The 57,671-nt window shown below is 60.0% G+C and carries 52 protein-coding genes and 1 tRNA gene (2 of these 53 cut by a window edge); 22 read left to right on the top strand and 31 right to left on the bottom strand.

Going from position 1 to position 57,671, the window contains the following annotated elements; genetic code table 11:
- Together GA830_RS08075 and pdxR are read right to left on the bottom strand one after the other, a co-directional pair.
- Positions 1–1,251: the 5' portion of a trimethylamine methyltransferase family protein gene (locus GA830_RS08075; protein ID WP_195164525.1), read on the bottom strand. The gene continues 339 nt to the left of window position 1, outside the view; the window shows 1,251 of its 1,590 coding nt (coding positions 1–1,251); its start codon is at positions 1,249–1,251; its stop codon lies off the left edge, out of view.
- Positions 1,252–1,427: 176 nt separating this feature from the next.
- Positions 1,428–2,918 (bottom strand): MocR-like pyridoxine biosynthesis transcription factor PdxR, encoded by a 1,491-nt coding sequence (gene pdxR / locus GA830_RS08070; RefSeq protein ID WP_195164524.1) that lies wholly within the window; start codon positions 2,916–2,918, stop codon positions 1,428–1,430.
- Between the two features lie 230 nt (positions 2,919–3,148).
- Between pdxR and pgi the strand changes: the two genes are divergently transcribed.
- Positions 3,149–4,792 (top strand): glucose-6-phosphate isomerase, encoded by a 1,644-nt coding sequence (gene pgi / locus GA830_RS08065; RefSeq protein ID WP_374939300.1) that lies wholly within the window; start codon positions 3,149–3,151, stop codon positions 4,790–4,792.
- Position 4,793: 1 nt separating this feature from the next.
- A complete protein-coding gene (locus GA830_RS08060; protein ID WP_195164523.1) occupies positions 4,794–5,501 on the top strand; it encodes an HAD family hydrolase in 708 nt (235 codons plus the stop codon).
- Between the two features lie 140 nt (positions 5,502–5,641).
- Here GA830_RS08060 and GA830_RS08055 read toward each other — a convergent pair whose 3' ends face one another.
- From GA830_RS08055 to GA830_RS08040, 4 genes are all read right to left on the bottom strand, one after another.
- Positions 5,642–6,103: a hypothetical protein gene (locus GA830_RS08055; protein ID WP_195164522.1), complete on the bottom strand. Its 462-nt coding sequence runs from the start codon at positions 6,101–6,103 to the stop codon at positions 5,642–5,644.
- 87 nt (positions 6,104–6,190) lie between these two features.
- Positions 6,191–7,344, bottom strand: a protein-coding gene (locus tag GA830_RS08050; protein WP_195164521.1) for an IS3 family transposase whose coding sequence is annotated in 2 segments (ribosomal slippage) — positions 6,191–7,083 and positions 7,083–7,344 — 1,155 coding nt in all. Because the reading frame shifts where the segments join, the coding sequence is not laid out codon by codon here.
- 161 nt (positions 7,345–7,505) lie between these two features.
- Entirely contained in the window at positions 7,506–8,819 is a 1,314-nt protein-coding gene (locus GA830_RS08045; RefSeq protein WP_258045605.1) for an HlyD family type I secretion periplasmic adaptor subunit, read from the bottom strand.
- Positions 8,816–10,576 carry a type I secretion system permease/ATPase gene (locus tag GA830_RS08040; protein WP_195164520.1) on the bottom strand — a complete coding sequence of 587 codons (1,761 nt, stop codon included), beginning with the start codon at positions 10,574–10,576 and terminating at the stop codon, positions 8,816–8,818. Before GA830_RS08040 ends, GA830_RS08045 begins: the two co-directional genes overlap by 4 nt.
- Positions 10,577–10,980: 404 nt before the next feature.
- Between GA830_RS08040 and GA830_RS08035 the strand changes: the two genes are divergently transcribed.
- Complete coding sequence (locus GA830_RS08035) at positions 10,981–12,126, top strand: Gfo/Idh/MocA family protein (protein WP_195164519.1); 1,146 nt, start codon at positions 10,981–10,983, stop codon at positions 12,124–12,126.
- 102 nt (positions 12,127–12,228) lie between these two features.
- On the opposite strand, the gene GA830_RS08030 is transcribed toward GA830_RS08035, so the two are convergent.
- The 3 genes from GA830_RS08030 to GA830_RS08020 form a co-directional block, all read right to left on the bottom strand.
- Entirely contained in the window at positions 12,229–13,266 is a 1,038-nt protein-coding gene (locus GA830_RS08030; protein WP_258045660.1) for a Gfo/Idh/MocA family protein, read from the bottom strand.
- Positions 13,267–13,387: 121 nt separating this feature from the next.
- Positions 13,388–16,132 carry a glycoside hydrolase family 9 protein gene (locus GA830_RS08025; RefSeq protein WP_195164517.1) on the bottom strand — a complete coding sequence of 915 codons (2,745 nt, stop codon included), beginning with the start codon at positions 16,130–16,132 and terminating at the stop codon, positions 13,388–13,390.
- Positions 16,133–16,217: 85 nt separating this feature from the next.
- A complete protein-coding gene (locus GA830_RS08020; RefSeq protein ID WP_195164516.1) occupies positions 16,218–19,319 on the bottom strand; it encodes a calcium-binding protein in 3,102 nt (1,033 codons plus the stop codon).
- Here GA830_RS08020 and GA830_RS08015 point away from each other — a divergent pair.
- The 3 genes from GA830_RS08015 (at position 19,309) to GA830_RS08005 (ending at position 22,574) form a co-directional block, all read left to right on the top strand.
- The gene (locus tag GA830_RS08015; protein WP_195164515.1) at positions 19,309–20,565 is read left to right on the top strand and encodes an NAD-dependent epimerase/dehydratase family protein; all 1,257 of its coding nucleotides are present in this window, start codon (positions 19,309–19,311) and stop codon (positions 20,563–20,565) included. The two genes, GA830_RS08020 and GA830_RS08015, sit on opposite strands and share 11 nt — an antisense overlap.
- Positions 20,562–21,776: an aminotransferase class V-fold PLP-dependent enzyme gene (locus tag GA830_RS08010; RefSeq protein ID WP_195164514.1), complete on the top strand. Its 1,215-nt coding sequence runs from the start codon at positions 20,562–20,564 to the stop codon at positions 21,774–21,776. The genes GA830_RS08015 and GA830_RS08010 overlap by 4 nt, the downstream gene beginning before the upstream one ends.
- A gap of 93 nt (positions 21,777–21,869) precedes the next feature.
- Positions 21,870–22,574, top strand: coding sequence for an IS6 family transposase (locus GA830_RS08005; protein WP_195164513.1), 705 nt, complete (start codon positions 21,870–21,872; stop codon positions 22,572–22,574).
- A 193-nt stretch (positions 22,575–22,767) separates the two neighbouring features.
- Here GA830_RS08005 and GA830_RS20375 read toward each other — a convergent pair whose 3' ends face one another.
- Together GA830_RS20375 and GA830_RS07995 are read right to left on the bottom strand one after the other, a co-directional pair.
- The gene (locus GA830_RS20375) at positions 22,768–23,256 is read right to left on the bottom strand and encodes an Arm DNA-binding domain-containing protein (RefSeq protein ID WP_195164512.1); all 489 of its coding nucleotides are present in this window, start codon (positions 23,254–23,256) and stop codon (positions 22,768–22,770) included.
- A gap of 89 nt (positions 23,257–23,345) precedes the next feature.
- Positions 23,346–23,421: transfer RNA gene (locus GA830_RS07995), tRNA-Thr, on the bottom strand.
- A gap of 208 nt (positions 23,422–23,629) precedes the next feature.
- Between GA830_RS07995 and modA the strand changes: the two genes are divergently transcribed.
- The 4 genes from modA to GA830_RS07975 are packed head-to-tail and all read left to right on the top strand — an operon-like array spanning position 23,630 to position 26,576.
- Complete coding sequence (modA, locus tag GA830_RS07990; RefSeq protein ID WP_195164511.1) at positions 23,630–24,424, top strand: molybdate ABC transporter substrate-binding protein; 795 nt, start codon at positions 23,630–23,632, stop codon at positions 24,422–24,424.
- 3 nt (positions 24,425–24,427) lie between these two features.
- The gene (gene modB / locus GA830_RS07985) at positions 24,428–25,129 is read left to right on the top strand and encodes a molybdate ABC transporter permease subunit (RefSeq protein WP_195164510.1); all 702 of its coding nucleotides are present in this window, start codon (positions 24,428–24,430) and stop codon (positions 25,127–25,129) included.
- The gene (gene modC / locus GA830_RS07980) at positions 25,126–26,223 is read left to right on the top strand and encodes a molybdenum ABC transporter ATP-binding protein (RefSeq protein WP_195164509.1); all 1,098 of its coding nucleotides are present in this window, start codon (positions 25,126–25,128) and stop codon (positions 26,221–26,223) included. The genes modB and modC overlap by 4 nt, the downstream gene beginning before the upstream one ends.
- On the top strand, positions 26,223–26,576 hold the full coding sequence (locus GA830_RS07975) for a winged helix-turn-helix domain-containing protein (RefSeq protein ID WP_195164508.1): 354 nt from the start codon (positions 26,223–26,225) through the stop codon (positions 26,574–26,576). The genes modC and GA830_RS07975 overlap by 1 nt, the downstream gene beginning before the upstream one ends.
- A gap of 151 nt (positions 26,577–26,727) precedes the next feature.
- On the opposite strand, the gene GA830_RS07970 is transcribed toward GA830_RS07975, so the two are convergent.
- The 5 genes from GA830_RS07970 to GA830_RS07950 form a co-directional block, all read right to left on the bottom strand.
- On the bottom strand, positions 26,728–27,558 hold the full coding sequence (locus GA830_RS07970; RefSeq protein ID WP_195164507.1) for a dipeptide ABC transporter ATP-binding protein: 831 nt from the start codon (positions 27,556–27,558) through the stop codon (positions 26,728–26,730).
- Positions 27,555–28,394 carry an ABC transporter ATP-binding protein gene (locus GA830_RS07965; protein WP_195164506.1) on the bottom strand — a complete coding sequence of 280 codons (840 nt, stop codon included), beginning with the start codon at positions 28,392–28,394 and terminating at the stop codon, positions 27,555–27,557. Before GA830_RS07965 ends, GA830_RS07970 begins: the two co-directional genes overlap by 4 nt.
- 2 nt (positions 28,395–28,396) lie before the next feature.
- On the bottom strand, positions 28,397–29,311 hold the full coding sequence (locus tag GA830_RS07960; protein WP_195164505.1) for an ABC transporter permease subunit: 915 nt from the start codon (positions 29,309–29,311) through the stop codon (positions 28,397–28,399).
- 11 nt (positions 29,312–29,322) lie between these two features.
- Entirely contained in the window at positions 29,323–30,327 is a 1,005-nt protein-coding gene (locus GA830_RS07955) for an ABC transporter permease subunit (RefSeq protein WP_195164504.1), read from the bottom strand.
- Positions 30,328–30,429: 102 nt separating this feature from the next.
- Positions 30,430–32,025 (bottom strand): ABC transporter substrate-binding protein, encoded by a 1,596-nt coding sequence (locus GA830_RS07950; protein ID WP_195164503.1) that lies wholly within the window; start codon positions 32,023–32,025, stop codon positions 30,430–30,432.
- Positions 32,026–32,305: 280 nt separating this feature from the next.
- On the opposite strand from GA830_RS07950, the gene GA830_RS07945 reads away from it, so the two are divergent.
- Complete coding sequence (locus GA830_RS07945) at positions 32,306–32,857, top strand: DUF924 family protein (protein WP_195164502.1); 552 nt, start codon at positions 32,306–32,308, stop codon at positions 32,855–32,857.
- Between the two features lie 88 nt (positions 32,858–32,945).
- Here GA830_RS07945 and GA830_RS19950 read toward each other — a convergent pair whose 3' ends face one another.
- Positions 32,946–33,524, bottom strand: coding sequence for a hypothetical protein (locus tag GA830_RS19950; protein WP_258045602.1), 579 nt, complete (start codon positions 33,522–33,524; stop codon positions 32,946–32,948).
- Positions 33,525–33,552: 28 nt separating this feature from the next.
- Between GA830_RS19950 and GA830_RS07940 the strand changes: the two genes are divergently transcribed.
- The 5 genes from GA830_RS07940 to paaG all read left to right on the top strand — a co-directional run bounded on the left by GA830_RS07940 (position 33,553) and on the right by paaG (position 38,667).
- Positions 33,553–35,184 (top strand): long-chain-fatty-acid--CoA ligase, encoded by a 1,632-nt coding sequence (locus GA830_RS07940; RefSeq protein ID WP_258045601.1) that lies wholly within the window; start codon positions 33,553–33,555, stop codon positions 35,182–35,184.
- Between the two features lie 83 nt (positions 35,185–35,267).
- Positions 35,268–35,837, top strand: a complete 570-nt coding sequence (locus GA830_RS07935) for a DUF2239 family protein (RefSeq protein WP_195164501.1) — start codon at positions 35,268–35,270, stop codon at positions 35,835–35,837.
- A gap of 135 nt (positions 35,838–35,972) precedes the next feature.
- Positions 35,973–36,758, top strand: coding sequence for a ThuA domain-containing protein (locus GA830_RS07930; RefSeq protein WP_195164500.1), 786 nt, complete (start codon positions 35,973–35,975; stop codon positions 36,756–36,758).
- Positions 36,758–37,816 (top strand): Gfo/Idh/MocA family protein, encoded by a 1,059-nt coding sequence (locus GA830_RS07925; protein ID WP_195164499.1) that lies wholly within the window; start codon positions 36,758–36,760, stop codon positions 37,814–37,816. Before GA830_RS07930 ends, GA830_RS07925 begins: the two co-directional genes overlap by 1 nt.
- Before the next feature lie 59 nt (positions 37,817–37,875).
- Positions 37,876–38,667, top strand: coding sequence for a 2-(1,2-epoxy-1,2-dihydrophenyl)acetyl-CoA isomerase PaaG (gene paaG / locus GA830_RS07920; RefSeq protein ID WP_195164498.1), 792 nt, complete (start codon positions 37,876–37,878; stop codon positions 38,665–38,667).
- A gap of 3 nt (positions 38,668–38,670) precedes the next feature.
- Here paaG and GA830_RS07915 read toward each other — a convergent pair whose 3' ends face one another.
- From GA830_RS07915 to GA830_RS07905, 3 genes are all read right to left on the bottom strand, one after another.
- A complete protein-coding gene (locus GA830_RS07915; RefSeq protein WP_195164497.1) occupies positions 38,671–39,138 on the bottom strand; it encodes an SRPBCC family protein in 468 nt (155 codons plus the stop codon).
- Positions 39,139–39,207: 69 nt separating this feature from the next.
- Positions 39,208–40,008: a potassium channel family protein gene (locus GA830_RS07910; RefSeq protein ID WP_195164496.1), complete on the bottom strand. Its 801-nt coding sequence runs from the start codon at positions 40,006–40,008 to the stop codon at positions 39,208–39,210.
- Between the two features lie 81 nt (positions 40,009–40,089).
- Entirely contained in the window at positions 40,090–40,578 is a 489-nt protein-coding gene (locus tag GA830_RS07905; protein ID WP_195164495.1) for a RidA family protein, read from the bottom strand.
- Positions 40,579–40,767: 189 nt separating this feature from the next.
- On the opposite strand from GA830_RS07905, the gene GA830_RS07900 reads away from it, so the two are divergent.
- A complete protein-coding gene (locus GA830_RS07900; protein ID WP_195164494.1) occupies positions 40,768–41,451 on the top strand; it encodes a TetR/AcrR family transcriptional regulator in 684 nt (227 codons plus the stop codon).
- A 39-nt stretch (positions 41,452–41,490) separates the two neighbouring features.
- Here GA830_RS07900 and GA830_RS07895 read toward each other — a convergent pair whose 3' ends face one another.
- The 7 genes from GA830_RS07895 to GA830_RS07865 all read right to left on the bottom strand — a co-directional run bounded on the left by GA830_RS07895 (position 41,491) and on the right by GA830_RS07865 (position 48,657).
- Entirely contained in the window at positions 41,491–41,709 is a 219-nt protein-coding gene (locus tag GA830_RS07895; RefSeq protein ID WP_195164493.1) for a hypothetical protein, read from the bottom strand.
- A gap of 12 nt (positions 41,710–41,721) precedes the next feature.
- Positions 41,722–42,645, bottom strand: coding sequence for a DMT family transporter (locus GA830_RS07890; RefSeq protein ID WP_195164842.1), 924 nt, complete (start codon positions 42,643–42,645; stop codon positions 41,722–41,724).
- Positions 42,646–42,746: 101 nt separating this feature from the next.
- Positions 42,747–44,021 (bottom strand): amidohydrolase family protein, encoded by a 1,275-nt coding sequence (locus GA830_RS07885; RefSeq protein WP_195164492.1) that lies wholly within the window; start codon positions 44,019–44,021, stop codon positions 42,747–42,749.
- A complete protein-coding gene (locus tag GA830_RS07880; protein ID WP_195164491.1) occupies positions 44,018–44,959 on the bottom strand; it encodes an ABC transporter permease in 942 nt (313 codons plus the stop codon). The genes GA830_RS07885 and GA830_RS07880 overlap by 4 nt, the downstream gene beginning before the upstream one ends.
- A complete protein-coding gene (locus GA830_RS07875; protein ID WP_195164490.1) occupies positions 44,959–46,008 on the bottom strand; it encodes an ABC transporter permease in 1,050 nt (349 codons plus the stop codon). Before GA830_RS07875 ends, GA830_RS07880 begins: the two co-directional genes overlap by 1 nt.
- A 33-nt stretch (positions 46,009–46,041) precedes the next feature.
- Positions 46,042–47,562 carry an ABC transporter ATP-binding protein gene (locus GA830_RS07870; protein WP_195164489.1) on the bottom strand — a complete coding sequence of 507 codons (1,521 nt, stop codon included), beginning with the start codon at positions 47,560–47,562 and terminating at the stop codon, positions 46,042–46,044.
- 75 nt (positions 47,563–47,637) lie between these two features.
- Positions 47,638–48,657, bottom strand: a complete 1,020-nt coding sequence (locus tag GA830_RS07865) for a BMP family protein (protein WP_195164488.1) — start codon at positions 48,655–48,657, stop codon at positions 47,638–47,640.
- A 349-nt stretch (positions 48,658–49,006) separates the two neighbouring features.
- Between GA830_RS07865 and GA830_RS07860 the strand changes: the two genes are divergently transcribed.
- The 5 genes from GA830_RS07860 (at position 49,007) to GA830_RS07840 (ending at position 54,105) form a co-directional block, all read left to right on the top strand.
- Positions 49,007–50,395: an adenylate/guanylate cyclase domain-containing protein gene (locus tag GA830_RS07860; RefSeq protein ID WP_258045600.1), complete on the top strand. Its 1,389-nt coding sequence runs from the start codon at positions 49,007–49,009 to the stop codon at positions 50,393–50,395.
- Between the two features lie 159 nt (positions 50,396–50,554).
- Entirely contained in the window at positions 50,555–51,424 is an 870-nt protein-coding gene (locus GA830_RS07855) for a metal ABC transporter substrate-binding protein (protein WP_258045659.1), read from the top strand.
- Positions 51,425–51,473: 49 nt separating this feature from the next.
- Positions 51,474–52,376, top strand: coding sequence for a manganese/iron ABC transporter ATP-binding protein (locus tag GA830_RS07850; RefSeq protein ID WP_308460471.1), 903 nt, complete (start codon positions 51,474–51,476; stop codon positions 52,374–52,376).
- Positions 52,373–53,260, top strand: a complete 888-nt coding sequence (locus tag GA830_RS07845) for a metal ABC transporter permease (RefSeq protein WP_308460470.1) — start codon at positions 52,373–52,375, stop codon at positions 53,258–53,260. The genes GA830_RS07850 and GA830_RS07845 overlap by 4 nt, the downstream gene beginning before the upstream one ends.
- Positions 53,254–54,105 carry a metal ABC transporter permease gene (locus GA830_RS07840; protein WP_308460475.1) on the top strand — a complete coding sequence of 284 codons (852 nt, stop codon included), beginning with the start codon at positions 53,254–53,256 and terminating at the stop codon, positions 54,103–54,105. Before GA830_RS07845 ends, GA830_RS07840 begins: the two co-directional genes overlap by 7 nt.
- 3 nt (positions 54,106–54,108) lie before the next feature.
- Here the strand turns inward: GA830_RS07840 and cobT are convergent, their stop codons facing one another.
- The 4 genes in view from cobT to cobA are tightly spaced (at most 15 nt apart) and all read right to left on the bottom strand, a layout consistent with a single transcriptional unit that may run on beyond the window.
- Positions 54,109–55,134, bottom strand: coding sequence for a nicotinate-nucleotide--dimethylbenzimidazole phosphoribosyltransferase (gene cobT, locus GA830_RS07835; protein ID WP_195164486.1), 1,026 nt, complete (start codon positions 55,132–55,134; stop codon positions 54,109–54,111).
- 15 nt (positions 55,135–55,149) lie between these two features.
- Positions 55,150–55,917 (bottom strand): adenosylcobinamide-GDP ribazoletransferase, encoded by a 768-nt coding sequence (gene cobS, locus GA830_RS07830; RefSeq protein WP_258045599.1) that lies wholly within the window; start codon positions 55,915–55,917, stop codon positions 55,150–55,152.
- A complete protein-coding gene (locus tag GA830_RS07825) occupies positions 55,917–57,233 on the bottom strand; it encodes a cobyrinate a,c-diamide synthase (protein ID WP_195164485.1) in 1,317 nt (438 codons plus the stop codon). Before GA830_RS07825 ends, cobS begins: the two co-directional genes overlap by 1 nt.
- A protein-coding gene (gene cobA / locus GA830_RS07820) for a uroporphyrinogen-III C-methyltransferase (RefSeq protein ID WP_195164484.1) crosses the window boundary here: on the bottom strand, positions 57,230–57,671 show its 3' portion. It continues 362 nt past the right edge of the window; only the last 442 of its 804 coding nucleotides appear in the window; its start codon lies beyond the right edge, outside the window — the gene reads right to left on this strand; the stop codon is at positions 57,230–57,232. The genes GA830_RS07825 and cobA overlap by 4 nt, the downstream gene beginning before the upstream one ends.

The following is a 57,671-nucleotide window of genomic DNA, read 5'->3' as shown; positions in this document are numbered from 1 at the left end:
CTGGCCCAGCATGTCATTGTCGATGATCAGGCTTTCGAGGCAGAAGCCCAGCAGCGAGGCATGCATGCCGGCTGATTCATAGACCAGATTGAGGCCCGACAGGCCGGCCATGACATTGGTGATACCCTTTTCGTAGCCGGACTGGATGTCGGGCAGTTTGGAATCGGCCATGCCGGCGGCCGAGCCACCCGGCAGGTCGTAGAACTGGGCCATCTGGGCGCAGGCGGAACTGAGGAGTGCCTGCTCGGCAGACCCGCCCGACATGGCACCTGTCCTGAGATCGGAGACGAAGGGCCAGGTGCCGAATATCGCGGGATGGCCGGGTTTCAGCGCATTGACATAGACCAGACCTGCCAACACCTCGGCGGTAGCCTGCACCACGGCGCCGGCAATGGCGGCAGGCGCGGTTGCCCCTGCCTGTCCTGCCGAAAGCAGCAGAATGGGAATGCCCCCCTCGACACAAGCCTCAAGCACGCCACAAGCGTCCTCGGCAAACTTCATGGGCGGCACGACAAAGCAGTTGGAGTTGGATACGAAAGGCCGGGCGCGGAAATTCTCCTCGCCGCCTGCAATCGCATAAAGCATCTCCAGTGCCGGAGCGACGTTCTCAGCTACCGTGAATGAGGTGCCTACATGTTTGGTGGTCCCCATCACACAGGCGTAGAGCGTGTTGAAATCCATCTCGAGCGGGTCAGGCACATCACGGGGTACCATCGGTCGCTGGAAGAAGTGGATGTTGTCGAGCCCTTCGACCAGCCGTGCAGCATCATAAATATCCTGCAGCAGGGATTCGCGGTATTCGCGTTTTTCGACATCGACGACATGAACCGCCGCACCCGCCGTTCCATAGTGGACGCGGGTTCCCTGCACCAGCATGTCGTGTTTGGGGTCCTGGCCGTGCAAGGTAAAGTTCCGCGCTGCGTTCCTGACCGTGGACATCACCAGTTCGCGCGGGAACCGAATGCGGCCATCTTCGCTGTAAATCGCGCCAACGCGTGTCAGCGCCTCGATGCAGCTCGGGATAGCATTGGCAAAACCTACGGTTTCAAGCAGCGTGAGCACCGCCTCGTGGATGCGCTCCAGATCGCTCTGGCCCAATGCCTTGTACCTGCCACCGGACATGCCAGGACGAATGGGGCGGACGTCATCAGCCAGCGGTGCAGCGCGCATGGCGCGGCGCGCATCCCGTCCTCCTGATCGACGCGAGGCCTTGTCTATAACGACTTCTGATTGTTCCACTACGACCGACATCAGCCAGATCCGCTTCCCATGTAAGCGGTTCTGCGCCGGATTTTTGCTCCCGGCTGCTGCTCCGCGTGCCCCAATTCGTGAGACTATGCCGCCGAGTTGGCCTCATTGTTTGGTCCACCCGTTTCAGTCAGATGGACCAGTTTTTTTGCATGGAGAAGTGGCTGATTGGGCCAGCGCTATGCGGCTGCAGGACGCCTTCCGGCGGCGGTCGCAAGTTCCCGAATGCCGGGCTCAATGTGCTGCAGCGCGATCGAGGAGATGCCAAGCCGCATGAAGGGCGAAGGCTTTTCCACATCAAAGAACCGATCACCCGGCTCGATGATCACGCTTCTTGAGGCGGCGGCTTCTGCCAACGAGCGGGCGTCGGTGCCGCGCGGGCCCTCGAGCCACAGCGAGGTACCGCCCGCGGAATCGGTCGACTGCCATTCTGGCAGGAAGGCTGAAATGGCATGGATCAGCCTTTTGCGGCGTTCGTCGAAGGCCGCCGACATGCGGCGCACCAGCGCCTCATGGTGACCGAGCGAGAGGAACAGAGCCACCGCGCGCTGGTTGTTTGCAGGCGGATGACGCAGCATGAAACGGCGCAAGGCGCGGAGCTCGGCGATCAAATCCGCAGAGGCCACGATATAGCCAATCCGCAGGCCCGGTGCCAACGTCTTCGACATGGAGCCGACATAGATGACGCGGCCCGAGCGATCGAGGCTCTTGAGCGCCTGTTGCGGCGCTTCGTCGAGCAACTGGCTGTCATAACCATCTTCGATGATGATCTGGTTGTTGCGGATTGCACGCGCCAGCAAGTCGCGACGGCGTTCGGCGCTGAGTGGCACCATTGTCGGGCAATGATGGCTGGGCGTCACGAAGGCAAAGCCCGCATCGGAGGGGATCTTGTCGGTGACAATACCCTGCTCATCGACCGGGGTCGGGCAGATCTCGGCGCCGGCCAGCCGGAAGATCGAGCGCGCATCCGGATAACCGGGATCTTCCATCGCCACTTTCGAGCCCTTGCTCATCAACAGCGTGGCCAGCATGTAGAGCGCGTTCTGGGCGCCCAGCGTGACGATGATCTCATCGGGATTGGCAAAAATGCCCCGACGCGGCAACAGACGCGCCTGGATCTGCTCGATCAGCAACGGATCATCGCGGTCCACCATGTCCGCAGCCCAATTGCGGATTTCGAGCACGGCCAGCGCCATGCGGTTGCATTCACGCCACTCAGCCGTCGGGAACAGACCCGGATCGAACTGGCCATAAACGAACGGGTAGGAAGACTTGATCCAGTTTTCCTGCTTCAGCGGGCGCGGCATATCGGATGCATTGATACGGCGGCGCGATTTCCAGTCGATCTGGTCACTGTTGTCGGCCGGCTTCTGCGCCGGCTTGGCTGGCGTTGCCAGTACTTCAGGGTTGACGAAGTGGCCGCGACGTTCGCGCGCGATCAAAAAGCCTTGGTCGACCAGTTGCTGGAACGCCAGCACCACGGTGCCACGCGCCACGCCGAGCTTTTCAGCCAGAATGCGGCATGAAGGCAGCGGCATCGACGCGGCGATCTGCCGGTCGAGGATGGCGGCGACAATGGCCTGCCGTATCTGCGCTTGCAGGGTTTGGCCGGAATCGGCCGAAATCCTGAACAGGCCCGACCAGATGGCAGTATCGTTTCTCTGTGGCATACGCTTCAATCCCCTCCGTCCCGCTGCGGCAGCTGGCACATTGATTAGTATTCCTGGTCCAAAGGATTGCACCAATGAATTTTTCTAATCGAAAGGATTTATGCCAGTGAACCATCCGGCTTGGACCATTGAGCAGCAACCGATGCAATCGGCATTTGCGGTTGGCCTGCGCTGTCATTAAACAAGCGGAAGCGGTCTGATAGCACTGGGATTTGAGAGGAAGTTTCTGCATGGCTGGACATAGCGGGATGGCCGCGCGGATCGCCGCGCTGAAAGCACATGCCGGCACCGGCATGGATATGCGTGATGCCTTTGCCGATGATCCGCAGCGCTTCGACGCTTTTTCGCTGTCGCTCGGTGACTTGCTCTTCGACTGGTCGAAATGTGCGGTGGATTCCGATACCATGACCGGGCTTGCGGGGCTTGCAGAAGCCGCGGGCTTGAAACAGCGCCGCGACGCCATGTTTTCGGGCGAGAAGATCAACGCCACTGAAAAGCGCGCGGTGCTGCACACGGCACTGAGGGCACCGGAGGGCACCCCCGTGATGCTGGACGGCGAGGACGTGACCCGCGACGTCCACTCTGTGCTGGCGGCGATGGCAAAATTTGCCGGTGCCGTACGCAGCGGCAGTATGACGGGTGCTACCGGCGCGAAAATCACCGACATTGTCAATATCGGTATTGGTGGCTCCGATCTTGGCCCGGCCATGGCAACGCTGGCGCTGGCGCCCTATCATGACGGGCCGCGCGCGCATTACGTTTCCAATGTCGACGGCGCGCATATCCACGACACGCTTTGCGCGCTGACGCCTGACACGACGCTTTTCATCATTGCCTCAAAAACCTTCACCACCGTGGAGACGATGACCAATGCCGAGAGCGCGCGGCGCTGGGTGGAAGCGGCACTTGGGCCTGACGCAGTGACCCACCACTTCTGCGCGGTCTCGACCGCCCTTGAGAAGGTGCAAAAGTTCGGCATTGCGCCTGATCGCGTGTTCGGTTTCTGGGATTGGGTCGGCGGCCGCTATTCCCTCTGGGGCGCCATCGGGTTGCCGATCATGATCGCCATCGGACCGGAAAACTTCAAACGCTTTCTGGCGGGTGCACATGAGATGGATACGCATTTTGCCAGTGCGCCGATGCTGGAGAACATCCCGGTTGTGATGGGGCTGATCGGCTATTTCCACCGCGTGGTCTGCGGCTATCCGGCGCGTGCTGTCATTCCCTATGAGCAGCGGCTTTCGCGGCTGCCGGCCTATCTGCAACAGCTCGACATGGAATCGAACGGCAAGCGGGTGACGCTGGACGGCACGTCAGTCACGACGCCTACCGGACCACTGGTGTGGGGCGAGCCCGGCACCAATGGCCAGCACGCATTTTTCCAGCTTCTGCATCAGGGCACCGATGTGATCCCGGTGGAATTTCTGGCAGCGGCGAAAGGCCATGAGCCAGAGCTTCAGCATCATCACGATCTGCTTCTGGCTAACTGCCTGGCGCAATCGGAAGCGCTGATGAAGGGGCGCACGCTGGAAGAGGCACAGGCACAGATGAAGGCTTCTGGCATGAGCCAAAGCGACATTGACACCATCGCGCCGCACCGTGTCTTTCCCGGCAATCGTCCATCGGTGACCCTGCTCTATCGGCTGCTCGACCCGAAAACGCTTGGCCGGCTGATTGCGCTCTACGAACATCGGGTGTTTGTCGAGGCGCAGCTGTTTGGCATCAACGCCTTTGACCAATGGGGCGTGGAACTGGGCAAGGAGCTGGCCACAAACCTGCTGCCGGTGGTTGAAGGCAAGCAGAACCCGGACACGAACGATGCCTCCACAGCCGGGCTGGTGCGGCACATCCATCATTTGAGAGGCGCGTACTGAGATGGCTAAAATCAAAGGCATTCTGTTTGACAAGGACGGCACGCTGGTCGATTTTCAGGCGACTTGGTTCGCTATCGGCACGCGCATGGCACACAAGGCCGCCGACCAGGACCGCACCCGCGCCAACCTTCTGATGGAAGAAGCAGGCTATGATTTTGCCCATAATCGCTTCCGCGCCGACTCGGTGTTTGCGGCCGGCACCAATGCCGACATTGTGGCGCTTTGGTATCCCCAGGCAACCGATGTGGAACGACGCGAGCTGGTGACGCTTTTCGATACGATTTCTGCCACCGAGGGAGCGTTGCAGGCCGTCCCCCTGCTCGGCGCGCGTGAGGCGGTTGCCACGCTCCACGCCAGCGGGCTGAAGCTCGGCGTCGCCACCAATGATTCCACCGGCGGTGCGGAAAAGACGCTGCTGGCGCTCGGCATCGCCCAGATGTTTGTCGCCGCCTATGGCTATGATGCGGTCGCCAACCCGAAACCGGCACCCGACGCCATCTACGCCTTTTGCGACCTCACCGGCCTGAAACCCGCCGAACTCGCCATGGTGGGCGACAACCGCCACGACCTCGACATGGCCCGCGCCGGCGGCGCCGGCCTCGCCATCGGCGTCCTCTCAGGCACCGGCACAGCCGAGACGCTGGCCTCAGCCGACGTGATCTTGGGCTCGGTGGCAGAACTGCCGGAGTTTTTGGCGGGAAGGAAGTAGGGGCGGCTGCCGCTTAGGTGACTCATTTCTTCTTCTTAACAGCCTGTTATTACTTCAATTTCCCTCAATTAAGAATGTTAGTTACCGCAATAGTTACTGCAGTCCCCGTGAGGGGTCCTCGCTGCCCAATCTGTCCCGCCTCAAATCAGGAAGTCCCGGAACGTCTCAAGTTTAGGGCAGTCTTCCGTTTTCGCTTTAAGAATGCTGCCATGATCAATGGACGTGAGTTCCACAAAGCCACCCTTTCGGGAGCCGTACTTGCCGATTGCAGCCGTCGTCAGACGGAAGAGATCGAACTGGAGATCGGACCGTTGCAGGACACCTATAACGGTCACGCTCTCGAACCCTGTCAGGATTACGAAGCGCGCACCATTCGAATCTTTAGCGAGTGCAATGAAGAAGTCGTGGTGGCTCATCTTCTTGTCGCTTGGGTTAGCGAAGGCAACCGAAGCGCCGTAGAGCCCCATCAGACCCGCGACGTAGTAGACAGCACCGTCGAGGTTTCGCACACGTTCCTCAGGCTCTATACCGGATGTATCCGGGGTCTTGCCAAGTGCCAACCAAGCCTCGTCTGCCTGAACGATCTTCGCTAATGCCGTCATCTTCTTGTGACGCGGACGAGCTTCACCGGCCAGCCACTTCCGAACGGTCTCTCGACTTGGACTTGCCAGCATTTTGTGGAGAGGCTTTCACTCTGTAACGGCCATCATGGCCTCGAATGATACCGGCGATTTATATGTCAATGCGGAGTGTCGCCGGCGTGGATTGTAGAAGCCATCGATGTATCGGCCAAGGGCCAATTCTGCGGCTGCACGGGTCTGGAAGATCGTTCTCCAGACCATTTCGCTTTTGATCGTCTTGAACACGGTCTCGACCATGGCATTGTCGTAACAATTTCCATTGCCGCTCATCGAGGCGGTCATGCCGTGGGCCTTCAGCAGCTTCAGGTAGTCGTGCGAACAATATTGACCGCCGCGGTCCGAATGATGGATCAGCCCAGGCATTGGCTGGCGTAGCGCAATTGCTCGTCGCAGGGCGTTCAGCGCCAGGCCTTTCTTCAGCCGGTCGCTCGTCGCCCAGCCGACGATGCGCCGGGAGTATAGATCAAGCACGATGGCCAAATAGAGCCAGCCCTCGGCGGTCCAGATGTAGCTGATATCGACACCCCGTTTCTGATCGGTCCCTTCGCATGTGAAGTCCTGGTCCAGCACATTGGGAGCGACCGGGCTGCCGTGGCCACTGTCAGTGGTTTTCTTGTAGCGGCGCTTCTGCAGGGCCTTCAGACCGTTGTCGCGCATCAGTCGGGCGACGCGGTGGCGGCCAACATCAAGGCCGTCTTCCATGAGCTCAACATGCATACGCGGTGCACCGTAAGTCTCGTGCGATGTCGAGAACTGTGAGCGGATATGCGCAAGCAGGATCAGATCCTCGTTTTGACGGCGACTGGCGGGACGCTCCTTCCAGGCAAAATACCCGCTCTCACTGACACCAAGAATATTACACAGGCGATGCATGGGGAATTCCTTCTTCGCCTCATCAATGAGCTTGAACCTCATCGACTTCCCTCCTTGGCGAAAAAAGTTGCGGCCCGTTTCAGGATCTCGCGCTCTTGACGCAGGATCTCGTTCTCCTTGCGCAACCGCGCGATTTCCTTGGCCGTATCCTCATGCGGACCGGATAACAGATCGGCCTCCCGATACATGCGTTTCCAGCGTGTAAGGCTCGACAATCCTATCCCCAAATCATCAGCAACCTTAGCAACCGTGCGACCACTCGTTTCCGTCAGCCGAACCGCTTCCTTCTTGAAATCGTCCGTAAATGTCCGTTGTACCTGTTTGACCATCGGGTCCTCCTGTAGCGCTTAGCGTTAGCAGAAAGTCCCTCCATTTTTCCCGGGCAAGTCCATGGCTCCACTTTCTAAGAAGCTGGAGCCTCCGGCAAACTCGGCGCGGTTCAGTTGGGTCCGGCGAGGAATTGGCGGCCGACGATCAAACCGAAGAAATTCTATTCTTCAATGAATGCCCTGTTGAATGAATCCAGTATGGGGCGTGCCAGATAGGCGAAGAAGGTTCGCTCGCCTGTGTTGATGAATGCCTCAACCGGCATTCCCGGGTATAGGCGGTCTTTCGTGACCGGTGGTGGCAACTGATCTGCGATCTCCACCCGGGCCTGATAGTAGGGCTCCTGAGTTACTTCATCGACCAAACGATCTGCAGATACCAGCGCGACTTCTCCTGATATTTCGGGAGTGAGGCGCATATTAAGGGCGGACAAGCGCAACCTCGCCGACTGTCCCACTTTAACACTGTCCACATCTTGCGGCCGCAACCGTGCGTCAATAATCAGTTTCCGGGTTGTAGGCAGGAGTTCGATCACCTTTTCCGCTGGAGCGATGACGCTGCCAACCGAATTGTAGAGCGACGTAACCACAATTCCATCGACAGGCGCACGGACTACGGTTCTCTGAAGTATGTCATGTGCCGCAAACATCTGCTCTTCAACGTCAACCAGTGACGCACGTATCTCATTCAGCCGTGAGACGGCATCCTCCACCCTCTTAGTCGCAAGACGCGCGAGCTGCTCGACCGCTTCCAGTCGCTGGGTGTCGCTAGACGCAATCTCGGAGGCGGTGATGCCCTTCTGGCCGATGAGATCGGCCTGGTTGCGGAGCATCTGCGTGTACTCGAAACGATTGGTGAGACCCTTTTCGACAAGGGATTTCTTGCGCGCCAGTTCGTCGGCGACGATGGCGAGCTGTTCTTCAACCGAGACTTGTTGTGCATCGAGCCCTCTCCGGGCTTCCTCAAGCGTCGTGACACGCAGATTGAGGATCGCCCGTTCCGCTTGATAACGCTCGAGACGCGCGAAAAACTCCTTCCGCTGATCCTCCAGAATCGCCCCATCGATCTCGAACGCAAAAGGTGACGCGGGTATCTGCGGAAGCGTGTCCAGCGCGTCGCGCTCCGCCACCAGCCGGGCGATCATTGCCTGGAAGGAAACCCATTTCTGCAGGAGGCGGTTGAGCTGCGTCTTGGCCTGGGTCGGATCGAGAACGAGCATGCTCTGCCCCGAGGAAACTCGGCTCCCCTCCGTCACATGGATCTCTGCGACAATGCCCCCTTCAAGATGCTGTACCTGAACATTTCTGCCGGCAGCGGCGATGATCCCCGGCGCGAGGGCAGCGCCCGACAATGGCACTGTTGCCGCCCAATAGCCAAAGCCCGCGACAAAGCCGATGATGGCGAGATATCCGGCCAAACGCGGGCGCTTCGCACTGCTGGACACCATGTCCTGCCAATGGGTGTCGGTCGCACTCACAACGCGCCCCCGCTTCCCGGCGTGCGCAACTGGGTTCGGTACTGGCCGGTGATGCCGTTTGCGAGATTGATGGTGGCAAGGGAGGTCGCCTGCGCAGCCTTGTCCGGCGCATTGCGGTGCGCCGCCAGATTGCGCAGAACCTCCTCGCTCGGACCAAGCGCTTCGATCGTCCCTGCGCGCAGCAGCATCACCCGATCGCATTTGGCGGCGATCGGCATTCGGTGCGTAACAATCACCACCGTGGTTCCGCCCTGTCTTGCCTCTTCCAACGCTGTTGCGAGCGCTGCCTCGCCATCATTGTCCAGATTAGCATTGGGCTCGTCGAGAACCAGCAACTGCGGCGAACCATAGAAGGCGCGTGCCAAACCGATGCGCTGTCGCTCCCCGCCCGACAGCGTCGCACCGGACGGATCGATTTGCGTCTGATAGCCCTCCCGTTGAGACAGGATCAATGCGTGAGCATGGGCGCGCTGGGCCGCAGTGATGATGCCCGCATCATCGGGAGCGACCGCGAACCGGCTGATGTTTTCTGCAATGGTCCCGGGAAAGAGCTGAACATCCTGCGCAAGATAGCCGATATGGCGCCCCAGTTGCTCGGCATCCCAGGTCCGGATATCGGCATCGTCAATCCGGACAGATCCATGCGTTGGCAAAGCCGCTCCAACGAGCAGCCGCGCCAGGCTGCTCTTGCCGGCCCGGCTTGGACCGATCAAAGCGACGGATTCGCCCGACTTGATGGAGAAGTTGAGCCGTTTCAGGATCGCGTCGCTGCCTGGCTGGGCGGCCTGTGCGCTGTAGACGAGATTGTGAACCGAGATGGCGCCTTGCGGCATCGGCAATTGCGTTCTGGCTGCCGGCTCCTGTCCCGCCGGCGCGACCAATTGCCTGATTCTGCGCCAGGCGTGGCGGGCATCGCTGGTTTGCTGCCATCCCCCTATCAGTTGATCGAGCGGCTGCAGCGCCCGTCCGGAGATGATGGACGAAGCGAAGATCATTCCGGCCGTCATCTCGCCTCGCAGGACCAGAAGCGCGCCCACGCCAAGAATTGCCAGTTGCAGAAGCATGCGAACGACCCGCGATACTCCTCCAAATGCCGCGTTGATTGATGCAGAACGGGCCTGAACCCTAAGGCCATAGGCAAACCTCCTGCCCCAGTGTTCCACCGTGTTCGAGCGCATTCCCAGCGCTCGCACACTGTCAGCGTTGCGGGCGAAGGCCTGCGCGAGTGCATTTGCTGCGGAGGACAATGCCATCCATTCGCGACCCGATTTTGCGGTGGCAACTTGATTGGCCACCATGATGAGGATGAGAACGCCGGCCCCCGCTAGGGTCACCCAGAAGAGCAGAGGATGGACAAAAAACAACAGAACCACGAATAGCGGGGCAAAAGGCAGGTCGAAGAGCGTGGTCAGCCCTCTCGAACCGATGAATCCGCGAACCGTGGCGAGATCCCGAAGCGGTTGAATGTCGCCGCCTGAAGCACGTTCGCTGCCAAGCAAAGCTAGGAAGACACCTTCGCCGAGCGCACAATCGATGCTTGCAGCGACGCGCAGCGCATAGAGCGAGCGAATGATCTCCATCAAACCGAGAAAGCAAAGAGATCCGACGGCAATCAGTGAAAGATAAACGAGTGTTTCCAGGCTCGCCGAGGGCAGCACACGATCATACACTTGAAGTAGGTAGAGCGGCATGGTGAGCAGCAGCAGGTTGAGCACGAACGAAAACACGCCAATGTCAACGACTGCCCGGTGCATCATGCTGCGCAAACTGCTCCCCCCTGCCCATTGCCCACCAGTTCACTGACTGAATCTTCAACGCCACCGGTTCGACCTGGTAAAATGGGCATCGTCCACATCCCGCACCCGAACAAGCCTTCCGCCATCGTCCGCGAGCCCAATCTCGCAGGTGCAAGAGGCGGAACAGCGCAGCCCCGAACGGTCGCTAGGAGGACAAGCTGCCCATTCCAGTCCGACTTTGACAGCCGCTAGTCGAATCTCCCCGACATACTTGGAATGAACGAATCCGATACTCAGGTTATTGTCAGCTATGCTTCCCTTGGTCAAGCAAAATTCGTTCCGGAAATTCAGGTTCACAACATCTTAATGTGTTTAATTTCTACATGAAATCAATCACGATCTCTCCTAGGTAGGACCGGCTCACTATGGCGAAAATTGCGTTCATTGGCACCGGCTTTGTCGCCGATTACTACATGACGACGTTGGCCAACCATCCAGAACTCGATCTGGTTGGCGCTTGGGATCAGGACGGGAGCCGGCTGCGGAAATTCTGCGACTTCTACAGTGTGCGCGAACGCGGCAGCCTTGAGGAGGTGCTGTCTGACAATGTGGACATCATCGTCAACCTGACCACACCGGAAAGCCATTTTCCGATCAATCGGCGCGCTCTGGAGGCGGGAAAGCACGTCTATTGCGAGAAGCCATTGGCCATGACGGTCGAGGATGCCGAGACGCTGGTTTCGCTCGCAGAGGAAAAGGGCCTTTCCGTCTGCGGAGCACCGGCAAACGCGCTCAGCGACGCCTTCCATCTGGCCCGTGAGCAGATGGAGATGGGGCGCATCGGGCGGCCCCGGCTGGTCTATGCGGAAATGGAAGACGGCCCAGTCTTCCGGGCCAACTGGTCCGAGTGGCACAGCCGGTCGGGGGCGCCTTGGCCAGGTCTTCACGAATTCGAAGTCGGTTGCAGCCTAGAGCACGCGGGCTATGCCCTGAGCTGGCTCATTGGCCTGTTCGGTCCGGTCGAGCGGGTTTCGGCATTCTCAGCGCTGACATTTCCGGACAAGGGGCCCGGTACCGAGCATTTGCAGATGGCGCCGGACTTTTCGGTCGGCTGCCTCACCTTTCGCTCCGGCGTTGTGGCACGGCTGACCTGCGGGCTCGCGGCCCCGCGTGACCGCTCCATGACTATACTCGGTGAAACGGGAACCCTGGTGATACGGGACCTGTGGGATAACCGCTCACCTCTCAATCTCGCCGCCAATGACGAACGAACCTTGGCACAGAAGGTTGCGAGCAAGATCGAGAACCGACTCGGTCGCGCACTGCCATTTCGTCTGCACGGCGGAAAGCGGGTGGCTTATGCGCGCCAGACGCGCGCCGCAGCGCTCCCATCCTATCCTTCGCAAATCGATTTCGCGCGCGGCATAAAGGCTCAGGCGGAGGCCATCGCGACCGGCACGAAGCCTTTCTTTTCCGGGCGCACCGCGCTTCACCTGACGGAAGTAGCGCTCGCCCTCCATGCCGGGTTGCGCGATCATGAGGTCCGGAACACTTTCGACACCATGCCGTAACCGCTGGAGCGGCTTGCCTCAGGTGGCCTCACCTGACCGGCGAAGGAAGCGCACACAAAAAGCGGTAAACCGCGCAGCGTTTTGCTGAAACGATGAACCGGTCTAGGCGGCCGGTCCCTGGCTGCGGATGGTCTCAATGATCCGCAGCGTTTCAACGGTATCGGCCATCGGCATCAGCGGATGCTGTGTGTGGCCTTGCGCCAGCGCCTGCGTGGCCGCAGCGATCTCGAACTGAAGCCCATAGCCGGAAAAATCAAAAAGCTGGTGCCGCAAGCCGGGGACTGAGGGCGCCAGGCGGGAAAGCTTTGCCATGGCCCGTCTGGCGGTAGGTCCACCGGGCATGCGGGCAAGTCCGCGGCCGGCCATTGCCAACGTCTTCGTGACCTGGCGGGCCGCGATGAACGGGGCTTGGAGGACCAGGCTGCCATGCGTGCCTTCGATCACGAACAGGTTCGCGCCCTCATAGTCTAGCGCACAATGGAGGCGCGCCTGCGCCGTGCCGAAGGTCATTTCGATGTCGGCCGCCATATCGACGCCGCTGGGCGCGGCGCGCCATCGCCCATTCACCGTTTCGGCTCGGCCCATTAGCGCCAGTGACAGGGAGATGAGGTACACACCCAGATCGAGCAAGGCGCCCCCGCCCTGGGCTGCATCGAAAAAACGGTTTCCGGGATCATAGAGGTGCCGAAACGCCAGTTCGCCGTCGATCCGCCGGACCTTGCCTATGGCCCCTGATCGAAGCGCTTCCCGGACAAAGTCCATGGCGGGCAGGAACCGCGTCCACATGCCCTCCATGAGGAAAAGCTTCTGCTCGGTGGCGAAGCTGGCCAGTTGCTCTGCCTCGGTGCGGCTCATGGCCAAGGGCTTTTCCACGACAACCCCTTTTCCCGCCGACAGCGCGGCCAATGCTGTGGAAAAATGGGTATCATTGGGCGTTGCGATATAGACCGCATCGACTTCTGGCGCGCGCAGCATGGCATCGAGGTCGGCATGGGCTCGAGCATCGAAAGCGGCACCGAAAGCGGCCGCCTTGTCAAAGGAGCGCGAGGTCACTGCGGCCAGATGCGCTCCCGCGACAGAGCGCAGATCTTCGGTAAAATGTCTTGCGATCATTCCGGTTCCGACAAGGCCCCAGCCCACGGAGCGGGCTTGGGCCTGCGCGGAACGGAACGTGCCGGCAAGCGCTAGGCCCGAACGGGAAGTCTCATCAGCAGTCGATTTTTTCACAGCGTGGTCAGACCGTCATGGCTAGGGTGTTTCGTCAGACCAGCATATCATAGTCGATCAGGGCTGCCAGCACACCCGAATAGGCGGCATTATAATCCGTCGCAACCTCGGTGAAGATGTGATCGGTCCGATCATCGCTCCAGTTGCCGTTGACGTCGGGTCCTCCCACCAGTGCGCCATGGAGAACATGCTCGTTCTGCATCGCGCTTTCATATTCAGCCCATCCATCCATACCGGATGCTGCGCGGTGGTGGGGATTGAGCGGGTAATCGGCACCGAACCCCACCAGATAGCTCTGGCCATTGGGATTGTCACCCAGCGTATAGTCGATCTGGTCTGCCGCGAATGCGAACAGTTCTTTCACCTGTGCGTCACCGGGCACGGCGCCATTCGCCATCAGGGTTTGCGCGTGCTGAACGGCCAAGAAGGCCGTATTGGCCGCATAGCGGTTGCTTCCCCAGTCCCCATCCCAGATCAGGCCATCATTGGTTGACGTACCGGGCGTGTGCTGGAGGTTCTGCGCCCAGTCCAGATGCTCGGCAATATCGAGGAAGTAGGTCGCATTGCCGGCCTGCTCCGCCAGCAGTACCGCTGTGCCCATCCACTTGTTCTCCCAGGAGGAGAACGCATCCGTCTGCCCCCAGTACAATGACTCGGCTTTTGAAAGATAGGATGCGTCTCCCGTGGCCTTGTGGAGCCAGGAAGCCGCCCATGCGAGTTCGTCATTATACCCGCTGTAAGACCGGTAGAACTCACCGATATTGGGTACAGAATCATTGTAGGATCCCTGATAGGTTTCGGAAAAGGCAAACAGCTTTTCCGCTTGGCCAAGAAGCAGGTCCGCATAGGCGATGTTTCCGGCCTCGCGCATCACCATGGAGATAGCCGCCATGGCCGCCGCGGTCTCGGCGGTGACCTCTGTGCCAGGGTTGAGCGCGGTGACAGCATAGCTGGGGCGCGCCATCGTCATATCTTCAGGGGAGCCCCAATAGGCATGATCGGCATAGGGGTCCCCCACCTGGGCATAGAACACATCATCAGCAAGGGTTGCGGTGCCCTTATCATCATAAGCACGCAGGAAATAGTCGCTCACCCATTCCAGGTGGTTGATAATGTCAGCGCTTGCACCGGCCTGTTGATAGGCAGAACCGTTGTCGAGAGCCCCCCAAGCGAGAACGGTTGCAGACCAGGCCATGGGCAGACCGAACTTAACGTGGTCACCGGCGTCGTACCACCCGCCGGTCAGGTCGCGGCCGACATCCTGCCCGTCAGTGAGCCCGGAATCTCCACGCCAGGAAATTGGGTGGTCCGTTGGAAGATCGCCAGAATACTGCGCGTAATAAAACTTCATCGACAGGTTGAGCGCCTGGCCATAATCGGCGGCATCGAAAGGCGACAGTTCAGGATTAGTCCCTCCGCCGCCATAGGTATCGACGAGCTCCTGAATTGAATACCATTTGGCTTCTCCGTTAAACCAGGTGCCTTCGATGCCATACAGCTTATCCGTACCGGTTGTAGCGCCGGCGATGATGACAGAACCATCCGCACCCACGGATATGTCATAATCCCAGGGAGAGCCATCATAGTCCACCTGATCGTACCCGCCCCGGCCGTAATAGACATCGTCACCACCCCAGCCGCGGAAATGGTTTTCATTGTCATTGCCTTCAAAGCGGTCGTCGCCGGAAGTTCCGTCGTTCATGAGTTGCGTTGTGCTGGCGTAAACCACATTGACGTCGGGGTTGCTCCCGTAGGTCGCCACCAGATCCGAAATGGAGTACCATTTAGCTTCTCCGCTGAACCAGGCGCCCTCGATTCCGTACAGCGTATCCGTGCCCGTTGCAGCGCTGGCGACAACGACTGATCCATCGGTATTTTCGAAGATCTGGTAATCTGCGGCCGCGCCGTCGTAATTCACCTGATCGTACCCGCCCTTACCGTAATAGACATCATCACCGCCCCAGCCACGGAAGTGGTTATCATTGTCATTGCCTTCAAAGCGATCATCGCCTGAAGTACCATCATTCATGAGATATGTGTCGCTGGCGAAAATGACGTTGATGTGCTCACTGATGGCGTAATTCTTCACCGCGTCAGCAACGGAGATCCATTGCTGGTTCCCAAGAAACAGAAGCCCTTCAATGTCGTGCAGCGTGTCGGTCCCAAAGACAGCATGCTCGAAGGTCACGGAGCCGTCGCCATGCTCCTTGATCACATAGTCGGTGATGACACCATCGAAATGGACCTGATCTATATACCCGCCCCCGAAATAGGCGTCATTGCCGCGGCCGCCGTAAAAAACGTCCTCACCGCCATCGCCCTGAAGACGGTCGTCTCCATCGCTCCCGGCCACCCAGTCCTCGCCCTCGGTTGCCGTAACGAAATTATCCCATTGATAATTGTAGTGCGCCACCAAGTAGGCGTTGACGTTGAAATGCTCCGTCGACTGCCCAGGGGGCGAGAACAAAATCCATTCAACATTGCTGACGATGTTCCACTTGCCTGGTCCGCCGATCATAATCGTGTTGCCCTCCACGAAGATATCGTGATCAGCACGCAACCCTTCGACAACGAGGCGGTCGGTGCCATGGCCACCGTCAATTGTGTTGGCCCCCCAGCTTGCATAAATCAGATCATCGCCATCCCCGCCATATATGATATCGTCTTGATCTCCGCCGTAGATGATATCGTTGCCACGATATCCATAGATCGTATCTTTCTGGTTTGTTCCGTATAAGGTCTCGCCCTCGTCAGTACCGTAGACATATACATCTGACACAACCGCAATCCTTCTATTGAAGCCCGCCACCGCAGAGTTCACGATGTCCAGTGAATTCCATCCGGATAAGCACTTCCATTCGATGTTATAACAAACCGCCAATCGGCTCCGGTTCAAACCATGTATCACTCAGCGCAAAAGACAGGTTTTCTAGAATATTTCCCGGCATTATACCGGCAATAGGTTCAGAGCGGATGTATTGGTCATCTGCCGACAGAACTCCGTTGCTTATACCTCCAGAGGGTACAGAGCCATATATCCCGGATAGATCTAATAGTATGGCGAGCATGTCACCCTCGGGGTCGGCCGCAGGCTCTGACCGGCTGCCATCTGACGTTTGAGCAGCGCTGCCGCCACTCATATTATCGCTGAAACGGCTCCCTTGCGCCGGGCTTGTGTTAAAGCCGCTCGCCTGTTGCATATTTTCAGGTGCCAGCGCGTCGAGCGCGTACCACCGCTCTTCGTCATAGAACCAGACACCATCGATGTTGCGCAGCGTGTCGGTGCCATAGACATCGTGGCTCACCGTGACGCTACCGTCGGGTTCACGGCTGAAGAGATAATCGGCAGCCGCTCCGTCATAGTCCACCTGATTGTAGCTGCCGCCCTGCCCGTCCAGAAGATCGTCTCCGAGATAGCCGTAAAGCGTGTCATTGCCGTCACCGCCAAGAATGGTATCGCCGCCGCTGGTGCCGGACAGGAAATCGTCGCCCGCACTACCCGTGACAGTGTCGCCAGGACCGCTGGAGCCGAACAAGTCCTCGATCGCGTACCATTGCCCGGCCCCTCGGAACCAGACGGCGTCAATCTCCGTCAGCGTATCTGTACCCCAAGCAGCACTGGTGACCGTCACCGTGTCATTGTCGTTGCGCACGAACGTATAGTCAGTCGGACCGCCGTCGTAATCGACCTGATTATAGGCGCCACCCTGCCCCTGCATGACATCATCGCCAGCGCCGCCATAAAGTGTGTCGTTTCCAGCGCTGCCGAGGATACGGTCATCCACGCTGGTACCCTCGATATAGTCGTCACCCGCTGTGCCGGTGATCTGGTTGTAGGTGCTGGCAAGCAGCGCCTCCACATTGATGCTGGTTTTGGCCTCACCTTCCGGTGAATCGAACACGATCCATTCCGCATGGGTGATGAGGTTCCATATGCCGGGGCCACCCACCTGCACCGTTAGACCGTTGACAGAAACGGAGTAATCGCTTTCACGCCCATCGATGATGACAGTATCTACACCTGCGCCGGCGTTGATCTCATTGGCGCCCCAACCGGGGGAGATGACATCGTCTCCCTCGCCGCCGAAGATGCGGTCATCCTCGTCGAAGCCAAAGATCCGGTCCACGCCCTCATAACCAAAAATGACGTCCTTGCCGTTCGTGCCATTGAGCGTATCGTCGCCGACGGTGCCATGAACCGGATTATAGATCGGCGTCGAGCCGCTGCCCGGCAGACCGCCATTGCCGGCATTCGTGTCGCCATTGGCCAGCAGGACAGTGGTGCCCTCGACGGTGAAATAGACCTGCTCGACATTGATGGCCGTGGTGGTCTGCCATCCCGTGACCGCGCTCGCCGTGAGGAAGCGACCATCGCCGGTGATGATGAAATCGCTGGCTGAACCGCTCAGCACTAGCGTGTCGAGCCCGGTGCCGCCATCAACGCGGTTGATATTGGCACCGGCATTGATCCGGTCGGCGCCATGATTGCCGTAAATGTCGTCGTCGCCATCGCCGCCGTTCAACTCGTCGTCGCCGCGTCCGCCATAGATGCGGTCGTCGCCCGTGCCGCCATCAACCGTATCGTCGCCATCGCCGGCAAACAGACTATCGTCATAGGCCGACCCGATGACCTTATCGTCGCCGTCATGGGTGAGAATGATGTAGCCATTGGCCAACCCGACGCCATTCGTTCCCCAGCCGGAAACATCGATGCCATCGGTCGAGACGCGGCTGATGACTCGGTATTGCGACGAGGCGAAATCGACGCCGCCTGCAATCGCCTCGAACAGGGCGACAACGGGCTTTTCCGAAATCACCCCGCTGGCGGAAGACCGCTCATAAAGACCAAAGGACCCTTCCGCGATCGAAGACGACCCGTCATTGCCGGAGGTCTGGTCGAACCCGTTATAGGAATCGTTCTCTTCCTTGTAGCGAATATCCAGAACGCTGTGGGCAATGATGCCTTTGAGATTGTCATTGCCCCAGCTGTCGAGAACGCCAAAGGCCTCGGCATACCAGTTCGCCTGGTCGATGCGGCCCGCTTCCCCGGCGTTTCGATACCCTAGATAGGAAGGCACGCCAAATTCGGTCAGCCAGAGATCGGCCTCCGAGAAACCGTGCTTATTGAGCAGGGCCTGCCCTTGGTAAAGAGCGCCCTGGAAACTGTGATAATGGTCCCATTGCTCCGCCCCCGCCCCTTCAGCGCCGATCCATTCGGTAGGACGCGAAGAGGACGGATCTCGATAATGGTAATCGTAGGTCGTATAGGGGTGGATCGAGAATCCATCCACGCTGCCGCCAAGGCTCGACAAGGTCGAGAGCATTCTGTCCATATAAGCGTAGTCATTATGGGCGACGCCGGCGGCTATCAGAGTTATCGACTGTCCGAGACTGGCTTCCACCTGTGAAACGGCGTTGCTGGCGCTGCTCAGCATTCTTGCATAAGCCTCCGCATTATCGAGACCGACCACGTAGAAGCGTGAGGAAGAAGGGTCACCTTCTCCACCATGATAGACGCCGTCATTCTGGAACGAGAGATTGGGCTCATTGCCCACTTCCCATGCAGCGATGGTGCTGGCGTACTGACCGTACTGGGTGTGGACAGCCTCCACCAGCGCGCCGAAGCGGCGGCTCATCTCTTCGAGGTCGGCAGTCGTTTCCGGCGCCTGGGATAGAGGGGCGCTGGCCGGCAGGAGATCGGGCGGTGTCTGACCCGGCTCCAGGATGACCTTCAATCCAAGAGCTGCGGCCTGCTGCAGAACTGCGCCGATCGAATCGACACTCCACTGCGGCGGGCCCGATGGCCCGACGACAGACAGGTCAAACGGCACACGAATGATGGTGGAGCCGCCTTCGGCAGCCAACTGAAAGAGCGCTTGGTTGGTGATGCCCTCATGAGCCGGCGACCCCGAACTCCAGCTATTGTTGATCGCATGCATGCCAACGGACAGGTTGTTGATCGACATCGCCCCCCAAAAAAACCGACGTGAACAATACTGTTTGATAAGCATTACAGCTTTATGTCGCAAATACAACCAGTACACGAAGCAATCCCACCTCTTGGCATTGGCCTTGCTTCAAGGATTGTGTGCAATGATTTGTCGGGTGAACGAGGAACTCATGTCCCGCAACGAAACAGATGCCAATGCTTTGGCGGGCAACATGTCCCAAAACGCTCCAGCCCGCATTCTTGTTACGGGCGGTGCCGGGTTCATCGGCTCACATCTGGTGGACGCCGTGCTTTCCTGGTTTCCATCCACACAAGTCACAGTGTTGGACGCACTCACCTATGCGGCGAATCCGGGCAATCTGCGCGAGGCCCGCGCAAGCGGGCGGATGCGGCTCGTTCACGGATCGGTGGAGGACCGCGAGACGCTCCAGCCTCTGATTCACCCAGACATGCTGATCTTGCACCTGGCCGCGGAGACCCATGTGCCGCGCTCCTTCGCCGATCCTGCCCTGTTCGACCGGGTGAACCGGGGCGGCACGCGCATCTTACTGGAGGCGGCCATCGCCGGGAAGGCGCAGCGTGTTGTCCATTTCAGCACCGACGAAGTCTATGGCAGCCGGCTGTTTCCCGCCGACGAAACCGCCCCCCTCGCTCCCACCAGCCCCTATGCCAGATCAAAGGCGGAGGCTGAATGTGAAGTCGAGGCAGCAAGGGCGCGCGGGCTCGACTTGACCGTTCTGCGCCCCAGCAATGTCGTGGGGCCGCGCCAACATCGCGAGAAGCTGGTGCCGCGCTTCATCGTGCTCGCCAAGGCCGGAAAACCTTTCCCTCTGGAGGGCGACGGCCGCCAGCAGCGAACCTTCCTTGCCGTCTCGGATCTTGCCAGAGCGGTCAAGGTGATCCTGGACAGGGGTCCGAAGAACGCGACCTACAATGTGGCCGGCTCCCAGACCCTCAGCGTCATGGAGGTGGCCTGCCTCATTGCCGCGGTGCTGGACCGCCGCTGCCAGTTCGTTCACGTCGGCGACCGGCCAAACAATGACCGCGCCTACATGCTTGATGGCACGCGCCTGGCTGCGCTCGGTTTCCAGCCCGGCAAGCAACTGCATGAGGCGGTGCAGGAGATCGTCGCGGGCGAGTTGACAGGGCATTCGCCACGCCCGCTCCTGCCCCTGGACGCATCCCTCCCGGCTTGGTCCTCACCGCGCCCTGAGGCGGTGATGCGCGACGGCACACGGGCGGAAGCATGGAGACGACCATGATGAAACCGGCAGGGCCGACCCCTGTCCCTTTCCACACGCCACACCGTGCCCCGGGACAGGCCGATTACGTGATGCAGGCGCTGAGACATGGCCATCTGCGCCCGGGCGGTCCCTTCTCGCGCAAGACGGAAGCATGGCTGGCCGCCTACACCGGAGCCGAAAGCGTCGTGCTCACACATTCTTGCACCGCGGCGATGGAGATCGCGGCCCTAGCGCTCGGTCTGGGCGCGGGCGATGAAGTGATCGTGCCAACTTTCACATTCTGCGCGACAGCGACTGCATTCGAGCGGACGGGAGCGCGCATCGTCTTCTGCGACATTGACCCGGCGACTATGATGATGGACCCCGATGACCTCGAACGGCGTATATCCGACCGGACGAAGGTGATTGTAGTGACCCACTACGGCGGCGCCTCCGCGAACATGGAGGCAATTGGCGTGATCGCGGACAAGCGGAGCATCCACATCGTCGAAGATGCAGCGCAGGGTTTCGGATCAACGCGCAATGGGTGTGCACTTGGCACCTTCGGCACTTTCGGGGCGTTCTCCTTTCATGAAACCAAGGTGGTTTCATGCGGCCAAGGAGGAGCATTGATCGTCAACACCGATGACCCGGCTCTGCTGGAGCGCGTCTCCAGCATCGTGGAGCGCGGAACCGACCACGCGCGAGTCAAATTGGGCGTGAAGAGCTTCTACGAGTGGACGGGGCCAGGCTCCAGCTTCTTGCTGGGAGAACTGGAAGCCGCGATCTTGCTGGCCGAATTCGAGGCCTTACAGGAAAATCTCGCCAGCAGGACCCATATTGCATCCATGATGATCCACGGCCTCGAGGAAGCGGCCTTGCCGCTCGCCGTCATAGGCGCCGACGGGCAGACGAAATCCAATTTCCACTTTATCCCGGTGCTGGCTGAGAGCACGGTCACTGCAACGCATTTGAAGCTTCATCTGAAGCGCAACGGCATAGACAGCCGTCAGCACTACGTTCCATTGCATCTGTCTCCCCGCGCACGGGAGATGAATTACGGCCCTGCGAAACTGCCCGCAGCGGAACAGGCATGGGGCCGCCTTCTGCGACTGCCGGTTCACACAGGGATGAGAGACGAAGACATCACAGCGTTCCTCGCCAGTTTGGAGGCATGGCGGATTACCGGTTGCTCCAAGCAGGGCATTGGTGAAGATGCCGCGCAGAGAAGATCGATCAGATCCGCGTGATCAATGAATTATGACAGAATTGGTTGCGGGGCCTGCGATCAGGTGATGTCACGGTAACGCCTTTTGAGGAGCGGCTGCGATAGACGCACTTGCATGAACACCTCGCCAATCAGCTACAAGCGCCATCGCTTCCCGCCCCAGATCATCGCCCACGCGGTCTGGCTCTACTTTCGGTTTCCTCTGGGCCTGCGGCTTGTTGAGGAATTACTGCTGGAGCGCGGCATTGCCGTCTCCTATGAAACGATCCGCCGCTGGGGAAAGAAGTTCGGCCCGGATTATGCGCGTCGCCTTCGCCGCAAGAAGCCTAGCGGGAACGATGTGTGGCATCTGGACGATGTGGTCATCACCATTGCCGGCAGGAAACATTGGCTTTGGCGGGCCGTCGATCAGGACGGGTATGTGCTTGACGAAATCGTCCAGAACCGCCGCAACACCAAGGCTTCCAGACGATTGCTGACCCGCCTTCTGAAGAAGCAGGGTATCGCACCGAAGCGGATGATCACGGACAAATTGCGCTCCTATGGAGCAGCCCGGCGACACGTCATGCCGCACGTAGAACACCGATCCCACAAGGGTCTGAACAACCGGGCCGAGAATTCTCATGTGCCGCTGCGAAAACGGGAGCGGATGATGCAAGGCTTCCGATCACCGGGAGGCCTTCAGCGCTTCGTGTCTGTCTTCTCCGTCGTTCGTAACCACTTCGTCCCACCCCATTCACAACGCTCCGCATTCCAAAACCGCGTTCACCGCATCCAGGCGATCGCAGAGTGGAAAGCTGCGGCCGGAGCCATGGCCTGAGATAAATCCCAAGGCAGAAAGCCTCCCCTGCATCCGAATTCAAGTTAACGTGACATCGCCCCAATGAGCGCTCGATAACATCAGGGTGAAACTTGCGCCGGTTCAGGATGGAACTCGCACTAGCGGAAGCCATGTGAGCAAAGCGGTACACGGAGCCGATGGTGGTGCGGGTGCGGCGGCACCATGAGTTCATTCAACACCCACTCGTTTTTCCATAACGTAGCGTCGGCGCAACCCATATCGCGAAGGTGCTGCACATAGTCATCTGCGACACCACCAAACGTGTTACGCTCTGCGGACTCTCCTGAGTCTTACGTTCACGCTCGACGGTGATAGGATCGATCTTCGCGGCAACGTGCTTTTTCAGCTCATCACGACGGGATCGCGCATCGGCCAGGCTAACGTTAGGATAAGTACCGAGTGACATTGTCTTGCGGGTTCCTGACACGGTGTAATCGAAACGCCACCACTTCGCACCGTTCGGCCTGATGATCACATAGAGACCGCCGCCATCCGTCTTCCGGTATGGTCTGTCATGCCCCTTGGCCTTCGAAGTATTAAGTCTGAAATCGCCATTTCGCGCTCCCAATGCAGTAACTTTTTCATGGATGCAGCCGTTACTGTAAAAGTTACTGCATAAATGCGTGGACTGTGTGGTATTGGGCAGGATCGAACAATACACGTTTCGCGTGACAATAACCCTGAAAGCATCACGATAAAAGAGATCCTTGGACGACCTGGTTTCAACTGAGACGTGCTGATAGCAGATAATGGTGCCGCTTAGGTGACTCGAACACCTGACCCCGTCATTACGAATGACGTGCTCTACCAACTGAGCTAAAGCGGCATTGCGGGTGCAGCCGTGGCTGCGCCGACCAATGTGCGGGCCTGATAGCTTCATTGCGGGAGAAATTCAAGCCGGCACGGGCGATTACACTGAGATGTGTTAAGAACCGCGCGTGCCCGTGCATCTTGGCTGCGCGCTGCTCGTCCATCTTTACTCCATACTCGCCTTATGTTTGAGTGAATACAACGCGGGCGACGGAGCGAGTGCAGTGCGGCCACTACTTTCGAACAGAACAATTGGGCTCATCGCTCTGGCGCTGTCGCTCATCGCAGCCCCTGCCCTGTCCGCCGAAAGCCTCACCATTTTCGCTGCCGCCAGTCTTAAAAACGCGCTTGATGATGTGAATGCTGTCTGTGCGCCTGCCGCAGGCGGCAGGGCTGCTATTTCTTATGCGGGCAGTTCCGCGCTTGCGCGGCAGATAGAGGCTGGCGCGCCAGCGGATATATTTATCTCGGCTGATCTTGATTGGATGGATTATCTGGCCGGAAAGCAGATGGTGCTGGGCAAGACGCGGACCAATCTGCTCGGCAATGCGCTGGTGTTGATTGCGCCGGGTGACACTAAGCTTCACGATGTAGCGCCTGCGGCGGGGCTGGATCTTGCCGCCATGCTGGGTACGGGCCGCTTGGCTATGGCGGATGTGAAGGCTGTGCCCGCGGGCAGATATGGCAAGGCGGCGTTAGAGAGCCTTGGGGCCTGGAGCGCCGTTGAGGGCAGGCTTGCGCAGACTGAAAATGTGCGTGCGGCCCTCAAACTTGTTGCCACGGGCGAGGCCGCGCTCGGCATTGTCTACCGCACGGATGCGCAGGCGGAACCGGGCGTGAAAACGCTCGGGCGCTTTCCAGAGGGCGCCCATCCGCCGATCATCTACCCGGCAGCGCAGATTGCCGGTTCAATGAATGAGAATGCCATGGCCTTCATGGAATGCATGCGTTCCGACCAGGCCAAAGTGCTGTTTGAAGCGCAAGGGTTCAGCGTTCTTGCCCCCATATTTGCGCAGTAGATCATGAACTGGTTGGCTGAAATCTCACCTGAAGAATGGGGTGCCGTCAGGCTTTCGGTCAAGGTGGCGCTGGTGGCCATGCTGGCCAGTCTGCCGCTGGCACTTGCCATCGCCCATGTGCTGGCGCGCACTGATTTCTGGGGCAAGACGCTGGTCAATGCGCTGGTGCATCTGCCGCTGGTCATGCCGCCTGTCGTCACCGGCTATCTGCTGCTTTTATGGTTCGGGCGGCGCGGGCCGGCTGGCGCATTTCTGGCGGAACATTTCGGCATCGTGTTTTCATTTCGCTGGACGGGGGCAGCCCTTGCCTGCGCGGTGATGGGGTTTCCGCTGATGGTGCGTGCCATGCGGCTTTCTATCGAGGCGGTTGATCGCCGGCTGGAAGATGCGGCAGCAACATTGGGGGCCAACCGTGCGTTGGTGTTTTGCACTGTCACGCTGCCGCTCATCCTGCCCGGCATTATCGCCGGCATGGTGCTTTCCTTTGCCAAGGCGATGGGGGAATTCGGCGCGACGATAACTTTTGTCTCCAACATTCCCGGCGAAACACAAACCCTGCCTTCGGCCATCTACACGCTGACACAGGTGCCGGGCGGAGATGCGGGCGCGCTGCGCCTCACGCTGGTGTCGATCGTCATCTCGGTCGCTGCGCTCATTCTATCCGAATGGCTGGCCCGCCGCGCCAACCCGCGGAGCACGTCATGACGCTTGAGATTGATGTGCGCCTGCGCCGCGGCAGTTTCACGCTGGAAGCCCGATTTGAAACGCAGGGCAGGCTGATCGCCTTTTTCGGGCCGTCCGGTTCTGGCAAGACCAGTCTGGTCAATCTCGTGGCCGGGCTGGAAAGACCAGAGAGCGGGCGCATTGTTGCCGATGGTCATGTGCTGGTAGACACCAGAACCGGGCGCTATCTACCCGTCCACAAGCGGCGCATTGGCTATGTGTTTCAGGATGCACGGCTGTTCCCCCATCTCAGCGTCAGCCAGAACCTGCTGTATGGACGCTTTTTCGCGCCCGTCCGCGAGCGCTATGCGGGCTTTGACAGTGTGGTGGCCATGCTGGGGCTGGAGAAGCTTTTGGCGCGGCGGCCAGACCTGCTTTCAGGCGGCGAAAAGCAGCGTGTTGGCATAGCGCGCGCTTTGCTCGCCAGCCCACGGCTGATACTCATGGACGAGCCACTTGCCGCGCTGGATGAGGCGCGCAAGGCAGAAATCCTGCCCTATATTGAGCGGTTGCGCGATGAAACGAAAATCCCGATCATCTATGTCAGCCATTCGCTGGCAGAGGTGGCGCGGCTGGCCAGTGACATGGTGGTGCTTGCAGATGGACGCGTGCGCGCCGTCGGGTCCACTGGCGCCATCATGCAAAGGCTCGATCTCCTGCCTGCGCAAGAACGCGGCGAGGCCGGTGCCCTTCTGGAATTGCACGTGGAAAGCCATGAGCCGAGCTACGGCCTGACACTGTTGCGCAGCGGTGAAACAATCTGGCGTCTGCCCGCCATTGCCGCACCCAAGGGTGCGCGGGTGACAGTGCGCGTGCGAGCCCGCGATGTGATGATTGCCACGCGCCGGCCTGAGGGGTTAAGCGCCATGAATGTGGTCGCGGGCACCATCAGAGAAATCGCGCATGAAGGGGCAGAGGCACGCATCAGCCTGGATTGCGAAGGCACCGTTCTTCTGGCCCGCATCACGCGGTTTTCCGCAGAAGCGCTTGGGCTGCAACAAGGCCAACCTGTCTATGCCGTCGTCAAGGCGGTCACCTTCGACCAGGCAAACACAAATCTGACAGGAACCCCATAATGCCCCGGATTGCAAAACACAGCCTGCGGGTGGACCTCATTCCAGGAGGGCGCATCGGCCCCGGCAAGATCAATTTGCTGGAGCAGATCGAAGCTTGCGGCTCCATCTCTGCTGGCGCCCGCGCCATCGGCATGTCCTACAAGCGCGCCTGGGATCTGGTGGAAGAAACCGGCAAGATTCTGGGCAAACCCGTATTGGTCGCAAAAACCGGCGGCAAAAGCGGCGGCGGTGCGGCACTCACACCAGTGGGCCGCGCTCTGGTCACACATTACCGTGCCATAGAGGCTGCAACCACGCCCATCGTGGAAGCCGGTTTCGCGCAATTGGAAAAAGAAATCGAAGCAGCTTCTTAGAGACAAAAGGCCCCCGATTTTTCAGGATGGCCGATTGCCTCACGCTGCTTGCGCGTGGCACCCGCTGGCATTTTGTCCTCCACGCCCTACCCTGCGCATGATGGCGGGCGCGGGCGCGACTGCAAACGGATGGAGAGCAAAAGCCGCCCGGTCAGGCGGCTTTCTTGGCGGCGATGCGGGCGCGGATGCTTTCGACATTTGCCCGCGGCGTCGCGGCGAAAAGGGTCTTGGTGTAATCATGCTGGGGATTGGAAAACACGGCTTCGCGCGTGCCATATTCCACCGCCTCACCATAATACATCACCATCACCTCATCGGCGATGTAACGCACCACGGAAAGATCATGGCTGATGAACACATAGGTGAGCTGGAACTCGTCCTGAAGGTCGGCAAGCAGGTTCAGCACTTGTGCCTGAACCGAAAGATCGAGCGCTGACACGGGCTCATCCAGAACGAGCAGGCTGGGGTTCAGCATCAGCGCGCGCGCAATGGCGATGCGCTGGCGCTGGCCGCCCGAAAACATGTGCGGATAGCGGTTGTAGTGCTTTTCTTCCAGGCCGACCTTTTTGAGCATGGCCATGGCGCGGTCACGTCGCTCGGCAGACTTTACCCCGGTGTTGATCTTCAACGGTTCGCCCAGAACATCGCCGATTTTCTGGCGCGGGTTCAGCGAACCATAGGGGTTCTGGAACACGATCTGTACCTTGCGGCGCATCTCGGCAGTGAGTGTCTGCTTGGCAATATCGACCTTTTCGCCCTCAATAAACAAATCGCCATTGGTGGCCGGGTCGATCAGGGTGATGATGCGCGCCAGAGTGGACTTGCCGCAGCCGGATTCGCCCACAATGGCTAGCGTCTTGCCCTTTTCTACCTTGAAGTTCACATCCTTGACGGCATGAACGGTGCGCGATTTGGTAAACAATCCGCCTGCCATGTGGTAGTCGCGCACAAGGTTTTTGCCTTCGACGATAATCTCGCTCATCGCGCATTCTCCTCTTCCATGAAGCCCGCAATGGTGGGCAGCCGGTCGCCGGTGGCATTGTCAGGAAGTGCTGAAAGAAGCGCGCGCGTATAGGCGTTCTGCGGGTTCTCGAACAGCGACAGAACGTCGGCCTCTTCCATCTTGCGCCCCTTGTACTGGACAATGACGCGATCTGCTGTTTCAGCCACAACGCCCATATTATGGGTGATCATGATCAGGCCCATGCCGGTCTTGACCTGCAAATCCATCAACAGATCGAGGATCTGCTTCTGGATGGTCACGTCGAGCGCGGTTGTCGGTTCGTCGGCAATGAGCAGCTTGGGGTCGCAGGCAATCGCGATGGCGATCATCACGCGCTGGCACTGGCCGCCCGACATCTGGTGCGGGTAACTGCCAAGCCTTTCAGCAGGTTCTGGAATGCCGACCTGCTCCATCAGCTCGATGGCGCGTTTGCGACGTTCCGCCTTGTTCATCCCCATATGGGCGCCAAGCACTTCCTCGATCTGGAAGCCGACTGTGAAGCACGGATTGAGGCTGGCCATCGGCTCCTGGAAGATCATGGCCATATCCTTGCCGATGATCTTGCGGCGCTCAGCCAGATCGAGCTTCTGCAGGTCGATCCCGTTGAATTCCATCTTGTCAGCAGTGACGGTGGCCGTCCAGGGCAACAGCCCCATGACGGCCAGCATCGACACGGATTTGCCCGAGCCGCTTTCGCCGACGATGGCCAGCACTTCGCGCTTTTCGACCGACAGCGAGACGCCATCAACCGCCCGGAAGGGACCGCTTGCCGTCTCAAACTCGACGACGAGGTTTTCGATTTCAAGCAGCGCCATGGTCACGACCTCTTCAGCTTGGGATCAAGCGCATCGCGCAGGCCGTCGCCCATCAGATTGATGGCGAGAACGGTGATCAGGATGGCCAGACCGGGGAAGGTGACAACCCACCAGGCACGCAAAATGAACTCGCGGGCTTCCGCCAGCATGGTGCCCCATTCCGGTGTCGGCGGCTGTGCGCCCATGCCAAGGAAGCCGAGTGCTGCGGCATCCAGAATGGCATTGGAAAATGACAGCGTTGCCTGCACGATCAGCGGTGCCATGCAGTTCGGCAAAATCGTGCGGAACATCAAGCGCAGATGCCCGGCGCCCGAAACGCGCGCCGCCGTTACATAGTCGCGGTTCTTCTCAGCCATCACCGCCGCGCGCGTCAGGCGCACGAAGTGAGGTTGCAGCACCAGCGCAATGGCGATCATCGCATTGGTGAGGCCGGGTCCAAGCACCGCGACCAGCACCAGCGCCAGAAGCAGTGACGGAAACGCCAGGATGACGTCCATGATGCGCATGATGATGGTGTCGATCCAGCCACCGGCATAGCCGGCGATCACGCCCACGAATATCCCGCCCAAGAGCGCAATGGTCGTGACGAAGACACCGATAAAGAGTGAGAAGCGCGCACCGTAGATAAGGCGCGAAAGCACGTCGCGGCCAATCGGGTCAGTACCCAGAATATGCGAAAAGCTGCCCCCTTCCTGCCAGAACGGTGGCAGGAGGTTGGAGCCATCAATGCGCTGGGCGGAACCGTAGGGGGCAATGTAGGGCGCCAGAATCGCGATGATGACGAGCGCCAGGAAAACCCATAGCCCGAGAACCGCACCGCGGTTTTCGGCGAAATAATACCAGAATTCGGCAAACATCTCGCGACGCGTGGTGCCGGGTTCGGTTCCGGTGGCGGGGGAAGTGGTCGTAGCTGTCATGACCCTGTCCTTCAGTGCCGGATACGTGGATTGATGAGACCATAGAGAAGGTCGACCATGAGGTTCACCACCATGATGATGGCCGCGATCAAAAGCAGGCCACTTTGGATGACGGGATAGTCGCGGCGCGATACTGAATCCACCATCCACTTGCCGATGCCGGGCCAGGAGAAGATGGTTTCGGTGAGAATGGCGCCCGCCAGCAGGACGCCAACCTGCAGCCCGATCGTGGTGATAACCGGGATCAGGGCATTACGCAGCGCATGGACGCCGACGACGCGGAAGGGCGAAAGGCCTTTGGCGCGCGCGGTGCGGACATAATCCTCGCCGAGCACCTCAAGCATTGCCGAGCGTGTCTGGCGCGCAATGACGGCGAGTGGGATGGTGGACAGAACCACAGAGGGCAAAATGAGATGGCTGACTGCGGATTTGAACGCGCCCGCCTGTCCCGACAGAAGCGAATCGACCAGCATGAAACCGGTAACGGGTGGAAAATAATACAGATAGGAGATGCGACCCGAGACAGGCGTCCACTGCAAGATGCCTGAGAACAGGATAATGAGCAGAAGGCCCCACCAGAAGATCGGCATGGAATAGCCGACGAGGGCAGTGCCCATGATCGACTGGTCCCAGAATGACCCGCGCTTGATAGCCGCGAAGATGCCGGCGGGAATGCCCAGAACGACCGCCAGCACAATCGCGCAGAACGAAAGCTCGAGAGTGGCCGGGAAAAGAGCGCCAAACTGTTCGATGATCGGCTGCTTGGTGACCAGCGAATTGCCGAAATCACCGGTCAAAACTCCGCCAATATAATCGAAATATTGAACCACAAGAGGCCGGTCGTATCCGAGCTGCGCGGAAATCTGCGCATGACGCTCTGGCGACATAACCCGTTCGCCGGACATCAGCTCGACCGGGTCGCCTGGCAACATCCGAATGAATGAAAATGCAACTATCGAAACCCCGATAAATGTCGGGATGAGGACGGCCAGCCGTCCCAGGAAAAAGCGCAACATTGGTGAACCTTTTAAACCTACCGTGGCTCAGTCTTGGTAGCACGATAATGGAAAAGGGGCGCCCGAATCTGAGCGCCCCCAATCCGATGACAGGAGCCGGTATTACTCGGTGATGTCGACGCCGTCGAAGGCGAAGTCACCCAGCGGGCTCTGATGGAAGCCGGTCACACCCTTGCGGGCAGGAACGACCGACAGCGAGTGATCAAGCGTCGCCCATGGAGCTTCGCGCTTAAAAATCACCTGCGCTTCTTCGTAGAGCTTAGTGCGCTCGGCTTTGTCGGTGGATTCCTTTGCCTTGGTCACCAGTGCATCGAACTCTTCGTTGCACCACTGCGCACGGTTGTTGCCGCCAATACCATCGCAACCCAGAAGCGTGTCGAGGAAGTTGTCCGGATCACCATTGTCACCGGTCCAGCCCAGCAACACAGCGCCGTCGCGGTCCTTGTCCTTGGAGAGCTTCAGATACTCGGCCCAATCATGGGTTACGATCTCAACCTTCACGCCAACCTTCGCAAAATCCGACTGGATAAGCTCAGCTGCACGACGTGCGTTGAGCATGTATGGACGTGCCACTGGCATAGCCCAGACCTTCATGGAAAGGTCTTTTACGCCAGCATCCTCAAGCATCTTCTTTGCTGCTTCAGGATCATACTTGTCGTCTTCGATCGCATCATTATACGACCACATTGTCGGTGGGATCGGGTTCTTGGCAGGCGTCGCTGCACCCTGGAACACGGCGTCGACGATAGCGGGCTTGTTGATGGCCATGTTGAGTGCCTTGCGGACCTCGACCTTGTCGAACGGAGCCACCAAGGCGTTGTAGGCCAGATAGGCAACGTTCAGGCCTTCCTGCTCCATAACCTGAAGGTCCGGATCAGCCTTCATAGCTTCAACATCTGCTGAGTTTGGATAAGGCATCAAATGGCATTCGCCAGCCTTCAGCTTCTGGTAGCGCACGGCAGCATCGGTGGTGATTGCAAACACCAGATCGTCGATCTTCTGCTTGCCACCCCAATAGTCGGCATTCGACTTAAAGCGGATGACGGCATCCTGCTGATAGGCAACGAATGCGAACGGACCGGTGCCGAGCGGCATCTGGTTGAGCTGTTCCATCTTGCCGTCAGCCTGAAGCTTGTCGGCATATTCCTTCGACATGATCGAAGCGAATGGCATCGCCATGTTTGCCAGAAGCGGAGCTTCCTTGCGCTTGATCTTGAACTTCACCGTCATGTCATCGACCTTTTCGATCGACTCCAGAAGGTCCGGCAGGCCCATGCTGTTGAAGTACTCCCAGGCAGTACCCGCTACATACTGGTGCCAAGGATTGTCTGTCTTCCACTGGCGTTCGTAGGAGAACACCACGTCGTCAGCATTAAGATCACGCGTCGGGGTGAAAAATTCGGTGGTCTGAAACTTGACGCCTGGGCGAATCTTGAACGTGTATTCGAGGCCATCATCAGAAATTTCCCAGCTCTCGGCGAGACCGGCAACCGGGTTCGTCGTGCCGGGCTCGAATTCGAGAAGGCGGTTGTAAACAGTGTGGGCGGCGGCATCGAATGTCGTGCCGGCGGTGTACATCCCTGGATCAAAGCCTTCCGGCGATCCTTCCGAGCAGTAGACGAAGGTCTTGGCGCTGGCTGCACCAGACATCATCGTCGCAGCCAATAACGCGGCCGCAAAACTCGTTTTAATTTTCATTGAGCACTCCCCTGTGTTTTACGGGTCCTATTCCTGGCCCCGGGAAGCGCGCATATAAGCAAAGATTGTTCGGCTTTGGAACTGCTGGTTTGCCTTTCGTATGGTAAGCGGAAGAAAGTTCCACAATTTACCTTAATGGTGCAATTTTTTTCCGAAATCAGTTTCTATCGCGCCGCATAGTGCAAGAAACATGCATGAGGTGTCGATTGCGTATCTGCTTTGGCTTCCCGTGACGTATGGATATGCTGTTGTTCGTGATGATCGGCAGGGAGTTTGAGGCGTGAATAACAGCAAATGGCACAATGAAGTGCTCGCATTCTGGTTCGATGAACTCAAACCTGGCGACTGGTTTTCGGTGAATGCGCAAACCGACGCGACAATACGGGCGCGGTTCGCGGGACTTCATGAGCGACTGATGCAGAACGTGCCGGCGGCAGCACTGCTTGAGCCCGAGCCGGCGCTTGCAGCGGTGATCGTGCTCGATCAGTTTTCGCGCAACATGTATCGCGCAACGGGCAAAGCCTTTGCCTCTGATCCCCTGGCGCTGGCACTGGCGCGGGCGGCGCTTGCGGGAAGTCTGGATCAGCAACTGGACGCTGTGCACAGCAGGTTCCTGTTCATGCCGTTCATGCACTCTGAACATCTGGCGGATCAGGAACGCTGTGTGGAGCTGTTTCAAACGCAAGGGGGCGATTCGCTGAAATATGCCATTGAGCACCGCGATATCATTGCCCGGTTTGGCCGCTTTCCCCATCGCAACAAGGTGCTGGGTCGTGAAACAACCGCCGAAGAGAAAGCGTTTCTGAACGACCATGAAGGCTATGGCCAGTAGACGCAGCGAGAAGCACCGCGCGCCCGGTTGACCGTGCGGCACGACTTGCGCGGCAGCGCTTTGTGACCATAGATAGAAAACATCTGGCCTAACCAGCGGTGCGTTCATCAAGCGCTCCCGGGACAACAGCTCCGGTGGCCGGGCGAGGAAACGACCGATTGACGGCAACGAGGAGAACATCTGTGGCAAAAGCGTCTGACACCAAAGCGGCAGCGAGCAAACAAGCATCCAAAACTGCCGACGCAGCCGGCAAGACGAGTGCCCAGACAGCCGCCAAGACAAAGGCTGCAAAACCTGCGGCCGTGAAGGCCTCCCCTGCTCCAAAGGCTGCTGCAAAACCGGTGGTGAGGACCACGATCAAGACCGCCTCCAAGCCAGCGACCGCCGCCAAACCTGTAGTCCAGCCGGCAGCCAAAACTTCAAAGGCACCAACGAAGCCGGCAGCGAAATCTCCCGGACCGGCCGCTTCCCGAATGCCAGCCGTGAAATCGAAAGCGGCTGCAAAACCGGTGACGAAGACTGCCGCCAAGGCAGACGTTACGAGCAAGCCTGCCGTGCAGGCCAAAGCGGCAAAGGCGCCGACTAAGCCGGCTGCGAAGTCTTCGCCGCCAACCGCTTCCCGGAAGCCCGCCGGCAAATCGAAAACGGCTGCAAAAGCACCGGTCAAGCCGTGGCTTGCGAGCTATCCGCAGGACATGCCGGCCGAACTCGGCCCTCTGCCTGCTGCCTCCATCGGCGATCTGTTGGGAGACGTCTGCAAGCAATATGCCGAGCGTCCCGCCTTTACCTGCATGGGGCAGACCATCACCTATGCAGAGCTCGAACGCGAGGCGACCAAACTGGGCGCTTATTTTCAGTCCAAGGGCCTGAAGAAGGGCGCACGGATCGCCATCATGATGCCTAACGTGCTGCAATATCCCGTTGCCCTGATGGGCATCTTGAGGGCCGGGTTCGTGGTGGTGAATGTCAATCCGCTCTACACGCCGCGCGAACTGGAGCACCAGCTCAAGGATTCTGGCGCGGAAGCGATTATCATCCTGGAGAATTTTGCGAGCACGCTGCAAGCCGTGATCAAGAAAACTCCGGTGCGCCACGTCATCGTCGCAGCGATGGGCGACATGCTCGGCACCGTCAAAGGTACTATCGTCAATCTGGTCGTGCGGCGGGTGAAGAAGCTCGTTCCGGCATGGTCGCTGCCGGGACACGTGCTTTTCAAGCAGGCGCTTCAGGAGGGTGACACCAAAGCGCTTCTGCCGCCGCAGGTCGGCCCGGACGATCTGGCATTCTTGCAATATACCGGCGGCACCACTGGTGTTTCCAAGGGCGCCATGCTGCTCCACCGCAATGTGCTGGCCAATGTCACCCAGAACCTTTTGTGGATGGAGACGGCCTATATCAAGAAGCCGCGACCGGCGACCCTGACCTTTGCCTGCGCGCTGCCGCTTTATCACATCTACGCACTGACGGTGAACGCGCTGATGGGCATGCAGCAGGGCGGCCACAACATCCTCATCCCCAACCCGCGCGACATTCCGGCCTTCGTCAAGGAACTGGGAAAATATTCGATCAACATCTTCCCCGGCCTCAACACGCTGTTTAACGCGCTGTTGAACAATGAGGACTTCCGCAAGCTGGATTTCAAGCCAATGCTGCTGACTTTTGGCGGCGGCATGGCTGTGCAGTCGGCAGTGGCGGAGCGCTGGCAGCAGCTCACCGGCATCGTCATCTCGGAAGGCTACGGCCTTTCCGAAACGGCGCCGGTGGCAACCGCAAACCGGTTTGATGCCGACACGTTCTCGGGCACGATCGGCCTGCCTATCCCCTCGACCGAAATCTCGATTCGCGACGATGACGGCAAGGTGCTGCCGTTGGGCGAAGCGGGCGAGATTTGCATCAAGGGTCCGCAGGTCATGGCGGGTTACTGGAACCAGCCGGAGGAAACCGCCAAGGTGATGACCTCTGACGGATTTTTCAAATCCGGCGATATCGGCATCATGGACCGGCGCGGCTATACCAAGATCGTTGACCGCAAGAAGGACATGATCCTTGTGTCGGGCTTCAACGTCTATCCCAATGAGCTGGAGGATCTGGTTGCCAAGCATCCGGGCGTGCTGGAAGTGGCAGCTGTCGGGGTCCCCGATGAACACTCGGGCGAAGTGCCTAAACTCTTCGTGGTCAAAAAAGACCCGAACCTGACGGCCGAGGAACTGATCTCCTACTGCCGCGAGAACCTCACCGGCTACAAGCGCCCGCGCCACATCGAGTTTCGCGACGAACTGCCGAAGACGAATGTCGGCAAGATCCTTCGGCGCGAACTGCGCAAATAAGATCCGACAAATATTACCCGGGTGATATTGACTCCAATTTCACCCGGGTATAATTGCGTCTCCACATGATGGAGCAGACGCAAATGCATTCCCCTAATTACACCGCGTTCGAGGGTGAACGCATCATTGCGAGCGGCACCCTTGGCCGCGTCGCTGGCCGCGTCACTGCAGCCGCTGCGGGAAAAACCCTTCCCTTGCTGGTATTCGATGACGGTACCGGAAAGGTTTTTGATCTTGACCTGTCGGGTACGGCAGAAGCGCTCGAACTACGCTATGGTGATGCCGATCCCGTGCCGGAAGCAGAGGCTCCGCGAGGGCGCGGAAGACCAAAGCTTGGTGTTGTGGCGCGTGAGGTCACGCTGTTGCCGCGCCATTGGGACTGGCTGAACACCCAGCCTGGCGGAGCGTCCGTTGCCTTGCGCAAGCTGGTGGAGAACGCGCGTCGCGCCGGTGCCAACCGCGATGGACAGCGCGCAGCGCAGGACCGCGCCTATGCCTTCATGAGCGCAATGGCCGGCAATTATCCTGATTTTGAGGATGCCATCCGGGCGCTATTCAAGGGCGACCATTCCGAATTGGAGCGCCTTTCGCAGAACTGGCCGACCGATGTCCGGGATTATGCCCTTCGGCTGGCTGTACCGCCGTTCGACTAAGCGCACCGCCTTGAAGGCGGTGCGAAAGTTTTGCACACAGAGTGATAATTTCCATTGCGACCGCATAAGGGCGCTTTCCATATACCCGGTCGCTCGCTAATGTACGTCTATCCAAAGCGCTTTGAGGGATTTGAAATGGCGATCCGAACCACCGTCTGGGGAGAAAACGTGCATGAGCAGGAGAACACTGTTGTGCAGGGGCTTTACCCGGATGGCATGCATGCAACGATTGCCGGTGCACTCAACGAGCATCCATCCATCAAAGCGGTGACTGCGACCCTGCAGGAACCGGAACATGGGTTAACCGTGAAGCGGCTGGCCGAGACGGATGTTTTGGTGTGGTGGGGCCACGCCGCGCATGGCGATGTTGACGATGCCATCGTCGAGCGCGTGCAGCAGCGCGTTTGGGAAGGGATGGGGCTGATCGTGCTCCACTCAGGGCATTTCTCCAAAATCTTCAAGCGGCTGATGGGCACGCCCTGCTCGCTGAAATGGCGTGAGGCGGGCGAGCGTGAGCGGATCTGGGTGATCAATCGCAACCATCCGATCGCACGCGGGCTGCCCGACCATTTCGAGCTCGACATGGAAGAGATGTATAGCGAGGCCTTTACGGTGCCCGAGCCGATGGAAACAGTTTTCATCTCCTGGTTCGAAGGCGGCGAGGTTTTTCGTTCGGGCCTCACCTACCAGCGCGGCGCGGGCAAGCTGTTCTATTTCCGTCCCGGCCACGAGACCTACCCGACCTATCACGATGCAAACGTTTGCCAGGTGCTGCGCAATGCAGTGGAGTGGGCATACAATCCCGCGCCGGCCTGGACCTCGATTGCCACCGCTCCCAACGTGCCGGTTGAAAGCGCTTTGGAGCCGCTGGTCGAAAAAGGCCCCAAGCTTCATGCCGCAGGTGAAGAAGGGTTCCGCTGATGCACCGTCTGCTCCTGCTTGGCACCGGTGGAATTGCAAGCCACCATGTCGAGGAATTTGCAGCCCTGCCCGAGTGCTCCTTCGTCGCCTGCGCCGATCCGGTGCCGGGCCGGGCTCAGGCGTTTGCCGCAAAGCACGGCATTCCGCATTATTTCGAGAGCCTTGAGGCGGCGATTGCATGGGGCGCATTTGACGCTGCCTGCAACGCGACGCCGGACGGTGTGCACATGGAGACCACGCTGGCACTGCTGGCTGCCGGCAAACATGTGTTTTGCGAAAAGCCGCTGGCCCCCAGCTATCCCGATGCGATGCGCATGGTGGAAGCGGCGGAAGCTGCCGGGCTGATCAACATGGTCAACCTCACCTATCGCAATTCGCCAGCATTGCAAAAAGCGCGTGCCATGGTTGAGGCCGGTGATATTGGCGACTTACGGCATTGCAGCGCCGACTATCTGCAGAGCTGGCTTGTGGGCAAGCAATGGGGCGACTGGCGGGCGGATGACAAATGGCTGTGGCGCCTGTCCAAGGCGCATGGCTCGACCGGCGTGTTGGGCGATGTCGGCGTGCATATCCTCGATTTTGCCACCTATTGCGCCGGCGAAACAATGGCCAGCCTCTATGCCGACCTTGCCGTCTTCCCGAAAGCCGTGGGCGACCGAATCGGCGACTATGATCTCGATGCCAACGACAGCGTCGTCATCACCGGGCGTATGCAATCGGGCGCGCTGGCAACGGTTACAGCAACGCGGTTTGCAACCGGACGCGCCAATGATCTCATCCTCACGCTTTCGGGCACGAAGGGTGCGGTGCGGGTCGAGACCGATGGGCAGACCTCCAAACTCACCGCCTGTCTTGGTGCCGACGTCGACACCAGTCAGTGGCAAGTTATCGAAACGCCTGCGGTGAAACGCAATGCGCGCCGGTTTGCCGATGCGCTCCATTCCGGTGTCAATGGCGATCCATCCTTCCGCCGTGCCGCCGAGATCCAGAAGCTGATCGACGCGGCCTTCGCCAGTGGCTCAACGGGCAGACCACTACCGATTAAGCCGGTCGATTGACGTCTGTTGCCGGCCCATGCGACAGGTTTTTCGAATTGTCGCGGGAGGGCCGTCACCACATGTCTCAGGAACCAGTACTCGTCGAGATGCGCGGCGGCGTGTGCCTCATGACGCTGAACCGGCCGGAACGGCTCAACGCTTTCAACGAAGCGCAGCATCTGGCGCTGCGAGCCGCGCTCACCACCTGCGCCGTAGACACGGCTTGCCGGGTCGTGCTTTTGACCGGAGCAGGTCGCGGTTTTTGCGCGGGCCAGGACCTTGGCGACCGAGATCCCGCCAAGTCGAGCGAACGGCCCGATCTCGGCGCCACGCTCGAAACCTTTTACAATCCGCTGGTGCGCCAGCTGCGGGCGCTGCAGAAGCCTGTTGTGTGCGCTGTCAACGGAGTGGCTGCCGGTGCCGGCGCCAATATTGCCTTCGCCTGCGATATCGTATTGGCGGCCAAATCGGCAAAGTTCATCCAGGCGTTTTCGAAGATCGGGCTGGTGCCGGATTCTGGCGGCACGTGGTGGCTCACCCGGCATTTGGGGGAAGCGCGCGCCAAGGCGTTGGCGCTGACGGCTTTTCCCCTGCCCGCCGAACAGGCAGCGGAATGGGGGCTCATCTGGCGCGCGGTTGACGATGATAGTCTGATGGACGAGGCGATGGTGCTGGCCAACCAATTGGCGGAGGGCCCGCCGCTCGCCTATGCGCTGACCAAGCAGGCGATGCAGGCGGCAGCCGACAACAATCTCGATGCTCAGCTGGACCTCGAACGCGATCTGCAACGGCAAGCCGGGCGGTCTGATGATTACCGCGAAGGCGTCGCCGCCTTCATAGAAAAGCGCAAGGCGGCTTTTGCGGGCCGCTAGTGGTCAAGCGACCGGCGTTTCGCCGCCGCTGACCTTCTGATTGAAGCTGGCAAAAAATTCGCCGGCCAGCTTCTTCGATGTGGAGCTGATGAGGCGGCTGCCCAGCTGCGCGATCTTGCCGCCGACGTCGGCTTTTGCCTCGTATTTCAGCAACGTAATCCCGGGCTCAATCTCTGACAGCATCACATCCGCACCGCCCTTGGCGAAGCCTGCGATGCCGCCCTTGCCCTCGCCTGTGATGGTGTAGGAGTGTGGCGGGTTGAGGTTCGACAGCGTCACCTCACCGGCAAAGGTCGCCTTGATCGGCCCAATTTTCAGGACCACGGTTGCCGCCATTTCGGTCGGCGATTTCATGTCGAGGTTCTGGCAGCCGGGAATGCAGGCCTCCAGGACTTCAGGATCGTTCAGCGCTTCCCAGACCGTCTGGACAGGCGCCGTGATACGTTCCTCGCCTTCGATGATCAGGGCCATGTTTTCCTCCGGTGCACTGCATTTAGGGAAGAGGTAGCGGCAGGGGGGCGGCTTGTCTATCCGTCTCGTTCAGCCACCGGGGTCTGGAATTTTCAGCGAATGGCCGCACGCCTTGCAATGCACCGCATCGAGGTCATGGCGTTGCAGCGCGCATTGCGGACATGGAAACAGCACCTTGTTGGGCTTGAAAATCGACTGCGCCAACCGCACGAACAGCGAGATGCCGATAATCATGGTGACGATCGAGGTGAGCTTTCCCCAGACGCCCGGCAGCACGATGTCGCCGAAACCGGTCGTGGTCACGGTGGCGACCGTGAAATAGAGCGCATCGACATAGGCTTCGCCACCGCCCTGAGAGCGAAAGAAGAAGGTGTAGACGAAGCCTGTGACGATGAACAAAAACGTCAGAAGGTTGATCACGGCATGGGTGCTGGCGCGCCACTCGTTGAGCCCCAGCCGATGCAGCGCGCGCCACAGGAAGCCGGTGCGTGACAGCGACCACAGGCGCAGGATGCGCAGGAAGCCGAGATTGGCGAGCGTTGCTGGAAACAGCAGCGTCAGAAGAATGAAAATATCCACCCACACCGTCGGCTGGCGCAACTGGCGGGTGATGTTGTTGGAGGCAAGCAGGCGGGCGGTAATGTCGCCGGCCAGCAGCAGGGCCACGGCATAATCGAGCCACAGGAAGGTGGCCGATTCCTGCAATACCGGCGTGGCGATGAAGAAGGCCAGAATGGCGACATCGATGATGATCACCGCCAGCTGGAAGCGCGTCGCCTCTGGTGTGCGGCCATTGTAGAGCAGGCGCAGCCTGTTGCGCAGGCTCCCAAGCCTGCCATCGTGGGGGTGAATGTTGTTATCGTGAGCCATCCGGCTAGGCGATAGCGCCGCTGGCCCGCAACGTCCAGTGGAAAGGATATCGATGCACCGTTGCCGGGATAAAGGCCGCGTCTATTCCAGCATAACGATAGCTTCCACTTCGAAGAGCATCGGGTCGATTGCAAGCTTTGGAACGGGTACCAGTGTCTGTGCCGGCAGCGCCTTGCCGAACATTTCCGTGACGCTGCTGGTTAGCACTTCGAGCTTCGACATGTCGTGATCGACCACGAAAATCGTGAGCTTGGCGACCTGATCCGGTCTTGCGCCAAGCGCATCAAGGGCGGTGCGCAAATTTGCATAGGCCTGCTTCACCTGGACAGCGAAGTCGGGCGACAGTGCACCGGTGCTGTCCTGGCCGCCCTGCCCGGAGATGTAAGCCACCCGCGCGTTGTTCGGTACGATCACCGCTGTGCTGTACCCGTTTGGCGACGGGTCATAGAGGGTTTTCGGATTGACGATGGTCAGCTTGGTTTCATTTTCCAGCGCTGCCGTCGCTGTAGGAACTCCAGACGCCATGATGATGATCGCTCCAATAAGAAGGTTGTTGATTGCACGGGACATGAGTTTCGCCTGCCTTGAGGAACCGTAACTGTCTTCGACGGCGTCGATAACAGCTAACCGCATCACACGGCTGGCCTTTTAGTACACTGTACGAAACTTTACATCGTACAGTGTACCAGTCAAGCCCCCAGGGTCGACATTGATGACATTGCTGGCCTACATCAGTGGCTCTGGGCAGAGTAAGGACAGATGGTAACCAAGCGCATCGGCGTCTCGAGCAAGCAGGACAAGCGCAGCAGCGCGTCGCCCCGGACTATCGAGGATGAGAACCGCGAACCGCCTCTCTCGCTGGACCGTATCGTCTCCACCGCTGTGGAAATGCTGGACACTGACGGCGTCGACCGCTTGTCGATGCGTCGGTTGGCCGAGCGTCTCGGTGCTGGTGCGATGAGCCTTTACTGGCACGTCGACAACAAGGACGCGGTCTTTGATCTCGCTCTCGATTCGGTGCTCGAATATCGCGCGCGTCCGAACATGAATGCGTCGCAAGACTGGCGCAGCCATGTGCATGATATGCTCAACGACTGGCGTGCCTGTATGCTGCGCCACCCCTGGTCGGCATCGCTGCTGCCGCGCCGCGCTCTTGGCCCGAGCATCCTCACGCGGCTGGAATTGCTGAGCTGCACCCTGTCCAATGCCGGAGTTCCGGATGCGGAGTTGAACGTCGCTATATGGTCGCTCTGGAACTATGTCATGGGCGCGACCGTCACCCGGGCGAGTTTCCCGGACGACAAGGCTGCCTCGGAGCCGCCATACCAAAGCGAACTCTACCCGACAATCGAACGCTCGCGCCTGCTTCTGGACGGCGATTGGGACGGCGCTTTCCAGAAAGGCCTTGGCTTCCTGCTTGATGGCCTGTCGCCGAAGCCCTAAACAGCCCGGCTCACGGCGTGGCAGGCTTGGTCGGGAAGATCAGGCCTTCGGCTTTTTGCGGGTGACCTTATAGACCTCCCCGGCTTTGTCGTAGGTTGTCCATTCGCCCGCGGGTTCACCGTTTTCGAAGCTGCCTGAACGCAGACGCGTGCCGTCGCGGCGGAACCATTGCCAATAGCCGATGGGCTCGCCAACCTTGGTCTGCCCGCGCACCCACAGGCTGCCATCCTTATGCTTCTTGATGAAGGGATCAGTCATCGGGTCCTCCATTCAGCTCACCCCACGTGGCACGTTTTCGGGCGGTACCTCGTCCACCACTTTCTGGCGATGGACGATGAACAGGCCAGCGAAAACGACAATGACTGAGCCCACAAGGATGCGTGGACCGGGCACATCGCCGAAGAATACCAGGCCAAAAATCACTGCCCATAAAAGCAAGGTATAATGCAGCGGAGCCAGCGTCGAGGCCGGTGCGAATTTCAGCGCGCGGGTGATCATCAGATGCGCACCACAGGAGACGACGCCGAGCAGAAGCATCGCACCAAGGTCGAGCGCACCGGGGCTGTTCCAGTTGCCGATCGTCAAAATTCCGCCGACGATAATCGTGCCGATGGTCTGCCAGGTTACCAGCGTCGTGTCGCTGGTGCCGCGCAGATAACGGTTCAGAATAATCGCGCCGGCGAAAGAAATGCTGCCCACCAGAGCGAAGATAGACGCAAGCGAAAATGCGGCGGACGACGGTTGCAGCATGACCAGCACACCACAGAAGCCGAGCACGATAGCTGCCCAGCGACGCCAGCCGACCTTTTCACCCAGCACAAGATGCGACAGTGCCGCCACGTAGATCGGTCCGGCCATGTAAAAACTCATCACATCGGCCAGCGGCAGATAGACCACGGCTGCGTAAAACAACGCCGTGTCCGTCGTGGTCATCACCACCCGCAGCACCTGTAGCCATGGGCTGTCTATGCGCAGCAACTGACGCGGGCCCTGGCGGGCAATCAGCGGGCCGAGCAGGAAAAACGCACCGAGCGAGCGGATCAGCACTACCTGGCCGACCGAGAATGAGGCGACCAGCCATTTGCCCATAGCGTCGTTGAGGGCAAACAGGAAGTCGCCGCCTAGCATCAGCAGAATGCCGGCAAGCAAGGCCGTATTGCCAGACAGGAGGCCGCTCTTCTTCAGTGCCTTCATCATGGCCGCCTCCCCGCATTGTTTTCAGTGCCAACGCCTAAAACGTCGTTAGCCCGGGAGACTGGCTTTGGCGAGAGGCTTTGGCTGTGATGGCCATCTGCTTACAGTCTTCGCTCGACGCTGTCTGGCCGACCGTCGAGTGTCAGTGTCGTCACGCGCTTCTGTTTCTCGGCGACGATTTTGCCGCGTGAGATGACGCACAGCCGGTCTGGGCGCAGGCGTATCGCCTCGACCGAACTGCCAGCATCGAGCACCACAAGGCTGGCGCGCTTGCCGACTTCGAGGCCGAGATGGTCGAGCCCCATGATCGCGGCATTGACGCCGGTCACCATGTCGAAGCAGTGCGCCATGTCGGCAGGGCTGGTCATCTGGCCCACGTGCAGGCCCATGAAGGCGACGTCCAGCATGTCGGCGGTGCCAAGCGGATACCATGGGTCGAGCACACAATCCTGGCCGAAGCCAACGCGGATGCCGGCCGCAATCATTTCCGGTACGCGGGTCATGCCGCGACGCTTGGGATAGGTGTCGTGGCGACCCTGGATCACAATGTTGATCAGCGGGTTGGGGATGGCCGAAACGCCGGCTTCGGCAATCAGCGGCAGAAGCTTGGAGACATAATAATTGTCCATTGAGTGCATCGAGCTGAGGTGCGATCCGGCGACGCGCCCCGACAGGCCGAGACGCTGGGTCTCATAGGCCAGCTGCTCGATGTGACGCGACAGCGGGTCGTCGGTCTCGTCGCAATGCATGTCGACCATCAGGCCCCGCTTTTCGGCAATCTCGCAAAGCTCCGTCACCGAGCGCGTGCCATCGGCCATGGTGCGCTCGAAGTGCGGAATGCCACCGACCACATCCACGCCAAGGTCGAGCGCGCGTAGCGTGTTTTGCCGCGCCGTGGCAGAGCGGTAAAAGCCGTCCTGCGGAAAGGCTACCAGTTGCAGGTCGAGATAGGGGGCGACTTCTTTTTGCACCTCGAGCAGCGCTTCGACGGCCAGCAGCCGGTCGTCGCAGACATCGACATGGGTGCGGATGGCCAGCAGCCCCATCGAGACGGCCCAGTCGCAATAGCGGAGCGCTCGCTGCTTCACCGCCTCATGGGTGAGCAGCGGCTTCAGTTCTCCCCATAGCGCGATGCCTTCCAGAAGCGTGCCGGAAGCGTTGATGCGCGGCAGACCGTAGGAAAGCGTGGCATCCATGTGGAAATGCGGGTCGACGAAAGGTGACGCCACGAGGTTCCCAGCCGCATCGACCGTGGTGCCTGCTGTTCCTTCCAGCCGTGGCGCGATGGCGACAATGGCTTCGCCCTTGATGCCTATATCGGCGACGGTGCCGTCTGGCAGTGTGCCGCCCTTCACAAGAATATCGAAGCCGCTCATCGTTCGCCCTTTTGATACGGCACCATCAGCGCCTTTGGATAACTTGCGCGCCGCGATACCAGAACCAGCGCGGCGATGGAAAGCACATAGGGCATCATCAGGAACAGCTGGTAGGGCACCACGCCGCCAGAGAGTTGTTGCAGGCGCACCTGATAGGCATCGAAGGCGGCAAACAAAAGCGCGCCGAGCAGCGCCTTGCCCGGTCGCCAGGAACCAAACACAACCAGCGCAATGCAGATCCAGCCACGGCCATTGATCATGCCGAAGAAGAAGGAGTTGAACGCAGACATGGTCAAGAAGGCACCGCCGATCGCCATCAGCGCACTGCCGGTCACCACCGCACCCATGCGAATGGCGGTGGCGCTAATTCCCTGTGCTTCCGCCGCTGCGGGGTTTTCGCCAACGGCGCGCACAGCCAGCCCAAGCGGCGTGCGGTAAAGTACCCAGGTGACGAGGACCACCGCGACAAAGGCCAGATAGGTCAGCGGCGTCTGGGTAAACACCGCCTCGCCCAGCACGGGGATGTTGGACAGGCCGGGAATCGCCAGCGGCTGGAACGGCTCGATCTTGGGCGGCGAGGTCACTTCCGGAAGCGCCAGCCGGTATGTGAAGGAAGTCAGGCTGATGGCCAGAAGCGTGATGCCAATTCCCACCACATGCTGCGACAGACCAAGCGGCACGGTAAGCGTTGCGTGGACAAGGCCGAAGGCAGCGCCGGCAAGTGCTGCCACTGCCACACCGGTCCACAGATCGCCGCCCGAATAGACAGTGAACCAGCCGGCAAACGCGCCAACCGTCATAATGCCCTCGATGCCAAGGTTCAGCACCCCGGCGCGCTCGCAGATCAGTTCGCCAAGCGTGGCAAAGATCAGCGGCGAGGCAATGCGAATAACGGCAGCCCAGAATGAGGCGGTAAGCAGGATGTCGAAGACTTCCATCACCGCCACCTCAACCTGAAGCGGGAAAACAACAGCGCCGTCACCATCGACAACAGCGCGGTCGCGACCATGACATCTGCAATGTAGCTCGGCACACCAGCTGAACGGCTCATCGCGTCGGCGCCGACAAAAATACCGGCCACGAAGATGGCTGCCACCACCACGCCGGCAGGGTTCAGCATGGCCAGCATCGCCACCACGATGCCTGAATAGCCATAGCCCGGCGAGAGGTCGAGGGTGAGGTTGCCTTTCAATCCGGCAACTTCGGAAAACCCGGCCAGCGCTGCCAGGCCGCCTGAAAGCAGCGCCGTCTTCATCAAGACGCGGTTGACGGGAATGCCGGCAAAGGCAGCCGCCTGAGGGTTATGGCCAACCGCGCGCATTTCGAAGCCAAGAACCATCTTTTTCATCACCACCCAGACCAGGACTGCGGCAGCGAGCGCCAGCACAAAGCCGTAATGCAGCCGCTTGCCGGCGATGATGCGCGGCAATTGGGCATCGGCGATCACTTTGGTCGATTGCGGCCAGCCCATGCCCATCGGGTCTTTCAATGGCCCCTCGAGCAACATGGAAACTAACAGCAGCATGATGAAATTCAGCAAAAGCGTTGTCACCACCTCGTCGACGCCGAAGCGCGTTTTGAGAACCGCAGGTCCCAGAAGCAAAAGCGCGCCGGCCGCCATCGCCGCGATCATAATCAGCGGCAGGAGCAGGAAGGCAGGCAGCGGCAGCGCGCCGGCGCCCAGCACCACCGTAATTACCGCACCGGCATAAAGCTGCGCCTCCGCACCGATATTCCAGAGTTTGGCGCGGAAGGCGACCGCGATAGCAAGTCCGGTGAAGATCAGCGGGGTTGCGCGCGTCAGCGTCTCAAGGAGTGCAAACTGGGAGCCGGCAGCACCCTTGAACACCAGATAGAAAACCGAGAGCGGCGAGGCGCCCGCAGCCAGCGCCAGAAGCGAGGCGACCAATCCAGTAACAAGCAGCGCCGCCAGAGGATAGGCCAGCGTCGCAACGGCCGACGGCGTCGGTTTGGGCTCAAGCCGCATGGACATGTCCCTGATGTGGTGCGACGCCATTCCTCATGCAGCATGCTCCGCGCCGTGGCCTGCCATCAGCGCACCGATCTCGTTGATAGTGCGTTCTCCGCGCGCTGAGGGAGCGGACAAACGCCCGCCCGAGATCACCACGATGCGGTCTGACAAAGCGAGGATTTCGTCGAGGTCCTCCGAAATCAGGAGGATCGCCGCACCCCGGTCGCGTGCCTCCAGAAGCTTGCCATGCACATAGGCGACTGCGCCCACGTCGAGCCCGCGTGCTGGCTGATTGACCAAGATGATCTTGGGCTCGGGATCGAGCGCGCGGCCAAGAATAAGCTTTTGCATGTTACCGCCCGACAGCAAGCGGATGCGCGCTTCCGGCGAGGGGCATTTGACATCGTAGGCATGGATCAGGCCGGCGGCGAATCTGCGCGCTGCCTTCCAGTCAAGAAATCCGTTGCGGCTGAAGCGTGGGCTGCGATAGGCCTCCAGCACAACGTTTTCGGTGACGCTCATGTCGCCGATCGTGCCGACCGCATGGCGGTCTTCGGGCACCCGGGCAATGCCGGCGCCAAGGGCGGCCAGCGGCGACCATGGGCTGATGGACCGGCCCTCGACAAGCATCTCGCCCAAAGCAGGCGTTTGCGTACCGGCCATCAGGCTGGCAAGCGCTGCCTGTCCATTGCCCGACACACCTGCAAGCCCGACGATCTCGCCCGCATGAAGCGCCAGTGAGACACCCTTGAGCGGAACGCCCCCTGCCGTGCCGGTCGAGACGTTGTTCAGTTCGAACAGCACACTTCCGGGCTTTGCCGGCGCCACATTCGGTTGCTCGACTTCGCGGCCGACCATTAGCGCGGCAAGCTGGTGGCGATCAGTCTCGGCGGTGATGCGCTCGCCGGCCAACTGGCCAGCGCGCAGCACCAGCACGCGGTCGCTGACGGCCATCACCTCATGCAGCTTATGAGAGATGAAGATGACCGACAGGCCGCCCGCGACCAGCTTTTTCAGCGTCGCAAAAAGCGCCTCGCTTTCGGCTGGCGTCAGAACCGCCGTGGGTTCATCGAGGATCAGGATGCGGGCATCGCGGTACAGCGCCTTCAGAATCTCGACGCGCTGGCGCTCGCCGACAGAGAGTGCGGCGACAGGAGCATCGGGGTCGACGGCGAGGCCGAAATCGCGCCCGAGCGCGCCAATGCGGGCGCGGGCAGCAGCGCGGTCGAGGCGCGGGCGCCACAGGCTCTGCGTACCAAGCGTGATGTTTTCCAGCACGCTCATGCTGTCGGCGAGGGTGAAATGCTGATGCACCATGCCGATGCCGGCATTGAGGGCGGCGCGCGGGTCGCCCGGCGAGAGCCTTTGGCCAAACGCCTCGATGGCTCCTGCATCGGCGACATAATGACCGAACAGGATGTTCATCAGCGTCGTCTTGCCGGCCCCGTTTTCGCCCAGCAACGCGACGACTTCGCCGCGCGCGAGGTCGAAGCTGATCGCATGATTGGCGACAAGCGGGCCGAAGCGCTTGGTGATGCCATCAAGGCGCAGGACTGTTTCGCGCTGCAAGTGTCATCCCTCGACCGCTGCAATAAAAACGAAGGTATGCGGGCGTTTTATTACCCGCATACCAAATTCTTGGGGTCAGCTCGATTTCGGCTCGGCGTCGTTGATCTCGACAGTGAAGGAGCCGTCTTTGATCGCCTTTTCCTTTTCAGCGACCTTGGCCATGATTTCGGCCGGGACCTTGCCTTCGAAGGTGCCGAGTGGTGCCAGCGAGCAGCCGCCTTCCTTCATGAAGGAGTAGGCGCCGTAATCTGCCGCCTTGAACGTGCCGGCCTTGACCTCGGCCAGCGCCTTGTCGAGCGTCGGCTCGAAATGCCAGAGCGCCGAAGCCACCACGGTCTCGGGATAGTCGGCCTGCGTGTCGATCACATTGCCGACCGCCAAAACGCCTTTTTCCTTGGCGGCATCGGAGACACCGAAGCGTTCGGCGTAGAGCAGGTCGGCGCCGCCATCGATCTGGGCAAACGCGGTTTCCTTCGCCTTGGGCGGATCGAACCACGAGCCGATGAAGGCGACCTGGAACTTCGCGTCGGGCGCGCTTTCCTTCACGCCTGCCATGAAGGCATGCATCAGCCGGTTCACCTCGGGGATCGGATAGCCGCCGACCATGCCGATGTTTTTCGACTTGGTCATCGCGCCGGCGATGATGCCTGACAGGTAGGAGGCGTCCTGGATATAATTGTCGAACACGGCGAAGTTTGGCACCGCATCGTCAGGCTTGAAGCTCGATCCCATCAGGAAGGCGACGTTTGGATAATCCTTGGCCACGGTTCGCGCGGCATCTTCCACCCCGAATACCTCGCCGATGATGAGCTTGTGGCCGGCTTCGCAGTATTCGCGCATGACGCGCTCATAATCGTTGTTGGCGGTGTTTTCAGAATAGACATATTCAATATCACCGCGTTCCTTCGCAGCGTTGGCCGCCTTGTGGATGCGGCTGACCCATTGCTGCTCGACCGGAACCGTGTAGATAGCCGCCACCTTCAATGGCTCGGCGGCGAATAGCCGTGTGGTGAAGGCCGGCAGCGCCGCAAGTGCGGCACCGGCAATGCCGGCTTTGAGGATCGCGCGACGTGTGATGTTTGGAAATCTGGACATGATTTGCACCCCTGCTGGATTGTTATTGGTGAGACGTATTCCCGTCATTTTTTATCGTTTGGTCAAAGCTAGTCGAAATTCATGAGCCCGGCAATGCGCCGAGTACACTGTCCAACACCGCAGTGATGCGTTCAGCCGGCAGTTGCCCCCGTCTGCCACATGAGCAGCAGAACATAGCTCACCATCCGGCGATGTCACCAAGGTGGAACTCGACCGCACGCTATGATGATACAAGCATACGGATGCCTTTTATGACAAAAGATTAAGTACCGCCTTGAGAACGTCGATGTGAAAAGCCATCTGCGGCGTTCGATTCGTGGGGCACGCGGGTTTTGAGGGGACCTCTGGTATGACGGTTATGCAGACGAGTGAAGAGGCCGCGCGTCTGGTAGAGGCTGCACGCGGATTGAATGAACGGCGCAAGACACGGCTTGGCGCGCTGATGGTGCGGGCCGAGCGGGAGGGTGCGCGGCTGCAATTCTATGCGGGATCGGCGGCGTTGCTTTCCATCGCGGTGTTTTTCGCCCTGTTCAGCAAATGGGACGCAGCTCTCGCCTTCATTATCGGGGCACTGCTGCTGTTTTTCGCGCTCGGACTGTTTTCCTACCGACGGGTGAAAGAGGGCAACAGCCCATGGTGGCTGCCGTTTCTGGTCGGCGCGCTGAACATCATTTTGCTCACCTTCCTGATCGCGGGCGACAATCCTTATGCTGGCCAGGCGCTGCCGGCGGCGATGGACCTGCGCGGTGGCGGCTACGCATTCCTGCTGATCTTCGTCTGCCTGAGCGCGCTCACGCTGGCGCCGAAACTCACCCTCTGGCTCGGCGTGGTGGCGACGGCATCGTGGGGCATGGCAATCGTCTATGTCGTCATGCAGCCCAACACGATTTTGGGCAATATCCGGCGCACGGACCTGACCAACCAGGAAAAGCTGCAGCTCTACCTCGATCCCAATTTTGCCGACATGATCGAGCTGTCGGCGCACCTTCTGGTGCTGATGATTATCACCGGCATCCTTTATGTGGTGGTCACACGCTCGCGCAAACTGGTCGACGACTATGCCGCCGCCGAGCGGGCGCGCATCAATCTCGCACGCCACTTTTCGCCCAATGTGGTCGATGACCTGTCCACCGCAGACGAGCCGTTTGGTCCGGTGCGCAGGCAGGATGTGGCGATCCTGTTCGCCGATATTGTTGGCTTCACCACCTATTCCGAAGACCATTCGGCAGAGGAGGTGTTCGAGCTGCTGCGCGAGTTCCATCGGCGCATGGAGCAGGTGGTGTTCGACCATGCCGGCACGGTCGACAACTACATCGGCGACTGCATCATGGCGACCTTCGGGGTGCCAAGTTCAACGCATGATGATGCCACCCGTGCGCTTCGCTGCGCCGAGGCGATGGCGCAAGCGGTGCGCCAGTGGAACGTGCGTCGCGAGCAGCATGGATACGTGCCCGTCGATGTGCGCATCGGCTGTCAATACGGGCCGGTGGTGGTTGGTGCCGTGGGCTCAGAGCGAAGCCTTTCCATCGCGGTGGTGGGCGATGCCGTCAACGTGGCGAGCCGCCTGCAGGCGCTCTGCCGCGAGGTGGATGCCGCTATCTGCTTTGGCGCGGCGCTGATCGAAGCGGTGCGGCGCGAAAGCGGCGCCATGGCGCTGGGCGGACTTGAAGACCACGGCCTGACCCCGCTGCGCGGGCGCGACGAGCTGGTGGATGTGTGGGTGCTGCGGCGGAGTTAGGTGGTACCCTGCAAGCAGCTCAATCATGCGACCCCTCCCTCAACGCCAGGCCAATCTGCTTTCCAGTTGCAAATGATTTGCAATAGCGTTACATGATGCTGACCTAACTGGAGGACCGCCTGTATGGCGTTGCGTGTTGTTCACATCCTGGCGGCATCCATGGTGCTTCTTGTTTCTGCTTGCACTGATGCGCCGGAGAACAAGAAGTTCAAGGTGGTCACAACCTTCACGGTGCTTGCCGACATGGCGCAAAATGTTGCGGGCGATGCCGCAGACGTTGTTTCCATTACCAAGCCGGGCGCAGAGATCCACGGCTATGAGCCAACGCCGCAGGATATTGTGCGGGCGCAGGATGCCGATCTTATCTTGTGGAACGGGCTGAACCTCGAACTCTGGTTCGAGCAGTTCCTGTCCAACCTGCGGAATGTGCCGTCGGTCACATTGACGGACGGGATCGAGCCGATTTCCATCACCGAGGGGTCTTATTCCGGCAAGGCCAATCCACATGCATGGATGGGGCTCGACAATGCGCTGATCTACATCAACAACATCGAGGCAGCGTTGATCCAATACGACCCCGAAAATGCCGCTGCCTATGTGGCCAATGCGACGCAATACCGGGCCGAACTCAAGGCCACGATAGAACCACTGCGCGCGCAGATCGCCGCCATTCCCGAAAACAAAAGATGGCTGGTCACCTGCGAAGGCGCGTTCAGCTATCTGGCGCGCGATTTCGGCCTGAAGGAGCTTTATCTGTGGCCCATCAACGCCGACCAGATTGGCACGCCGCAACAGGTGCGCGGCGTCATTGATGGCGTTCGCGAACACCAGATTCCCGTGGTGTTTTGCGAAAGCACCGTCAATACCGCACCCGCCAAGCAGGTGGCACGCGAGACGGGCGCCAAATATGGCGGCGATCTCTATGTCGACAGCCTGAGCGAGGCCAACGGGCCTGTGCCAACCTATCTCGATCTCTTGAAAGTTACCTCGCAGACTGTCGCAACCGGATTGACCGGCGACCAGGACTGAGCCCACCATCGCTAACACGCTGCGTCACAGACCCGCCGAAAGGATATTCGTGCTGCAAGTCTCTCCGGACGAAATCAACAGCACCGCAGCTGAGGGCGAAGGCATTCTCGCCCGCAATGTGACGGTGACCTATCGCAATGGCCACACAGCGCTCCATGATGCAAGCTTTGCCATCCCCAAGGGCACCATCACCGGGCTGGTGGGCGTCAATGGGGCGGGCAAATCCACGCTGTTCAAGGCGATCATGGGGTTTGTACCCGCCGCACGCGGCGAAATCCGGCTGCTCGGGCGCACGGTGCGTGAAGCCTTGCGCGAAAACCTCGTTGCCTATGTGCCGCAATCCGAAGAAGTCGATTGGGCGTTTCCGGTGCTGGTCGAGGATGTCGTGATGATGGGCCGCTACGGCCATATGGGTTTTTTGCGCCGCCCAAAGCAGGCAGACCATGAGGCCGTCGATACCGCGCTCTCACGCGTTGGCATGTCCGAATATCGGCATCGCCAGATCGGCGAACTGTCCGGTGGCCAGCGCAAGCGTGTGTTCCTGGCCCGTGCGCTGGCACAGGATGGGCAGGTGATCCTGCTGGATGAGCCGTTCACCGGCGTTGATGTCAAAACCGAAGACCAGATCGTTGCCCTGCTGCGGGAGTTGCGCGACGAGGGCCGCGTGATGCTGGTCTCCACGCACAATCTCGGCTCGGTTCCTGAATTCTGCGATCGCACCGTTCTGGTCAAGGGAACAGTTATTGCCTCGGGCCCGACTGAAACCACGTTTACGCGTGATAATCTCGAACGTGCCTTCGGCGGCGTGCTGCGTCATTTCACCCTTGGCGGTGCAGAACTTCACGACGACGAGGACCCGCGCGAGGTCAGCATCATCACCGACGACGAGCGGCCGTTTGTGCATTATGGCACCAAGGCGCACCGCGCGCGCAAACAGGACGACACTCCGTGATCGACCTTCTGCTGCAGCCCTTCGATTATGGTTACATGCGCAATGCCATGTGGGTGTCGGCGTTGGTCGGCGGCGTGTGCGCCTTCCTTTCCGTCTATCTGATGCTGAAAGGCTGGTCGCTGATCGGCGACGCGCTCAGCCATTCGGTGGTGCCTGGGGTGGCGGGCGCGTATATGCTGGGCCTGCCCTTTGCGCTGGGTGCCTTTCTGGCCGGTGGGCTGGCGGCAGGCTCGATGCTGTTTCTCAGCGGCCGATCCGGGTTGAAGATCGATGTCATCATCGGCATCATCTTCACCTCCTTTTTCGGACTTGGGCTGTTCATGGTTTCCATCAACCCGATGGCGGTCAGCATCCAGACCATTATCATGGGCAACATTCTGGCCATCACGCCGGAAGATACGCTGCAACTGGCGATTATCGGCTTCGTGTCGCTGGCAGTGCTGCTGGCCAAGTGGAAAGACCTGATGGTCACCTTCTTCGACGAAAACCATGCACGCTCGATCGGCCTGCGGCCCGATCTGCTGAAAGCCGTGTTCTTCATGCTGCTTTCGGCCTCCATCGTTGCCGCGATGATGACTGTCGGCGCATTCTTGGTCATTGCGCTCGTGGTCACGCCGGGCGCGACAGCCTATCTCCTGTCCGACCGGTTTCAGCGCATTATCCTGCTCGCCGTCATCATCGGAACGACAACCAGTTTCGTCGGCGCCTATGCGAGCTTTTTTCTGAATGGCGCTACCGGCGGTGTGATCGTGACGTTGCAGACCATCATCTTTCTCCTCGCCTTCCTGTTGGCGCCGAAGCACGGTCTGCTCGCCTCGCGCCGCAAGGCGGCGGCGGCGCTGGGTGAGCCGGTGCATGACCCGGCTGAGAAAGCCGCATCATGATAACGCTCGAAACGCTGCTTTTGCCGTTCCAGTTTCCGTTCATGCAAAACGCCTTCTGGATCGTTCTGCTGATCGCACCACCGACCGCGCTGCTCTCCTGTTTTCTGGTTCTCAAAGGCTGGGCGCTGATGGGCGACGCCGTCAGCCACGCGGTGCTACCGGGTATTGTGCTGGCGTGGATTCTCAACATCCCGCTCATCATCGGTGCATTTGTAGCCGGCATGGGGTGCGCGCTGTTGACCGGCTATTTGTCACACAACAGCCGGGTGAAGCAGGACACGGTTATGGGCGTGGTGTTTTCAGGCATGTTTGCCGTTGGCATCATTCTCTACACCTCGATCACTACAGACCAGCATCTCGACCACATCCTGTTTGGAAACATGCTGGGCGTGGGCGTGGAAGACCTTTGGACGTCAGGGCTGATCGCGTTGTTCGTGACCGTAGTGCTGCTGCTGAAATGGAAAGATTTCATGCTGCATGCCTTTGACCCGGCACAGGCGCAAACCTCAGGACTTCGCACCAACTGGCTGCATTATGGCCTTCTCGCCATCCTCTCACTCACTATCGTGGCGACGCTGACTGCGGTCGGGCTCATTCTTGCGGTCGCGCTTTTGGTGACACCCGGCGCCATTGCCTTCCTCACTGTGCGCAGCTTTGGCAAGATGATGGTGGTGGCTGTCTGTGCCTGCGCGCTTTCCATGCTGGCCGGCACCTATCTCAGCTTCTTCCTCGACAGCGCGCCGGCGCCCACCATCGTGCTCATCCTCAGCAGCCTCTTCATCGCCGCATTCCTGCGCCGGATGGCCGTGACACGCGCGGCGTCGAGGATGGTGGCGACCCGGTGAGGCTTACCCCTCGCTGACGCCCGCTTCAGCAAAGCTTGCCATGCCGGTGAAACATGCCAATGCGGCGCGGATGACTGGCACGGCAAGGGCAGCGCCTGAGCCTTCGCCAAGCCGCATGTCGAAATCGAAGAGCGGCTTCTTGCCCAGAAGCTCAAGCAGGCGGCGGTGTGGGGTTTCTGCCGAGACATGGGCTGCCAGCACATGGCCAAGGCCGCGCGGATGCAGCTTTGCCAGCGGGGCCATGGCGGCGGTGACGACGAAGCCATCCATCACAACGGGAATGCCCAGATGACGGGCGGCAAGTGTCGCGCCAAGGATGGCGGCGAGTTCGCGGCCACCGAGATTGGCGGCAACAGCCAGCGGGTCCGACAGGATTGCGGCATGTTGCGCCAGCCCGGCATCGACTGCCATCGCCTTGCGGGCAAGGCCCTGATCATCCACGCCGGTGCCGCGGCCGACCCATCTTTCGCCATGCTCGCCAAACAGACCGGCTGCAACGGCGGCGGCAGTGGTGGTGTTGCCGATACCCATTTCGCCAAAGCAGAGGAGATCCGGCTTCGGGCTTTGTGTGCTGACTGATGCGTAGCCATCATTGACTGCGGCAAGGAAGGCCGCCTCATCCATTGCCGGGCCTTGTGTGAAATCTCCGGTTGGCACTGCGACATTGAGCGCCACCACTTTGAGATCTGCGCCAGCCACGCGGGCGAGCTGGTTGATGGCTGCGCCGCCTGCTTCGAAATTCGCCACCATTTGGTGCGTGACCTCGGCGGGGAAGGCCGACACGCCCTGCGCTGTAATTCCATGCGAGCCGGCGAACACGATGACCGAGACCTGATCGAGCGTTGGGCGGGACCTGCCCTGCCAGGCAGCCAGCCATGCCACGATTTCTTCCAAACGGCCAAGGCTGCCTTGTGGTTTGGTCAGGCTGTTCTGGCGCATTTCTGCTTCCAGCACCGCATCCTGATTTGCTTCAGGCAGATTGTGTGCACAGGCAGCGCGCAGATCGGCAAGGGTTTTAAACTGGCTCATGGGGCAAGGCTCCGGTCAGGTCAGGAAAATAACGGCAGCGCACAGAAGCGCGATTTCGGCCATTTGCTGCGCCGCGCCCAGCACATCGCCCGTGTGGCCGCCAATCTGGCGGTTGGCCAAACTGCCGACGCCATAAGCACACATTGCGGCAAGACACGCCGCCACACCAGCGCCCACAATGCCGAAAGGCAGAAGGGCGATAAAACCAAGCCCGGCGGCAACAAGCGCGCTGTTGTGCGGCACATCACCGGCACCCGCCGCCAGCCCATCGCTGCGGGCAGGTTGCATGGCGTACAGCATGGCCGGCATCAAAGCGCGGCTGGCCATATGGGCCGCAATCAGCGCCAGCGCCACATGGGCCGGCGAGCCAAGGGCTGCCAGCGCCTGCCAGCGCAGCAGGATAGAAAAGACCAGAGCCGCCGCGCCATAGGAGCCGATGCGGCTGTCGCGCATGATTTCGAGTTTCTGGTCGCGGGTTTTGCCGCCGCCAAAGCCATCTGCCATGTCGGACAGGCCATCCTCATGCAGCGCGCCGGTGGCCAGCATTCCGCTTGCCAGCGCAAGGCCCGCGCAAAGGGTCGGCGGCAGGCCAAGCCCGTACGCGAGCGCGTAGACAAAAGCGCTGATCACCGCCACCACACACCCCGCGAGAGGTGCTGCCCATTGCGCGGCGGCGAAGTCTTTTTTGCCCGCGCCGAACAAGATCGAAGAAACCGGCAAGCGCGTGTAGAAGCTGACGCAAAGGGCGATGTCGGTGATGATGTCTTGCGGGCGGCGCATCATCAGGCCTGCGCGATGGCGTGGAAGAACGCGCCAGAGACATGACCGCGTTTGCCGCCAAATTGCCCCAGCGCATTGCCCTGCCCGTCGGCCAGATCTGCCAGCGGGGCATCAGTGCCGGCATCAATCAGGCGCGCATAGTGGAATTCATGGCCGCGAATCTCGGTGCCTTTGGGACCGAAAGGTGTGTCATGCAAAAAGATGGCGCGGCGATAGCCAAGGTTCATCTTGCGTTGCGCATAGCTGGTTGAATGCCCCAGCAGGCCCAGCATCTGGTGGCGCGTGCCATCGGCATCCTCCAACCCTTCGCCCAGCGCCATGAAGCCTCCGCATTCGCCGTGCACCGGTTTTGTCTTTGCAAAATCATGCATGGCGGCGCGGAAATTGTCTGCCGCTGCAAGCTTGCCGGCGTGAAGCTCTGGATAGCCGCCGGGCAACCAGCACACATCGCAATCGTCAGCTGGGCCTTCATCGGCCAGTGGCGAGAAGGGGATAAGTTCGGCACCGGCGGCGCGCCAGCCAGCTTCCAGATGCGGATAGAGGAAGGTGAAAGCGGCATCCTGCGCCAAGGCAATGCGCTGGCCAGGCGGCGGCAGGGCGGCAGGGGTTTTGGGGTTGCCTTGCGGAGCAAAGGGGCCCGCAAGTTCCAGGATTCGCTCAATATCGAGCGCGCTCTCAGCCATATCGGCCAGCCGGTCGAGATGGCCCATCAGATCTTCATATTCACCCGCCTGCACAAGCCCCAGATGGCGCTCTGGCAGGGTCAGGGTCGGGTCGCGGAGCATGGCGCCGACGACTGGAATTCCGAGCGCCTCAATCGCGTCGCCAGTCAGCCTTTTGTGGCGCTCCGAGCCGAGGCGGTTGAGAATGACGCCGGCGATTTTCACATCGCTATCATAGCAGGCAAACCCCTTGGCGATGGCCGCTGCCGTTTGTGATTGGCCAGAAACATCCAGCACCAGAATAACCGGCAGGCGGTAAAGCCGCGCCAGATCGGCGGCGGAGCCAGAGCGGCCCGCCTCGCCCGGAATGCCATCGAACAGGCCCATCGCGCTTTCGGCGATCACATAATCTGCATCGGTGGCGACGGAGGCAGCCAGCGTGTTGAGCAGGTCCGGCCCCATCGCCCAGCTGTCGAGATTGACGCCGGGCTTGCCGGTAGCGGCCGCATGGAAGCCCGGATCAATATAATCCGGCCCGGACTTTGCGCCGCGCACGTTCAGCCCGCGCCGTGTCAGAGCGCGCAACAGGCCAATGGTGACGCTGGTTTTGCCGGAGCCTGAACGCGGTGCGCCGATGATGATCCCGCGCGCGCTCATCCTTTGCCCGCCTCGCTGATCAGCGCCTGAAGCTCGGCGCGCATGGACACGATGTGGCCCACTACGGTGAGCACCGGCGAGGCGAAGCCTTCACGCGCCGCTTCCTGCGCAATCGTGCCCAGCGTGGCGACATGGATGCGCTCGCGGCTGGTGGTCGCGGCCATGATGATGGCGGCCGGCGTTTCAGGCGTCATGCCACCTGCCATCAACTCGGCGGTGATATGGCCCATGCGCGCCAGCCCCATATAGATCAGGATAGGCTGGCCGGTGGCCGCCAATGCGCGCCAGTCGAGCGCGTCGCCCGGATCAGCGGTTTGGCCGGTGGCCAGAATAATCGCCTTGTTCATGCCGCGCATGGTGGGCGGAATGTTCAAATGTCCAAGGGCTGAAAGCCCTGATGTCAGACCGGGCAGAAAGCGGAAAGGAATATTTTCCTTT

The organism is Mesorhizobium sp. NBSH29, from assembly GCF_015500055.1.
Classification (GTDB): domain Bacteria; phylum Pseudomonadota; class Alphaproteobacteria; order Rhizobiales; family Rhizobiaceae; genus Neomesorhizobium.
Note: the sequence above shows the minus strand (reverse complement) of the source record. Positions and strands in the feature narration are given on the sequence as shown.

Bases quoted from the DNA above. Each gene is read 5' to 3' on its own strand.
- pdxR (WP_195164524.1), bottom strand. From the start codon at position 2,918: ATGCCACAGAGAAACGATACTGCCATCTGGTCGGGCCTGTTCAGGATT.
- pgi (WP_374939300.1), top strand. From the start codon at position 3,149: ATGGCTGGACATAGCGGGATGGCCGCGCGGATCGCCGCGCTGAAAGCA.
- GA830_RS08060 (WP_195164523.1), top strand. From the start codon at position 4,794: ATGGCTAAAATCAAAGGCATTCTGTTTGACAAGGACGGCACGCTGGTC.
- GA830_RS08055 (WP_195164522.1), bottom strand. From the start codon at position 6,103: ATGACGGCATTAGCGAAGATCGTTCAGGCAGACGAGGCTTGGTTGGCA.
- GA830_RS08040 (WP_195164520.1), bottom strand. From the start codon at position 10,576: ATGATGCACCGGGCAGTCGTTGACATTGGCGTGTTTTCGTTCGTGCTC.
- GA830_RS08035 (WP_195164519.1), top strand. From the start codon at position 10,981: ATGGCGAAAATTGCGTTCATTGGCACCGGCTTTGTCGCCGATTACTAC.
- GA830_RS08020 (WP_195164516.1), bottom strand. From the start codon at position 19,319: ATGTCGATCAACAACCTGTCCGTTGGCATGCATGCGATCAACAATAGC.
- GA830_RS08010 (WP_195164514.1), top strand. From the start codon at position 20,562: ATGATGAAACCGGCAGGGCCGACCCCTGTCCCTTTCCACACGCCACAC.
- GA830_RS08005 (WP_195164513.1), top strand. From the start codon at position 21,870: ATGAACACCTCGCCAATCAGCTACAAGCGCCATCGCTTCCCGCCCCAG.
- modB (WP_195164510.1), top strand. From the start codon at position 24,428: ATGAACTGGTTGGCTGAAATCTCACCTGAAGAATGGGGTGCCGTCAGG.
- modC (WP_195164509.1), top strand. From the start codon at position 25,126: ATGACGCTTGAGATTGATGTGCGCCTGCGCCGCGGCAGTTTCACGCTG.
- GA830_RS07975 (WP_195164508.1), top strand. From the start codon at position 26,223: ATGCCCCGGATTGCAAAACACAGCCTGCGGGTGGACCTCATTCCAGGA.
- GA830_RS07970 (WP_195164507.1), bottom strand. From the start codon at position 27,558: ATGAGCGAGATTATCGTCGAAGGCAAAAACCTTGTGCGCGACTACCAC.
- GA830_RS07965 (WP_195164506.1), bottom strand. From the start codon at position 28,394: ATGGCGCTGCTTGAAATCGAAAACCTCGTCGTCGAGTTTGAGACGGCA.
- GA830_RS07960 (WP_195164505.1), bottom strand. From the start codon at position 29,311: ATGACAGCTACGACCACTTCCCCCGCCACCGGAACCGAACCCGGCACC.
- GA830_RS07955 (WP_195164504.1), bottom strand. From the start codon at position 30,327: ATGTTGCGCTTTTTCCTGGGACGGCTGGCCGTCCTCATCCCGACATTT.
- GA830_RS07950 (WP_195164503.1), bottom strand. From the start codon at position 32,025: ATGAAAATTAAAACGAGTTTTGCGGCCGCGTTATTGGCTGCGACGATG.
- GA830_RS07940 (WP_258045601.1), top strand. From the start codon at position 33,553: ATGCCGGCCGAACTCGGCCCTCTGCCTGCTGCCTCCATCGGCGATCTG.
- GA830_RS07935 (WP_195164501.1), top strand. From the start codon at position 35,268: ATGCATTCCCCTAATTACACCGCGTTCGAGGGTGAACGCATCATTGCG.
- GA830_RS07930 (WP_195164500.1), top strand. From the start codon at position 35,973: ATGGCGATCCGAACCACCGTCTGGGGAGAAAACGTGCATGAGCAGGAG.
- GA830_RS07925 (WP_195164499.1), top strand. From the start codon at position 36,758: ATGCACCGTCTGCTCCTGCTTGGCACCGGTGGAATTGCAAGCCACCAT.
- paaG (WP_195164498.1), top strand. From the start codon at position 37,876: ATGTCTCAGGAACCAGTACTCGTCGAGATGCGCGGCGGCGTGTGCCTC.
- GA830_RS07915 (WP_195164497.1), bottom strand. From the start codon at position 39,138: ATGGCCCTGATCATCGAAGGCGAGGAACGTATCACGGCGCCTGTCCAG.
- GA830_RS07910 (WP_195164496.1), bottom strand. From the start codon at position 40,008: ATGGCTCACGATAACAACATTCACCCCCACGATGGCAGGCTTGGGAGC.
- GA830_RS07905 (WP_195164495.1), bottom strand. From the start codon at position 40,578: ATGTCCCGTGCAATCAACAACCTTCTTATTGGAGCGATCATCATCATG.
- GA830_RS07900 (WP_195164494.1), top strand. From the start codon at position 40,768: ATGGTAACCAAGCGCATCGGCGTCTCGAGCAAGCAGGACAAGCGCAGC.
- GA830_RS07895 (WP_195164493.1), bottom strand. From the start codon at position 41,709: ATGACTGATCCCTTCATCAAGAAGCATAAGGATGGCAGCCTGTGGGTG.
- GA830_RS07890 (WP_195164842.1), bottom strand. From the start codon at position 42,645: ATGAAGGCACTGAAGAAGAGCGGCCTCCTGTCTGGCAATACGGCCTTG.
- GA830_RS07885 (WP_195164492.1), bottom strand. From the start codon at position 44,021: ATGAGCGGCTTCGATATTCTTGTGAAGGGCGGCACACTGCCAGACGGC.
- GA830_RS07880 (WP_195164491.1), bottom strand. From the start codon at position 44,959: ATGGAAGTCTTCGACATCCTGCTTACCGCCTCATTCTGGGCTGCCGTT.
- GA830_RS07875 (WP_195164490.1), bottom strand. From the start codon at position 46,008: ATGCGGCTTGAGCCCAAACCGACGCCGTCGGCCGTTGCGACGCTGGCC.
- GA830_RS07865 (WP_195164488.1), bottom strand. From the start codon at position 48,657: ATGTCCAGATTTCCAAACATCACACGTCGCGCGATCCTCAAAGCCGGC.
- GA830_RS07860 (WP_258045600.1), top strand. From the start codon at position 49,007: ATGACGGTTATGCAGACGAGTGAAGAGGCCGCGCGTCTGGTAGAGGCT.
- GA830_RS07855 (WP_258045659.1), top strand. From the start codon at position 50,555: ATGGTGCTTCTTGTTTCTGCTTGCACTGATGCGCCGGAGAACAAGAAG.
- cobT (WP_195164486.1), bottom strand. From the start codon at position 55,134: ATGAGCCAGTTTAAAACCCTTGCCGATCTGCGCGCTGCCTGTGCACAC.
- cobS (WP_258045599.1), bottom strand. From the start codon at position 55,917: ATGATGCGCCGCCCGCAAGACATCATCACCGACATCGCCCTTTGCGTC.
- GA830_RS07825 (WP_195164485.1), bottom strand. From the start codon at position 57,233: ATGAGCGCGCGCGGGATCATCATCGGCGCACCGCGTTCAGGCTCCGGC.